This window comes from Neisseria basseii, assembly GCF_962707005.1.
Taxonomy (GTDB): Bacteria; Pseudomonadota; Gammaproteobacteria; order Burkholderiales; family Neisseriaceae; genus Neisseria; species Neisseria bergeri.
The window spans coordinates 1-43,528 of record NZ_CAUIXH010000016.1 but is presented as its reverse complement, the minus strand read 5'-3'; the positions used below and the strand labels follow the sequence as shown (position 1 = coordinate 43,528).

34 protein-coding genes and 1 pseudogene are annotated in these 43,528 nt (G+C 51.6%); 21 read left to right on the top strand and 14 right to left on the bottom strand.

The window, feature by feature from the left end:
• Positions 1-187 precede the first annotated feature (187 nt).
• Complete coding sequence (locus tag Q9I99_RS08570) at positions 188-811, top strand: hypothetical protein (protein ID WP_107819215.1); 624 nt, start codon at positions 188-190, stop codon at positions 809-811.
• A gap of 166 nt (positions 812-977) precedes the next feature.
• Here the strand turns inward: Q9I99_RS08570 and Q9I99_RS08565 are convergent, their stop codons facing one another.
• The gene (locus tag Q9I99_RS08565) at positions 978-3,452 is read right to left on the bottom strand and encodes a glycogen/starch/alpha-glucan phosphorylase (RefSeq protein WP_301667674.1); all 2,475 of its coding nucleotides are present in this window, start codon (positions 3,450-3,452) and stop codon (positions 978-980) included.
• Positions 3,453-3,565: 113 nt separating this feature from the next.
• Complete coding sequence (gene glgX / locus Q9I99_RS08560; protein ID WP_301667675.1) at positions 3,566-5,557, bottom strand: glycogen debranching protein GlgX; 1,992 nt, start codon at positions 5,555-5,557, stop codon at positions 3,566-3,568.
• Positions 5,558-5,618: 61 nt separating this feature from the next.
• On the opposite strand from glgX, the gene Q9I99_RS08555 reads away from it, so the two are divergent.
• The gene (locus tag Q9I99_RS08555; protein WP_301667676.1) at positions 5,619-5,819 is read left to right on the top strand and encodes a hypothetical protein; all 201 of its coding nucleotides are present in this window, start codon (positions 5,619-5,621) and stop codon (positions 5,817-5,819) included.
• 231 nt (positions 5,820-6,050) lie between these two features.
• Here Q9I99_RS08555 and Q9I99_RS08550 read toward each other — a convergent pair whose 3' ends face one another.
• Positions 6,051-7,361 (bottom strand): replication-associated recombination protein A, encoded by a 1,311-nt coding sequence (locus Q9I99_RS08550; RefSeq protein ID WP_301667677.1) that lies wholly within the window; start codon positions 7,359-7,361, stop codon positions 6,051-6,053.
• A 532-nt stretch (positions 7,362-7,893) separates the two neighbouring features.
• On the opposite strand from Q9I99_RS08550, the pseudogene Q9I99_RS08540 reads away from it, so the two are divergent.
• The 5 genes and pseudogenes from Q9I99_RS08540 (at position 7,894) to Q9I99_RS08520 (ending at position 15,574) form a co-directional block, all read left to right on the top strand.
• Positions 7,894-11,614, top strand: a pseudogene (locus Q9I99_RS08540) (autotransporter outer membrane beta-barrel domain-containing protein).
• 302 nt (positions 11,615-11,916) lie between these two features.
• Positions 11,917-12,288 carry a hypothetical protein gene (locus Q9I99_RS08535; protein ID WP_301667679.1) on the top strand — a complete coding sequence of 124 codons (372 nt, stop codon included), beginning with the start codon at positions 11,917-11,919 and terminating at the stop codon, positions 12,286-12,288.
• 72 nt (positions 12,289-12,360) lie between these two features.
• Positions 12,361-13,770 (top strand): threonine synthase, encoded by a 1,410-nt coding sequence (gene thrC / locus Q9I99_RS08530; RefSeq protein ID WP_301667680.1) that lies wholly within the window; start codon positions 12,361-12,363, stop codon positions 13,768-13,770.
• Positions 13,771-13,816: 46 nt separating this feature from the next.
• Positions 13,817-14,611, top strand: coding sequence for a BUD32 family EKC/KEOPS complex subunit (locus tag Q9I99_RS08525; protein ID WP_301667681.1), 795 nt, complete (start codon positions 13,817-13,819; stop codon positions 14,609-14,611).
• A gap of 186 nt (positions 14,612-14,797) precedes the next feature.
• Positions 14,798-15,574, top strand: a complete 777-nt coding sequence (locus Q9I99_RS08520; RefSeq protein WP_002213456.1) for a ferredoxin--NADP reductase — start codon at positions 14,798-14,800, stop codon at positions 15,572-15,574.
• A 559-nt stretch (positions 15,575-16,133) separates the two neighbouring features.
• Here Q9I99_RS08520 and Q9I99_RS08515 read toward each other — a convergent pair.
• The 3 genes from Q9I99_RS08515 to Q9I99_RS08505 are packed head-to-tail and all read right to left on the bottom strand — an operon-like array spanning position 16,134 to position 21,068.
• Complete coding sequence (locus Q9I99_RS08515; RefSeq protein WP_301667685.1) at positions 16,134-18,605, bottom strand: heavy metal translocating P-type ATPase; 2,472 nt, start codon at positions 18,603-18,605, stop codon at positions 16,134-16,136.
• A complete protein-coding gene (hflX, locus tag Q9I99_RS08510; protein ID WP_301667686.1) occupies positions 18,602-19,783 on the bottom strand; it encodes a GTPase HflX in 1,182 nt (393 codons plus the stop codon). The genes Q9I99_RS08515 and hflX overlap by 4 nt, the downstream gene beginning before the upstream one ends.
• Positions 19,784-19,787: 4 nt before the next feature.
• Positions 19,788-21,068, bottom strand: coding sequence for a CAP domain-containing protein (locus tag Q9I99_RS08505; protein ID WP_301667687.1), 1,281 nt, complete (start codon positions 21,066-21,068; stop codon positions 19,788-19,790).
• On the opposite strand from Q9I99_RS08505, the gene Q9I99_RS08500 reads away from it, so the two are divergent.
• Entirely contained in the window at positions 21,067-21,198 is a 132-nt protein-coding gene (locus Q9I99_RS08500) for a hypothetical protein (RefSeq protein ID WP_301667688.1), read from the top strand. The genes Q9I99_RS08505 and Q9I99_RS08500 overlap by 2 nt on opposite strands.
• Before the next feature lie 22 nt (positions 21,199-21,220).
• Here Q9I99_RS08500 and Q9I99_RS08495 read toward each other — a convergent pair whose 3' ends face one another.
• Complete coding sequence (locus Q9I99_RS08495; RefSeq protein ID WP_301667689.1) at positions 21,221-21,946, bottom strand: epoxyqueuosine reductase QueH; 726 nt, start codon at positions 21,944-21,946, stop codon at positions 21,221-21,223.
• Positions 21,947-22,018: 72 nt separating this feature from the next.
• Entirely contained in the window at positions 22,019-22,696 is a 678-nt protein-coding gene (gene radC / locus Q9I99_RS08490; protein WP_301667690.1) for a RadC family protein, read from the bottom strand.
• A gap of 27 nt (positions 22,697-22,723) precedes the next feature.
• On the opposite strand from radC, the gene Q9I99_RS08485 reads away from it, so the two are divergent.
• Positions 22,724-22,846: a hypothetical protein gene (locus tag Q9I99_RS08485; RefSeq protein ID WP_301667691.1), complete on the top strand. Its 123-nt coding sequence runs from the start codon at positions 22,724-22,726 to the stop codon at positions 22,844-22,846.
• Here the strand turns inward: Q9I99_RS08485 and gshA are convergent.
• Complete coding sequence (gene gshA / locus Q9I99_RS08480) at positions 22,820-24,169, bottom strand: glutamate--cysteine ligase (RefSeq protein ID WP_301667692.1); 1,350 nt, start codon at positions 24,167-24,169, stop codon at positions 22,820-22,822. The genes Q9I99_RS08485 and gshA overlap by 27 nt on opposite strands.
• 257 nt (positions 24,170-24,426) lie before the next feature.
• On the opposite strand from gshA, the gene leuC reads away from it, so the two are divergent.
• The 9 genes from leuC (at position 24,427) to Q9I99_RS08435 (ending at position 33,462) form a co-directional block, all read left to right on the top strand.
• Positions 24,427-25,836 carry a 3-isopropylmalate dehydratase large subunit gene (gene leuC, locus Q9I99_RS08475; protein WP_301667693.1) on the top strand — a complete coding sequence of 470 codons (1,410 nt, stop codon included), beginning with the start codon at positions 24,427-24,429 and terminating at the stop codon, positions 25,834-25,836.
• A 96-nt stretch (positions 25,837-25,932) separates the two neighbouring features.
• A complete protein-coding gene (locus Q9I99_RS08470) occupies positions 25,933-26,187 on the top strand; it encodes a hypothetical protein (RefSeq protein WP_301667694.1) in 255 nt (84 codons plus the stop codon).
• Between the two features lie 61 nt (positions 26,188-26,248).
• On the top strand, positions 26,249-26,890 hold the full coding sequence (leuD, locus tag Q9I99_RS08465) for a 3-isopropylmalate dehydratase small subunit (protein WP_301667949.1): 642 nt from the start codon (positions 26,249-26,251) through the stop codon (positions 26,888-26,890).
• A gap of 68 nt (positions 26,891-26,958) precedes the next feature.
• Positions 26,959-27,627, top strand: coding sequence for a DUF2625 domain-containing protein (locus Q9I99_RS08460; RefSeq protein WP_301667695.1), 669 nt, complete (start codon positions 26,959-26,961; stop codon positions 27,625-27,627).
• Between the two features lie 92 nt (positions 27,628-27,719).
• On the top strand, positions 27,720-28,181 hold the full coding sequence (locus Q9I99_RS08455; RefSeq protein WP_301667697.1) for a NanQ anomerase/TabA/YiaL family protein: 462 nt from the start codon (positions 27,720-27,722) through the stop codon (positions 28,179-28,181).
• A 24-nt stretch (positions 28,182-28,205) separates the two neighbouring features.
• Complete coding sequence (locus tag Q9I99_RS08450; protein ID WP_301667698.1) at positions 28,206-29,060, top strand: DUF1444 domain-containing protein; 855 nt, start codon at positions 28,206-28,208, stop codon at positions 29,058-29,060.
• Between the two features lie 47 nt (positions 29,061-29,107).
• Positions 29,108-30,178, top strand: a complete 1,071-nt coding sequence (gene leuB / locus Q9I99_RS08445; protein ID WP_115177858.1) for a 3-isopropylmalate dehydrogenase — start codon at positions 29,108-29,110, stop codon at positions 30,176-30,178.
• A 162-nt stretch (positions 30,179-30,340) separates the two neighbouring features.
• Complete coding sequence (locus tag Q9I99_RS08440) at positions 30,341-30,904, top strand: YceI family protein (RefSeq protein WP_301667699.1); 564 nt, start codon at positions 30,341-30,343, stop codon at positions 30,902-30,904.
• 215 nt (positions 30,905-31,119) lie between these two features.
• Entirely contained in the window at positions 31,120-33,462 is a 2,343-nt protein-coding gene (locus tag Q9I99_RS08435; protein ID WP_301667700.1) for a TonB-dependent receptor, read from the top strand.
• A gap of 82 nt (positions 33,463-33,544) precedes the next feature.
• On the opposite strand, the gene rpe is transcribed toward Q9I99_RS08435, so the two are convergent.
• Positions 33,545-34,228 carry a ribulose-phosphate 3-epimerase gene (gene rpe, locus Q9I99_RS08430; RefSeq protein ID WP_301667701.1) on the bottom strand — a complete coding sequence of 228 codons (684 nt, stop codon included), beginning with the start codon at positions 34,226-34,228 and terminating at the stop codon, positions 33,545-33,547.
• A gap of 310 nt (positions 34,229-34,538) precedes the next feature.
• Here rpe and Q9I99_RS08425 point away from each other — a divergent pair, with 310 nt between their 5' ends.
• Positions 34,539-34,973: a Spy/CpxP family protein refolding chaperone gene (locus tag Q9I99_RS08425; RefSeq protein ID WP_301667702.1), complete on the top strand. Its 435-nt coding sequence runs from the start codon at positions 34,539-34,541 to the stop codon at positions 34,971-34,973.
• Between the two features lie 12 nt (positions 34,974-34,985).
• Here the strand turns inward: Q9I99_RS08425 and Q9I99_RS08420 are convergent, their stop codons facing one another.
• From Q9I99_RS08420 to Q9I99_RS08410, 3 genes are all read right to left on the bottom strand, one after another.
• Entirely contained in the window at positions 34,986-35,849 is an 864-nt protein-coding gene (locus Q9I99_RS08420; RefSeq protein ID WP_301667950.1) for an ATP-binding protein, read from the bottom strand.
• A gap of 7 nt (positions 35,850-35,856) precedes the next feature.
• Positions 35,857-36,474, bottom strand: coding sequence for a riboflavin synthase subunit alpha (locus tag Q9I99_RS08415; RefSeq protein WP_301667703.1), 618 nt, complete (start codon positions 36,472-36,474; stop codon positions 35,857-35,859).
• Between the two features lie 161 nt (positions 36,475-36,635).
• Entirely contained in the window at positions 36,636-37,250 is a 615-nt protein-coding gene (locus Q9I99_RS08410) for a molybdenum cofactor guanylyltransferase (protein ID WP_107863227.1), read from the bottom strand.
• A gap of 205 nt (positions 37,251-37,455) precedes the next feature.
• Between Q9I99_RS08410 and Q9I99_RS08405 the strand changes: the two genes are divergently transcribed.
• The gene (locus tag Q9I99_RS08405) at positions 37,456-39,228 is read left to right on the top strand and encodes a histidine kinase (protein WP_301667704.1); all 1,773 of its coding nucleotides are present in this window, start codon (positions 37,456-37,458) and stop codon (positions 39,226-39,228) included.
• Positions 39,225-39,881 carry a response regulator gene (locus Q9I99_RS08400; RefSeq protein ID WP_301667705.1) on the top strand — a complete coding sequence of 219 codons (657 nt, stop codon included), beginning with the start codon at positions 39,225-39,227 and terminating at the stop codon, positions 39,879-39,881. The genes Q9I99_RS08405 and Q9I99_RS08400 overlap by 4 nt, the downstream gene beginning before the upstream one ends.
• 139 nt (positions 39,882-40,020) lie before the next feature.
• Here Q9I99_RS08400 and Q9I99_RS08395 read toward each other — a convergent pair whose 3' ends face one another.
• Entirely contained in the window at positions 40,021-43,371 is a 3,351-nt protein-coding gene (locus Q9I99_RS08395; RefSeq protein ID WP_301667706.1) for an autotransporter family protein, read from the bottom strand.
• Positions 43,372-43,528: the final 157 nt, after the last annotated feature.

Below are 43,528 nucleotides of genomic sequence, written 5' to 3'. Positions count from 1 at the left end.
CAGAACCTCCCATAAAAGTCATTATTATAGTTTATTCTAAATAAAAATAATAATATAATAAATTAAGAATAATTTAAGAGTAATTTTTATTGCATTAAAAAATAGAAATGTAACATAATACTCACCATCAAGAATGAATCCCCTCCTCCTGATATTTTATTTAACCCTAAAACAAAAGGATATAATTATGCCTAATAGCTTTATCGACCGCCGCACAGAAATATACAACCAACGAAATCAAAATAAGATTACGTTGAGTTTACGTTTATCCATTAAAGATGATTTGATTTTGCAAGAGCTTGCCGATGCTTGGGAAACAACCCGCCAAGATATCATCAATGATTTAATTCAAGAATTCATTATTCAAGACTGGGAGAACAAACGAATGATTGACAAACAAAAAGAAGAAGAATTTGATAATTCAACTACAACACGATATTTCTTATTAAATACTAATAGTGCCAACGACCTGGAAGACCATAATTTTATGATGACAAACCAAGTAGCTGCTGCATTTGAAGATGGCTACAAAGAAAAAATCTGTCGGATTAAAAAAGGAGACTATGTATTCCTATACGCCTCTGGACAAGGAATTGTTGCATATGGTCAAGCAACAGGAATCATAGAGAAAACTCATCATTACGGTGTTGATAATAAAACATTTTTTCAGAAACTAGAACATTTTATCGATTTAAGTCAAAATCCAATCAAAGCAAAACAGGTTAAATCCATTTTGGGACGTTCTTTTCCTTTTGCCCAAACATTATCTCAGATTACTGATGGGGGAAAACTATTGGAGAATCTCAAATAAGACAAAGTAAGGCTACAAGTATCCTGTAAAATGGCAGTTAAATTTTAAAAGGTCGTCTGAAAATTTTCAGACGGTCTTTTAAGTTTGTTATCCAATTCAAAAACAGCAAATATAAAAAAGCCGATACACCTTTCCGATGTATCGGCTTTTGCCATCTGCTCAACGCTTAATTTTTGCCGGGCAATTCTTTTTCGCTCAATGGCTCGATGTGCCAAATATCGCGACAGTAGTCGGCAATGGCGCGGTCGGATGAGAAAAAGCCCATATTGGCAATGTTCATCAAGGCTGATTTGCGCCACGCGGAGGTGTTGCGGTAGTGTCCGTCCGCTTTGTATTGCGTGTCGATGTAGCTGCGGAAATCCGCCATCAGTTGATAGAAATCGCCGTACGGCTGCAACACGTCTTTGTAGCGGCCCGGCTCTTCCGGCGAGAACGCGCCTTGGCTGATTTGGTTGACGACGCGGCGCAGGTCGCTGTCGCGCTCGATATAGCCCAAGGGGTCGTAACCGTTGCGGCGGATTTCTTCGACTTGTTCGACGGTGTTTCCGAAGATATAGCAGTTGTCCGCGCCGACTTTTTCCAAAATTTCAACGTTCGCGCCGTCCAGCGTACCCATACAGATTGCGCCGTTGAGGGCAAATTTCATATTGCCGGTGCCGGATGCTTCCGTCCCCGCCAGTGAGATTTGTTCGTGCAAATCGGCGGCAGGAATGATGATTTGTGCGAGGCTGACACTGTAATTCGGGATGAACACGACTTTAATCAGGTCGCGGATGCGGGTGTCGTTGTTGATGACGCGTGCCACATCGTTAATCAGGCGGATGATTTTTTTCGCCATATAGTAGGCGGATGCGGCTTTGCCGGCAAAGATAAACACGCGCGGCTGCCAATCGTAATCGGGGTTTTCCAAGATTTTATTGTAGCGGTCCACGATGTGCATCACGTTCAAAGCTTGGCGTTTGTACTCGTGGATGCGTTTGATTTGGATGTCGAAAAGCGCGTCGGTGCTGACTTTGATGCCCAGCTCGGTTTCGATGTATTTGGCGAGGCGTTCTTTGGCGGCTTTTTTCACTGCGCCGAATTCCGCCTGCACGGCGGCATCGTCCGCCGTGCCGTTGAGCTTGGTCAGCTTGTCCAAATGCAAACGCCAGTCGTCTCCGCCCAAATGTTTGTCGAGGAACTTGGTCAACTCGGGATTGGCGATGTTGATCCAACGGCGCGGGGTTACGCCGTTGGTTACGTTGGTAAAGCGTTCGGGGAACACTTTGGCGAAGTCCGCAAAAATGGTGTTGACCATCAGGTCGGAGTGGATTTTTGCCACGCCGTTGACCTTGTGCGAACCGATGACGGCAAGCCAACCCATACGCACGCGGCGGCCGTGGGTTTCGTCGATGATAGAGACGCGGCGGACAAAGTCTTCACCAAAACCCTGTTCCTGTACGCTGTTGAGGAAGCGGGCGTTGATCTCAAAGACGATGTCCAGATGTCGGGGCAGCAGGCGCGCCATCAGCTCGACCGGCCAGGTTTCCAAGGCTTCGCTCATCAGTGTGTGGTTGGTGTAGGAGAAGATTTTGCAGCACATTTCCCATGCTTTTGTCCATTCGATACCCTCTTCGTCGATCAAGATGCGCATCAGCTCGGGAATGGCAAGCACGGGATGGGTGTCGTTCAGGTGGATGGCGGCTTTGTCGGCAAGGTTTTCAACGCTCGGGAAACGGCATTTGTGGCGTGCGACGATGTCTTGAACCGAGGCGGAAACAAGGAAATATTCCTGTTTCAGGCGCAGCTCTCTGCCGCTGTCGGTGGAATCGTTCGGATAGAGGACGCGGGAGATGTTTTCGTCGCTGTTTTGCGCGCGGACGGCAGAGGCATAGTCGCCCTTGTTGAAGTCGGCAAGGTTGAACAGTTTGCCGGCGTGCGCCGTCCACAAGCGCAACGGGTTGGCACATTCGCCGCCGTAGCCCGGGATGATTTCGTCGTATGCCATCGCGGAGATTTCTTCTTCGGGCAGCCATTCTTTTTTGCCGCCCATATTCAGAAGCTGACCGCCGAAACGGACAGAATACTGTTTGTTCGGACGGGCAAACTGCCAAGCCAAATCCTGATCCAGCCACAAATCGGGTTTTTCGACCTGCTGTCCGTCCGCGATTTCCTGTTTGAACATACCGTATTGGTAGCGGATGCCGTAGCCCATTGCCGGAATCCGCAAAGTGGCGAGCGAATCCAAGAAGCAGGCGGCAAGGCGGCCCAAACCGCCGTTGCCCAAACCCGGGTCTTGTTCTTGTTCGCAAACGTCGGCGAACGCTTTGCCCAGTTGGCGGAACGCCTCTTCAAATTCGGCGTAAACGCCTTCGTTGATCAGGGCGTTGACAAATGCGCGGCCGAGCAGGAATTCCATAGACAGGTAGTAAACCATACGCTTCCCGTTTTCGATGTGGGCGCGGCGGGTTTTCAGGAAGTCTTCGGCAATCAGGTCGCGTGCGGCAAGCATCGCGGCGTTGAGCCATTGGTGTTCGTTGGCATCTTTGGGGTCTGCGCCCAAGATGAAAATCAGCTTATAGACGATTGCCTTGCGGATGGTCTCGGCATCCGGTTTGGGCATGACGTAGTCGAAACCGGAAATGGGAAGTTTTTGAGCCATGTGAAACAGCCTTTCTCTGCGGGGTGATTGAAAAATAGGTTTCCGTATGCCGTCTGAAGGGTAGCCGGTTCAGACGACATTTCTTTTATTTATGTTCTTTGTGTTCGGGCGGGTCATGCTTCCTGCTTCAAAACCCAAATGCCCATATGTCCGGCGGCAAACCGATTTTCAGAAGTATTGTAATTAAATTTCTCCGATGGTACGCAAGAAACCTGCCACCGTCCTTGAGACAGGTTAAAAAACTGCCGATTACGCGCACCGTTGACCAACAGCAGCCATTCTCCGTCAAGCAGAACCTGCATCGATTTCGCCGTCCTGTCGTGCCAGTTTTCATGATTCATCGGCACACCGTCGGCATTCAGCCAGCGCACCCTGCCCTCCGTCCACCAGATGTTTTCGTTCAAAATTCCGATTTTCCGACGCAGGGCAATCAGCGATTTCGTGTAAACCTGCAACATTTCGTCCGCGTCCTGCCAATCGAGCCACGCAATCGGGCTGTCTTGGCAATAGGCATTGTTGTTGCCCTGCTGGCTGTTGCCGAACTCGTCGCCGCCGAGCAGCATCGGGATGCCGTTGGAAAGGAACAGCGAGGCAAGCAGTGCTTTGGCGGTGTATTCGCGGCTTTGCCGTATGTCCGCGTCGCCGGCCGCGCCTTCGATGCCGTGGTTGTAGCTGATGTTGCCGTTGTGTCCGTCGCGGTTGCCCTCGCCGTTGGCATCGTTGTGTTTTTCGTTGTAACTGACCAGGTCGCGCAGGGTGAAGCCGTCGTGTGCGGTAATGAAGTTGAGGCTTGCCGAGGGCTTGCGTCCGCCGTGCCGGAACAGGTCGGACGAGCCGGCCAGACGTTCGGCAAACGCTCCCAAATTGCCGTTTTCCCACACCCAAAACGCGCGCATATCGTCGCGGAAACGTCCGTTCCATTCGGCAAACGGCGGCGGAAACTGCCCCAAACGGTAGCCGTCGCCGCCGATGTCCCACGCTTCGGCAATCAGTTTCACATCTGCCAGCACGGGGTCTTGGTAAAGCGTTTGGAAAAAATGCCCGTCCGTTCGGAAATCCGGCCCGCGTCCCAAAACCGTTCCCAAGTCGAAGCGGAAACCGTCTATATGGAAGTGTTCCGCCCAATAGCGCAGGCTGTCCGCAGCCCAACGCGCCACATCGCGGTCGGCAATACGCAGCGTGTTGCCGCAGCCCGACCAGTTTTCATAACCGCCGTGCGGCTTGTGCCAATACCAGCGCGCATTGTCGATACCGCGCTGGCACAGCATCGCGCCGGTTTCGTCCTGTTCGGCGGTATGGTTGTACACCACGTCCAAAATCACTTCCAAACCTGCCGCGTGCAGCGATTTGACCGCCTGTTTCAGCTCTGCCGCAGCCTGTTCCGCCTCCGCCGCATAGGACGGCTCGACTGCGAAATGGGCGCAAGTGTTGTAACCCCAATAGTTCGACAGCCCCGCCTGCTGCAAATGGTATTCGTCAAGATGCTGCTGAACCGGCAGCAGCTCGACCGCGGTAACGCCCAAATCCTTCAAATAGGCAATCACGCGCGTATCGGACAGGGCGCGGTATGTGCCGGCGTGTGCCAAATCGGGAAACTGTTTGGTCAGCCCCTTGACGTGCGCCTCGTAAATCACGGTTTGCGCCAAAGGGACGCGCGGACGGCGGTCGCCGCCCCAGTCGAAACCGTCATCGCCACGCACCACGCTTTTGGGCGCGAACGCCGCGTTGTCGCGCCCGTCCTCCGGTCTGAACCATGCCATCTCTTCCGCATTGCGGAAACCCGGTTTGCCGTCGGTCTGCCGCGCATACGGATCGAGCAGCAGCTTTTGCGGATTGAAACAGGATTCCGCCTCCGCGTCCACCCTGCCGTACACGCGGTAGCCGTAACGCTGCCCCGCGCCGATTCCGCGCACAAAGCCGTAAAACACCGTGCCTTCGTGCGAAGGCAGCACCAAGCGCGTTTCCCTGTTTCCATCATCAAACAGGCACAGTTCCACTTTTTCGGCATTGCCTGAAAACAAGGCGAAATTGACCCCGCCGTCCATCGGCATCGCCCCCATCGGATAAGGAAATCCGCTTTCGATAACATATTTTTCGGCAACCATAAAACCGTTCCAAAAATAAAATAATCAAATGACTCAGCCCGATACAACGGATAAAGCCCCGATGCCGTCTGAAGCGGGCTTTCCCGCCTTCAGACGGCATCTCAAACTTCAAAACCCGATTCATCGTGCGGTGCTTTATGTGCCGTCCTGTGTGCTGAAGCATCTAAACACCGACGCGCCACACCGCCTTCAGACGGCATCGCCGCCCTTCCCTGCAAACGGACGGCAGCGGCGGATCGTTAAAACCCGGTCTGAAAAATAAGCGGTGGCGCAAAAGCCGTTTCAGCCGCCGCAAAGCCCGTGCCGACGAACCCCGAATCGTTCCGCAACCGGCACGGCAAGGGCGGCACGCGTTCAGACGGCATCCCGAGGCTCGAAATGCCGTCTGAAGGCTTTTGCGGCAGGCAGTCAAGATGGAGCAAAACGCCAAGTCGGCAAAATCCGCCGCGCCTGTCAAACAACACGGCAGGAAGCCGCCCTGCACCAATCCGCCCTATCCCTTGGGCAATGCCTCTTCATCCAGCGATTTGAGCCACGCCAGTTTTTCGCCGATTTTGATTTCCAGCCCGCGCGGGACGGGTTGGTAAAAGTCCGGTTCGTCCAAGCCGTCGGGCATATAGCTTTCGCCGGCGGCGTAGGCGTTCGGTTCGTCGTGGGCGTAGCGGTATTCGCGTCCGTAGCCCAATTCCTTCATTAACTTGGTTGGGGCGTTGCGCAGGTGGACGGGCACTTCGTCGCTGGCGTTTTCTTTAACGAAACGGCGCATTTGGTTGTATGCCTTGTAGCCCGCGTTGGATTTGGCGGCGGCGGCAAGGTACAGCACGGCTTGCGCCAGTGCGAGTTCGCCTTCGGGCGAGCCTAAGCGTTCAAAGGTGGCGGCGGCATCGTTGGCAATTTGAAAGGCGCGCGGGTCGGCAAGACCTATGTCTTCCCAAGCGATACGCACGATGCGGCGGGCGAGGTAGCGCGGGTCGGTGCCGCCGTCGAGCATACGGCAAAACCAATACAGCGCGGCGTTAGGATGCGAACCGCGCACGGATTTGTGCAGGGCGGAGATTTGGTTGTAGAAACTTTCGCCGCCTTTGTCAAAACGGCGGATTTGCGCCCCGAGACTGTCGGCGAGAAATTCGGCTGTCAGGGTTTTCAGACGGCGCGTATCGGCGGCGCGTAAAAGTTGTTCCAATAAATTCAACAATCTGCGCGCATCGCCGTCGGCGGTATTGACGAGCAGCTCCTGCGCGTCGGCTTCAATCGTGAAATCCCGGTATTCGGGCAACGCCGACACTTTGGCAATCAGTTTTTTGAGGCCATCTGAAGACAAGGGTTGCAAAACATACACCTGCGCGCGGCTCAACAGCGCGGGGTTGACTTCAAACGACGGGTTTTCCGTCGTCGCGCCGATAAAGGTCAGCAAACCGTTTTCCACATAAGGCAAAAACGCGTCCTGCTGCGCCTTGTTGAAGCGGTGGACTTCGTCGACAAACAAAATCGTCGCGCGTCCCTGCTGCAAAGCGATTTCTGCCTTGTCGATTGCCCCGCGTATGTCCTTCACGCCGGAAAACACGGCGGAAACCGGCAGAAACTGGGCATTGAAACTCTGCGCCAAAATCCGCGCCAACGTCGTCTTGCCCACGCCCGGCGGCCCCCACAGCAGCATAGAATGCGGCTTCCCGCCTTCTACCGCCACGCGCAAAGGTTTACCTTCGCCGATGAGGTGTTCCTGCCCCACCACGTCGTCAAGCGTATGCGGACGCAATCGTTCGGCAAGCGGCGCGTCGGGTTCTCGGACAAACAAATCGGTCATAACGGCTCCGTCAACAGGTTTTCAAACAATATGATTATACGGCAGGGAAAGGCGGCGTGCCGCATACAGATACCGCCCCGCCGTTTGCCTTAAGCCGATATTAGGCGCATACTGGGAAAGACGAGAGACTTCACACAGATATATCCGGCACGGAGACCGATTCCGCACCGGCATAACAATACGCAAATCAGGATTTCAATTAAACATTAAGGAGACTTTGATGAAACAAAATAGAAAATTTGCTTTATCTACCATTGCTTTGTTGATTCAATCGGCATTATGTTTTGAGGCTAACGCTGCTGAATATGAAGTTGAAAATGTAGAGTATGTATCTTTGCAACCGGACCCGCAAAGATTAGGTTCAGTTTCAACTTGGAAGGGGGGTAAGATCACAGTAAAGCAAACTATTTTGCCTTATTGGCAGAAAGGGGAAACCCGTAGGAAATTAGAAGTCATTACCACCGGAAACGGAGCAGATGGAAACTTACTGGTCAACGGCGTTTACGGCATCCAATCTTTTGCGGACCCACAATTGGGATATACGCCTGAATTATTGGTAAAAAGCAATAATGACATTATTTTCAATAATAATTTCCAATCTGTTGATGTGCATCCTTATTCCGAAAATATCCATTTGGATGCTAAAGGAAAAATTCAATTTAATTTGAATGTTGCCGATAAGGTAACAGATCCGATCACAAAAAAAACTTTGGAAAACAATAGTGCCTTAGTGCGGTATGTCAACACTATTACCCCCCCCCGATGAAAAAAATGACAAAGGCAGCATATCCTTTCATTCAAAAACAGGCAATTTGTTCAATATGAACGTTAACGTTCATAAAGACACACACCATTTCGGTATTCACAACCTCCGCAATACCGATGTTAATCTGACTGCCGAAGACGGCGATAATGTGGTTGCGATTAAAGGGAAGCTTGCCGACCCTATGCCGGCAGGAAAAGTTGAGAGTACAAGTTTTTTAAGGGGTATTGAAACGGCTTTTAAATCCAATACCGTATTAACGGGGAATAACAATAAAATATCCATCGCCACTGAGGGCGACGGCTTGGGATTGGGCGTAAACGGTCTCCAGTCCAACTCCCCCTATTCCGGACACACGACGGGCATTTTCATCAATAATCAATCAAGCGATCTTACCCAACCTTCCCTTGACGGCATCAGCACTGTCAAGCTCAAAGCGAACAAGGGGAATAATGAAGTTAATTTAAATGTAAAACACCACGCCTCCGTAAAAGGCATTATCGCGTCGCATTCTGCAAAAGCAACGCTTGAAGCCGAGGGGGATAATATTGTCCGGGTTAAAAATCCGGACACCAATACGGCTTTAATCAATGCCTGGAAAGAAAAAAACCCCAATAATTCGCCAGAACTATACAGGGTGGGGGTTCAATCCACGATTGACAGCGATGTAGTTTTGAATGCGGCAAACAATATCATTGAGATAGGGGGTAATCCGATGAACCAAGAAGGGATTACCGCTCACGGAAATGCCACGATTACCCTCAAGGCGAAAGAAAACAATAAAATTACCGTGGAAAACGCCGCATACAGCAGCGACGGCATTTCGACTCTGATTAACAGAACGGGGGCAAGACCTGGAACAAGGGATGACGGAAACAAAATCATACTGGAAGCCGGCGGAGATAATATCGTTACCATAAAATCCGGCGATGCGGATGCGGATTATGTAAACAACTCTGACATATTAAAGGGAGCAGACTCTTATCAATCCAAACGAGGTTCCAACGGCATCTTTGCCTATGACGACAAATCGCTGGTCAAACTGGTTGGCGAGAATAATATCGTTAAGAGTGAAATCAGTGAAAAATCTAGGGCATTAAATGGGGGATTTGACCATAACAGCATTTATTCTTGGAATAAGGCAAAAGTCGAACTGTCTGCGAAGAACGATAATATCGTACAAGGCGGAACAAGCGGTTTGCGTTCAAGCGACTCCTCAATCGTCCTTGAGGGGAAAAATAATTCTATTTCAAGCCTGAAATATAATGTTTTTGCCTACAACAAGGCAAAGGTGGATTTGATCGCCGAAAATAAAAACACATTATCCGATGCGGAATTTGGTGTGTATGCCTACGGTGCAACAAGTACGGTCAATTTGTCTTCAAAAGATAAAAATGAGGTAAAAAGCACCCGAGTTGGGCTGTATTCTGAAGCGGGCGGTTTAATCAATGTAGATGGGAAGGATAATATCATTGAAGGCGACGCGGTTGCCTTGGTGGGTAAAGGTGGAAGTCAAAACATTCGTGCAAGCCGTACAAACCAGATTAGTTCAAAAAGCTTAGGAATCTATGCTGAAAAAGCTGCAAAAATAGCCTTAACCGGCGCAAGCAATACAATTCATGCAAGCAATGCCGCCATTCATTCATTAGACAAAAGTGAAGTCAGCATAGACGGGCAAATAACGATTCATTCCGCCGTAGCAAATATCGCCCGAAGGGATAACAGCCTGATTAATTTAAGGTATAAAGGCAACAGCAGTATTGATGGGGCAACTGTATCGGATGGCGGCAGTGTTTCCATTACGCCGTTAGATAATTCAGATGATAATGTTATGCGTTTGACTGGCGATGTCTTGGCGGTAAATAACGGCAAAGTGGAATTAGATTTCACACCAAACAGCCGTTTAGTGGGACGTTTGGATAATTTCAGCGGCTTAACCGATTCCAAACATAAAGATTTATTTGAACAATATGTTAGCAAGTTAGACAGCAAAAGTGCGGGCGAAATTAACCTTAATTTAGCCAAAGACGCATTATGGACGATGACAGGTCAAAGCTGGATGGATAAATTGAGCGGCGAAGGTACGGTTGATTTTGACAGTAACAGCAAAACGAGCGGACGCGCCTTACATATCGGCGAATTGGCGGGTGCCAATAAATTCTTGATGCATCTGAATAAAGACGGCATTCACAGCGATATGCTCTATGTGAAAAAAGGAACGTCCACTCCGCAAGAAGTCGTCGTCAAAAATCTGTCCGAAGTGCTCGACAGTATGAATTACGGCGAACGTTTGCGTTTCGCTACGGTAACAGACTCAAAAAATGAATTTGTGAACGGTAAAAAATATATTGACGATACGCACCTTATGGAGGATGCCCTGACTGTCGAATACTCCGCACATAACGGCGATAAAAACAACGAGGATGCCTATAATAAATCCTTTAACGGCTCTGAAATGACGACGGAAAAAGCCGGAAATAATTATATCGATCAAACTTATGCCGGTGGTAACAGGCAAAATGTCTATTTGGTCAAACAGGCTACCGGCAATCCGAGCCGAAATATCAAAAATATCAATGATATGTTCGACTCAACCGCACATTATGCGTTCACTTTGGATACTTATACCAAACGCGAAGGGGAGCGGGCTTTTTCAACGTTGGATAAAAAAGAAGGCGATTGGATAAGGCTGACGCATACCAGTTTGATTCAATCCAATGCGTTTAGGTTTCATAACAACGATTTTGAAATCGGATATGACCGCTTCAGCCTCAACGAGCAGGAGAAAAAACGCAAATGGGGCATAAGTTTCGACTACGGCCACGGCAGGACATCATTATGGAATACGTTTGGCAAGGGCAAAATCAGAAAATATGAATTGGCTCTGTACAATACTACCCAATACATAGATAAAGAAGGAGACGAAACAGGGTATATCGACAATGTATTAAAAATAGGAAAACTGCGTAACCGTGTGATTGCACGAAATCATATGGGGCAATTATGGGGCGAGGGAAAATATAGCAACACCCTATTCTCTATCAGCACCGAATACGGCCGCCGTAAATTTTTGGATGACGATAAATTGTGGCGGATTACACCGCAAGTACAGTTGCAATATTCCTATTTGAGAGGTGCGGGCTACCGGCTCGACAATGGTATAAATGTCAACTTAAGCCACGTAAACAGCCTGATAGGCCGTTTGGGTTTGGATGTCGTGAGAAAATTTGACGAAGGCAAAAAACTTTTCTATATCAAAGGCAATATCCTTCATGAATTTTTGGGCAGCCGTTCCTTTAAGGCATTTGAAGGCAACAGCAATTATGCTCAAAAATGGAATACGAGGGGGACTTGGTATTCCGTCGGCTTGGGCTACAATGCGCGGACAGGCAAAAAAACGAATGTCTTTGCCGATGCGGAAAAAGAGTTTTCCGGCGGGAAAAAAGGATCGTACAACATCCGCTTATCCATTTCCCATCAGTTTGACTGAATGATTGAAACCTTATCGCAACAATAGGTTAAATCCATTCAAGTCTCTAGGATAAACCACAATGAAATGCCGTCTGAACCGCTTTCAGACGGCATTTTTGCAAACAGGCAAAATGACGGCGGCGGGATTTTTTATTTTCCCAATTGAAGTATAATGTTGCCGACTTCAACCGGATATTCAAACGGTTTGCTCCAACATCGGAACGGCGCATAAAACTCCGTCCTGCGCGTTATCCCGAACGGGGCGGCTAATCAGATCCTATCGCCATAAAACGGCGGGGTTTCAACCGAAAAGGAATTGAGATGAATAAAACCTTGTCTATTTTGCCGGTGGCAATCTTACTTGGCGGCTGCGCCGTCGGCGGCGGCAACACATTCGGCAGCTTGGACGGCGGCACGGGTATGGGCGGCAGTATCGTCAAAATGGCGGTCGAGAGCCAATGCCGCGCGGAATTGAACAAACGCAGCGAATGGCGTTTGACCGCGCTGGCGATGAGTGCCGAAAAACAGGCGGAATGGGAAAACAAGATTTGCGGCTGCGTCGCCCAAGAAGCACCCGAACGAATGACCGGCAACGATGTGATGCAGATGCTGGATCCGTCCACGCGCAATCAGGCGCTTGCCGCCCTGACCGCCAAAACGGTTTCCGCCTGCTTCGGCAGGCTGTACCGCTAAAATCTTCAAAAGGTGTGGCGGCAATGCCGTCTGAAGCCGTTTTTATTGCAACTTTTACAGAAGGAAAATTTGATGGACTACATCAGCACACGCGGCGAAACCGCACCCAAACCGTTCAGCGAAGTTTTATTGATGGGGCTCGCCCCCGACGGCGGGCTGATGCTGCCGGAACATTATCCGCAAATCAGGCGGGAAACCTTGGACAAATGGCGCGGTTTAGCTTATCCCGAATTGGCGTTTGAAATTATGCGCCTGTTCGTTACGGATATTCCGGGGGACGATTTGCGCGATATTCTGAACCGTACTTACACGGAAACGGCGTTCGGCACTAAGGAAATCACCCCCGTCCGCACGCTTTCAGACGGCATCAAAATCCAAGCCTTGTCCAACGGCCCGACGCTGGCGTTCAAAGATATGGCGATGCAGTTTTTGGGCAATGCGTTTGAATATGTTTTAAACAAAGAAGGCAAAAAACTCAATATCTTGGGCGCAACCAGCGGCGATACGGGTTCGGCTGCGGAATATGCCTTGCGCGGCAAAAAGGGCGTGAACGTATTTATGTTGTCGCCCGACGGTAAAATGAGCGCGTTCCAACGCGCGCAAATGTACAGCCTGCAAGACGGGAATATCCACAATATCGCCGTGAAGGGGATGTTTGACGACTGTCAGGACATTGTGAAGGCGGTGCAAAACGATGCCGCATTCAAGGAAAAATACCATATCGGTACGGTCAACTCGATCAACTGGGGACGCATCGTCGCGCAAGTGGTTTATTACTTTGCAGGCTATTTCAACGCCACTTCAAGCAATGACGAAACCGTCAGCTTTTGCGTGCCGAGCGGCAACTTCGGCAACGTTTGCGCGGGACACATCGCCAAACAAATGGGCTTGCCCATCCGCCGCCTGATTGTTGCGACCAATGAAAACGATGTGTTGGACGAGTTTTTCAAAACCGGCGCATACCGCCCGCGCAACAGCGAGCATACTTATGTTACCTCCAGCCCGTCGATGGACATTTCCAAAGCGTCCAACTTCGAGCGTTTCGTGTTCGACCTGATGGATCGCGATCCTCATGAAATCAATACGCTTTGGGCGGAAGTGGCGGCGGGCAAAGGCTTTGACCTGCGGTTTGCCTTGGACAAAGTCGGCGGTAAATACGGCTTTACTTCCGGCAAGTCCACCCACGCCGACCGCCTCGCCACCATCAAACAGGTTTACGAGCAAGACCAAGAACTCATCGACCCACACACTGCCGACGGCGTAAAAGTCGCCCGCGAAGTGCGCGAAGAAGGTGAAACGGTGGTTTGTTTGGAAACCGCGTTGGCGGCGAAATTCGATGCGACCATACGCGAAGCCGTCGGCGATGTTGCCATTCCGCGCCCCGCCGCGCTGGAAGGTTTGGAAAACCTGCCGCAGCGCGTGCAAACCGTGCCGAACAGTGCGGATGCGGTAAAAGGCATCATCGAACAAACCCTTGCCTGATGTTCCGTATGGGCGGCATTCCGTCCGAACTTAAGATTGAAAGAAAATGACCTTACCTATGCAGGAAACCCGTTTTTCCATACTGCTAGACGAATTGGCGGCAAAACAGGAGGCAGCCATCGCTCCCCACCTGCTTGCCGACGGAACCAAGGTATGGGTACGCAAAGCAGGCAGGCACAATGCACGATGGCGTTACGCGCTGCTCGGTATGGTTGCCCGATATTTGAAACTGGGGGTGTTGAAGCCGGTTCCCAGCCTCGGCGGCGAGCCTGCCATTGCAACCGAATCAAAACGCCTGTACGAATTGCGCTCGGCGGGGATAGTCGTTCCCGAATTGCTCGCCATCCGGAAAAATGCCCTTATGTTCGGCAATTTGGAAGGCATCCCGCTCGATACGCAAATCCGCCAAGAAGCCGAAGCCGGAAAGGCGGACGCTTGGCTTGCCGGTTTGGAAGCCATTGCACGCGTGCATAAAAAACGGCAGTTCCTCAGTCAGGCGTTTGCGCGGAATATGATGTCGGACGGGGAAAACATCAGCTTTTTGGATTTTGAAGACGACCCTTCCGAAGTCCTGACCATAGCGCAATGCCAAGCCCGCGATTGGCTCTGCTACATCCATTCGACCGCGCTGATATTGAAAAACGGCGGGCTGCTGGAAGCGGCTGCGGAAAAATGGGGCGGCGTATTGTCGGATCAGCCTGCCGAAATACAAAAGCTGATTGCCGCCACCGTCAAACCGATCCTCCCGATACGAAGGCTGGAACACCCCCTCTGGGGACGGGACACGCTCAGGCTGGCAGCCTCGATTTCCCTGATTTCCCTCGCCGATATGCCGCCGTAAGCCGCGCCCGCCGCGCGATGCCGTCTGAAGCCCTTCAGACGGCATATAACCAACGCGCATCAAACATTGTCGCAACCATCCGTTTCGTTTAGAATTTTGACTTTATCCCGAATCGGGCAGACATTTCCACTCTGCCGCACGTCCCGAACAAGCACTATCCATTTCTTTTACTGACAGGAAACCCAAATGGCAGCATTCAATACCCAAAAAGTATTGTCCGTACACCACTGGACAGACGCATATTTTACCTTTACCTGCACCCGCGACGAATCGTTGCGCTTTGAAAACGGCCAATTCGTCATGGTCGGGCTGATGGTGGACGGCAAGCCGCTGATGCGCGCATACAGCGTCGCCTCCGCCAACTGGGAAGAACACCTCGAATTTTTCAGCATTAAAGTCCAAGACGGCCCGCTGACCAGCCGCCTGCAACACCTCAAAGTCGGCGACGACGTGTTAATCAGCAAAAAACCGACCGGAACTCTGGTTGCCGGCGACCTGAATCCAGGCAAACACCTTTACCTGTTGAGCACCGGTACCGGCATCGCCCCTTTCTTGAGCATCACCAAAGACCCCGAAATTTACGAGCAATTTGAAAAAATCATCCTCGTACACGGCGTGCGCTACAAAAAAGATTTGGCGTACTACGACCGCTTTACCAAAGAATTGCCCGAACACGAATACCTCGGCGACTTGGTTAAAGAAAAACTGATTTACTACCCGATTGTTTCGCGTGAAGAATTCGAACACCACGGCCGCCTAACCGACCTGATGGTAAGCGGCAAACTGTTTGAAGACATCGGCCTGCCCAAAATCAATCCTCAAGACGACCGCGCCATGCTGTGCGGCAGCCCCGCGATGCTGAAAGACACCTGCAAAGTTTTGGACGATTTCGGTTTGACCGTCTCTCCGAAAACAGGCGTACGCGGCGATTACCTGATTGAGCGTGCGTTTGTGGATCAATAAGCTGCTTGAAAATGTCATCTGAACGGCATCAGCAATCAAAAACCCCGAATCCTGCCAATCAGGATTCGAGGTTTTTATAGTGAATTAAATTTAAATCAGGACAAGGCGGCGAGCCGCAGACAGTACAAATAGTACGGAACCGATTCACTTGGTGCTTCAGCACCTTAGAGAATCGTTCTCTTTGAGCTAAGGCGAGCCAACACTGTACCGGTTTAAATTTAATTCACTATATAGTGGGTAAAAATTAGAAATGCACATTTCCGTCATTCACGCGCAGGCGGGAATCCAGACCTATCCGTTAATTAGCATTTGAAAATAAAAGAAAAATCAGACATATGGGTTCCCACCTGCGGGGGGATGACGATGGTGTTCCATCGCCTCATTTTTGTTTTCATCGTGTTTCCTTTTCGGTTGAAACCCCACCCTTTAGAGCGGTAGAATCAGACTTTATTTGGGAGGGGCGTAACCCCTTTCAAATCAGGGCAACACATAGGGCGGTGCTTTATGTGTCGTCTTGTGTGTTGAAACATCAACTATACGTCTAAAGCAACGCCGTCCGTCATTGTTCGGACGGTATTTTTTCAGACGGCATGTCCACCTGCTTGTGAAGCCGCATGGCGTTGCCCAATACGACCAGCGAACTGAAGCTCATACCCAGTGCGGCAATCCACGGTTGGACATAGCCCAAAACGGCAAGCGGTACGGCGATGATATTGTACGCGCTCGCCCATACCAGGTTTTGGCGGATAATCTGCTGCGTGCGGCGGGCTTGGGCAAACATATGCGGCACGATGTTCAAATCCTCGTTGAGCAGAACGATGTCTGCGCCGTCCCGGGCAATGTCCGTTCCGCCGGCTGCGGCGGCGGATACGTCTGCCTGAGCCAAAACGGGCGCGTCGTTGATGCCGTCGCCTATCATCAGCACTTTTTTCCCTTCTTTTTGTAAGGCTTTGACATATTCCAGCTTGTCTTCCGGCATTGCTTGGGCGCGGTAGTGCGTGATACCCAGGGCGCGGGCGGTTTCGGCAACGGCGGTTTCGCGGTCGCCGCTGAGGATGTGCAGCGTCAGTTTTTTGCCTGCCAACTTCCGCACCGCCTCCGCCGCGCTGTCTTTGAGCGGGTCTTGCAGGTAGAACACGGCTTGGAAACCGCTCTGGCTGCCGAGGTAAACCGCACTGCCGCCGCCTTCTGTTTGCGGTTCTTTACCTGAAATTTCGGCGACATAGGATGCCCTGCCCAATGCCCAAACCTGTGTTTCGCCGTTGACGGTCAGTTGTGCGCCCACGCCTTCGCCGATGCGGTTGAGGCGTTGTCCGACTTGGATTTCGGGGGCGATGCCGCCTGAAATGCGGCAGTTGAGGATGGCTCGCGCGAGCGGGTGTTCGGACTGCTGTTCCAAACTTTGCGCCACTGCCAGCACTTGGGCTTCGGTCATGCTGCCGAGCAGTTCAATCCGGCGGACAACGGGATTGCCTTGTGTCAGCGTGCCGGTTTTGTCGAAAATGATGTCGGTGGTTTGGGCGAGGGTTTCGAGGGTTTGTTTGCCGCCGATTAAAACGCCTTCGCGTGCCAAAGTGCCGGTCGAGGCCGCCAGCGCGGTCGGCGTGGCAAGCGATAAGGCGCACGGACAGGTAATGACCAGCAGGGCGACGGTAATCCAAAGCGCGGTGTGCGCGTCGGCGTACAGCGTCCAGCCGATGAAGACGGGGACGGCAAGCAGGAGTTCGCCGAATATGAAAGACGAGGCGTATTGTTCCGCCAACTCGGCAGTGCGCGGTTTTTGCGCCAAGGCACGGTCGAGCAGGCGGACGATATGGGACAGGCGCGTGCCGCCGCCGGTGCGGTCGGTGCGTATAATCAGGGGGCTTTGCGTGTTGAGTGTGCCTGCGGTTACTTTTTCAGACGGCATTTTGGCGACGGGCAGGCTCTCGCCGGTCAGCATAGATTCGTCAACCGTGCTTGCACCTTCCAGTACCGTGCCGTCAACGGGGATGGTCTCTCCCGGTTTGACCAGCACCACATCGCCTGCTTGGAGCTTGACGACGGCGGCTTCGCGGACATCCTGTACGGCAGGATAGCCGGGCATCCGGTGGCAGAAGGCGGGTATCAGTTTCACCAGCCTTTCGGCGGCATCTCCTGCCTTGCGTCGGGCAATGTGTTCCATAAAGCGTCCGCCCAGCAGGAAAAACAGCAGCATCGCGATGGATTCGAAATACATCCCCTGCCCCGCATTGGTGGCGAGGCTGTAAACGCCAGCAATAAAGGTCATGATGATGGCGACGGTAATCGGCGTGTCCATACCGACGCGGCGGTTTTCCAAGTCGCGCAATGCGCCTTGATAAAACGGGACGGCGCAATAGAATACGACGGGCAGCACCATCAGGAAGCCGCCCCAATGGAGGATTTGCAAAAAATCGGGTTCGATGTCGCCGCCGTAAAGGTAGGTCGGCAGCGCGAACATCATCGTCTGCATCATACCCAGTCCGGCAACGGCGAGGCGGACGATGTATTGTTTGCGTTCTTTTTGGTTGGCGGCTTCGATTTTCTGCGCGTCATAGGGTGCGGCGGTGTAGCCTGTCTGCCGGATTTTCAACAGAATGTCGGAAAGGCGGATTTTGCCGTCGTCCCAGACGACGCGGCAGCGGTGCGTGCTGTAATTGAGGTCGATGCGGATGATGCCGTCTGTACGCAAAAGCTGCTGTTCGATCAGCCAGACGCAGGCGGCGCAGGTGATGCCGCCGAGCATTAAAACCGCCTCGCGCGTGCCGCCGTGGGTTTCCACAAAGTCGGACTGGACTTCGGGCAAGTCGTACAGGCGGATTTGGTCGAGGATTTCTTGGGGCGGCAGTTCGGTTTTTTGCGCGTCGGCGGTGCGTTGTTTGTAATAACTGCCCAAGCCCGCGTCGATAATGCTTTGCGCCACCGCCTGACAACCAGCGCAGCAGGTTTCGCGGTCTTCGCCTTCGTAGCGGACGGTCAGATGCAGGTTTTCGGGAACGTCCAGCCCGCAGTGGAAACAGGTTTTTTTCATGGCATTTCGGTCTCGTCGTCGGTTGTCGGCATGGTTGCGCAATATTCGGCAATCGCATCGCGCAGTGCGTCTATACCGGTATTTTCAGCAACGGAAATGCGGACGGCGGCAATTTTTCCCGCAGCGTCGCGCCATATGCCCGTGTTTTGTTCTTCAGACGGCAGCAGGTCGGTTTTGTTGTACACCTTGATGCACGGAATATCGCCGGCATGGATTTCTTGCAGTACGTTTTCCACGTCTTCAATCTGCTGTCCGCTGTTCGGGGCGGCGGCATCGACGACGTGCAGCAGTACATCGGCTTGCGCGGTTTCTTCCAGCGTAGCGGAAAAGGCGGAAATCAGTTTGTGCGGCAAATCGCTGACGAATCCGACGGTATCGGTCAGGATAATGCTGCATTCGGGACTGATGTACAGCCGCCGCGCCGTCGTGTCGAGTGTGGCGAAAAGCTGGTCTTTCGCATATATGCCCGACTTGGTCAGCCGGTTGAACAGGCTGGATTTGCCGACATTAGTATAGCCGACCAGCGCAAACGTTTTGATTCTGCCCGATTCGCGGGACTTGCGGCGCAGGACGCGCTGTTTTTTGAGGTTGGCAAGCTGTTTTTTCAAGGCATTGATCCGATGGGCGATCAATCGGCGGTCGGTTTCCAGTTTGGTTTCGCCCGGTCCTTTCATGCCGATGCCGCCGCGCTGGCTTTGCAAATGTCCGTAACCGCGTATCAAGCGTCCCGCCAAATGGCTTAATTGTGCCAACTCGACTTGCAGCCTGCCTTCCTGCGTACGGGCGCGGCGGGCGAAAATCGCCAGAATCAGCCCTACCCTGTCCAATACGCGGCATTTCAGTTCTTTTTCAAGGTTGCGTTCCTGCGTGGGCGTGAGTTCGTGGTTGAATACGACCAAATCGATGCCGTCTGCGGCAACTGCTTCCGACAGCTCCGCCGCCTTGCCCGTGCCGACAAACAGCGCGGTGTGCGGACGGTCGCGTTTGGTGGTCTCCACAATGACGGGATTGCCGCCCGCCGCTTTGACCAGCTCGATGGCTTCCGCCAATGCCGTCTGAAAACCGTTCAGACGGGCGGCACTGCTGCCCGTACCGTCTTTGTCCAACATTACGCCCACCAGCATGACGCGTTCGGGTTGCGCTTGGGTACTGCCGTTGCGGCCTGTTCTGCCTGTCATGTATTCAATCCTGTAAATAAAGGGTAACGCCGCGTCCCGGGCTGTCTTCCGGGGCAAGCGTGATACGGCTGCCTGTCATTCCGCCAACGCTGAAGACGATGCCGCCCGCCTCGTGCCTTCCTATGGACAGGCGGCTGCCGAGCCGCTGCCGGTAGGTATAACGGGTACACGCGTCCAAACACCAGCGTCCGCGCCAGTGGATGAAATATTTTTCGCCTTTTCTAACCGCAAGCATCTCGCCGCCGTTCACCTCAAAATAAGGGTAATCGGGTTTTCGGGTTCTAAACTGCCATTTCGCCTGCGCGCGCCGTCCGTTGCGGACATAGTCGAATACCGCCGTATAGAGCGTGCCGTATTCCAAAGGTTTGAGCGGGAAAAGCGCGAATTGGTGCGCGGTCAGCCTGCCGTTGGGGTCGTTGCCGGCGGTTAAAACCCTGACGGGGCGGATTTCGTTTTTACCCTGATACAGCTTGAAACTTTTCATCGTAATTTTGCCTGCCGCCTCAGAAAAATTAATGCTGACAGGATTACCCGTCATTTCATATTCCGGCACGGGGTCGGGACGTTCCCCGTAAAAATAAGGCAGCGCGCCGCTTCCGACCGGATAGGCGGTATAAAGCAATTCCGTTGCGGGCATGGCTTCGTCGGTGTACACGACCGCACCGTTGTGGCAGGCGTTGCGGTAATATTTCCGTCCCGCTTCGGGCTGATTTCTGCCTTGGGCGCAATGCCGCTCAAACCTGCCGTTGCCCTGATTGAATACGACGACGGTTTTGCCGTTTTCGCGCACAAATGCCGCACCTGCTTCGTCGGTATGGCGGTCAAGCAGGGAAAGGCGGTGATAGATTGCGCTCATCAATCCGTCAACCTGGCGTTGCTGCGTGCGGATGTCGCTGTCGGACGATTCGGCGGCTTCCTCTTCCGTGCTGATGTTTTCATGCACGCCGTTGTAGAGATACCCGGCAAGGCGTGTGCGTTCGGTCAGCTTTTGTGCGGTGTAGTGCGGATTGTCGGGATGATATTCTCCGTGTCCGTCTTCGGGATTAAGCGTGAGGTAGCGTGCGTGCCTGCGGGCGGAGTTTTCCAATACAGGCGCGTGTGCCAGCTCGTGCAAACCGATTTGTGCGCGGATACGGTTGAGGTAGTGCAGCGCATCGCCGCCGTCCCTGATTTGCGGTGCGGACGGATAGACAAGTTCGCCCGCCGGCACGGATTGGTTTTGGGTATGGTAGAAAACGCCTGCCGCCGAGCCCAACAGAAGCAGCCAGATAACAAGGGATTTCATGATGTCGCCCTTTCACCCCGGCAACGGGGTGTTTTATCAAAACGGCAAACTTGTCAATGCGGTTTCCGCTTGCCGATTGCCAAACCGGCAAACCTTTCCCCGTGCCGATGCCGAACCCGATGCCGTCTGAACCTTCAGACGGCATCGGGTGTTTATTTGTCCGCCCGGATGGGTGCAGGTTCGTATTGTGTCGATTCGTCGCCGTAATACAGCACGCCGAGTTTGATGGGGATGCGTCCCTGCGATTTGCGGTGGGCGTTGGAATCGCGCAAGGAATAGGCGCAGCCGCAATATTCCTGCTGGTAGAAGTTTTCGCGTTTGCTGATTTCGATCATACGCGCGCTGCCGCCGCCTTTGCGCCAGTTGAAATCCCAATACACCACATCATCGTAAGGCGCGGCGGCGCGGCGGCCGCAGTCGTTGATTTGCGCCATATTTTTCCAGCGTGAAATGCCCAGCGAACTGGTAAAGACGGGGAAGCCGTGTTCGTGCGCGTATTGCGCCGCTTTTTCAAAACGCATATCGAAACACATCGTACAGCGGATGCCGCGTTCCGGCTCAAACTCCATGCCTTTGGCTTTGGCAAACCATTCTTTGCGGTCGTTTTCGTAATCGTCGTCTTTGTCGATGAAGGGGATGCCGAACTTTTCCGCAAAGCGCACATTTTCCTCTTTTCGGAGCATATATTCTTTGTGCGGATGGATATTGGGATTGTAGAAATAAATGGTGTAGTCGATGCCGCTGGCGAGCATCGCCTCCATCACTTCGCCGCTGCACGGGGCGCAGCAGGAATGCAGCAGGACTTTTTTGTTGCCGCCGGGCGGAACGAGAACCGGGCGGTCGATGTCGGTAACGGTAGGTTTGTTTTGTGTTTCCATTAACTTAACAATATCTGTCGAATACGGTCGAAGCGGCTATTTTATCAGAGCCGCCGAATGTAAAACAGGGTGTCAGGGCATCAGCCCGAGCTGCCTGAACGAACGGACGCTTTGCGAGGTAACGATAAAATGGTCGAGCAGGGAAACATCAACCAGCGACATGGCCTGTGTCAGCCGCCTTGTAAACATGATGTCTTCCTGCGAAGGTTCGGGCGAGCCGCCCGGATGGTTGTGCGCGATAATCAGGCTGTCGGCATATTCGTCCAATGCCAGTTTGACGATTTCGCGGATGTAAATCGTGTTTTCCGCAACCGTACCGCGCGACAGCTCTCTGACCGCAATCAGTTGGTTTTGGCGGTTCAGCAGCAGCGCGACGCTGACTTCGACTTTTTCCTGCCCCAAATGAAAGCGCAGGTAATCGGCGACCGTGTCGGGGTCGGACAGGACGATGCCCTCCTGCAATTCTTCCGCCAATATCCGCCTTCCGATTTCCCTGACTACGGCGAACTGTGTGAAACTTGCCGTCCCCATACCCTTGTATGCCGACAGTTTGCCGACCTCCGCGCTCATCAGCTTCCCCAAGCTGCCGAACTCCTGCAACAGGTAGCGCGCCAAATCAACCGCGCTCATTCCGCGCGTTCCGACGCGTAAAAGGATTGCCAAAAGCTCGGCATCACTCAAAGCCGCCGCCCCGCGTTCCAACAGTTTTTCCCTGGGTCTTTCGCCTTCCGGCCATTGCTTGATGCTCATGTTTTCCCTTTTTTAAAATAGTCTGAGATGCCGTCTGAAACAGATGTTCCCACACGCCAAATACCCGAAATGCCGTCTGAACCGGATTTCCGCTTCAGACGGCATCTGTATTTCAAAACGGTCTTACGCCGTTTCTTCCAACTCGATTGAAGCCGCCAAAAGCGACAGGCGCGCCATCACGCCGTACACATAGAGGCGGTTGTGGACATTATCGACATCGCAGTCTTTTTCGGATCGCGGCATACCCAGCGAATCCCACTGCTCGAATACGCGCTTGCAGGCTTCGGGGGCTTCTTGCGAATTGTCGCCGTTACCGGTCGGAATGCTGTTGGACAGCGGCACAAACACCATACCGCCGGCGTTGAGGTTTTCGTCCGCACCGCGCCCTTCGTGCACGCGGAAGAAGCCGCCGATGACGAAGCGGTCCATCATATAGACGACGGGTTCGCACACCGCGCCGTTTAAGGTTTCATAAGTATAAATCCCTTCTTGGACAATCACTTCGCTGACTTCCAAGCCTTCTTTGACTTTCGCCATTTTGTTGCGGTTTTTACGGTTCAAGCCGCGCACTTCGTCGGCGGATTTGACGCTCATCACGCCCATACCGTAAGTGCCCGCGTCGGCTTTGACGATGACGAAAGGTTTGTCGGCAATGCCCGATTCGTCGTATTTGGCTTGGATTTTCGCCAGCACGCGTTCTACCGCTTCCGCCAACGCGTCTTCGCCTTCACGCCCTTGGAAATCCAAACCGCCGATTTTTTCAAAATACGGGTTGATCTGCCACTCGTCGATGTCGATCAGCTTGGCAAATTCGGCGGCAACTTGGTTATACGCGCCGAAATGATCTGTTTTGCGGCGTGTCGTCCAACCGCCGTGCAGCGGCGGCAAAACGGTTTGGCTGATGCCTTTGAGGATGTCGGGAATGCCGGCGGACAAATCGTTGTTCAACAAAACCACGCAAGGCGAAAAACCGTCTGCAAGATGGACACGCTCGCGGGTGCGCAATAAAGGTTCCAACAGGATTTTGTCGCCCAATGCGGTTTCAAGCTCGGTCGGCTCGGTTACCTCAGGATTCAGGCTACCCAAGCGCACTTCATACCCTGCCGAGCGCAAAATCTCGCTGAGGGCGTAAACGTTTTGCAGGTAAAACGTATTGCGCGTGTGGTTTTCAGGAATAATCAATACGGATTTTGCCGTTTCGCAGGCACGCTGCACCGCATCTTGCGCAGCAACCGCCGCCAGCGGGATGAAATTCGGATTCAGATTATTGAAGCCGCCCGGAAACAAATTCATATCGATAGACGAAATTTTGTAACCGGCGTTGCGGATATCGACCGAACCGTAAAACGGCGGGCGGTGCACATTCCACTGCGAACGGAACCATGCTTCGATTTTTGCATGGTTACACAGGATTTTCGCTTCAAATGCCTGCAGTTGAGCCAAATGCTCAGACGATATAACCGGTAATTTCATCTTTCCTCTGCCTGACGTGGTTTTAACAAGGTACAAATAATAATGCCTTTAAAAGAATCCCGACAAGTATTCTTTCATATCAAATCATTCTTTAGATATAACTGTTTACTGAAGTGGACAATATGTCTAATTTTTTCGTTAAAATTGTTTACAAAATAGCACCAATTCAAAAATTAGACAAAATTTGTTGCGCGGTATAAAGAATACGTCTAAAATCCGCCCAATCCGCATTACCATTTATCCAAAAGAATAACACCATGACAGCACAAACCCTCTACGACAAACTCTGGAACAGCCACGTCGTCCGTGAAGAAGAAGACGGCACTGTCCTGCTTTACATCGACCGTCATTTGGTTCACGAAGTTACCAGTCCGCAGGCATTTGAAGGCTTGAAAATGGCCGGCCGCAAACTCTGGCGTATCGACAGCGTGGTCTCCACCGCCGACCACAACACTCCGACCGGCGATTGGGACAAAGGCATCCAAGACCCGATTTCCAAGCTGCAAGTCGATACGTTGGATCAAAACATCAAAACATTCGGCGCACTCGCCTATTTTCCGTTTATGGACAAAGGTCAGGGCATCGTACACGTTATGGGCCCGGAACAAGGTGCTACCCTGCCCGGTATGACCGTCGTCTGCGGCGATTCGCACACTTCCACCCACGGCGCATTCGGTGCATTGGCTCACGGCATCGGCACTTCCGAAGTCGAACACACGATGGCGACCCAATGTATTACCGCGAAAAAATCCAAATCCATGCTGATTGCCGTTGACGGCAAATTAAAAGCGGGCGTTACCGCCAAAGACGTGGCACTTTACATCATCGGGCAAATCGGCACGGCGGGCGGCACGGGTTACGCCGTCGAGTTCGGCGGCGAAGCCATCCGCAGCCTTTCGATGGAAGGCAGGATGACCCTGTGCAATATGGCGATTGAGGCAGGCGCGCGTTCCGGTATGGTCGCCGTCGATCAAACCACCATCGATTATGTCAAAGGCAAACCTTTCGCACCCAAAGGCGAGGCGTGGGACAAAGCCGTCGAGTACTGGCGCACGCTGGTGTCTGACGAAGGCGCGGTTTTTGATAAAGAATACCGTTTCAACGCCGAAGACATCGAACCGCAAGTTACTTGGGGCACGTCGCCCGAAATGGTTTTAAACATCGGCGGCAAAGTGCCGAATCCCGCCGAAGAAACCGATCCGGTCAAACGCAGCGGTATGGAGCGCGCCCTCGAATATATGGGTTTGAAGGCCGGCACGCCACTGAACGAAATCCCCGTCGATATCGTATTCATCGGCTCGTGCACCAACAGCCGCATCGAAGACTTGCGCGAAGCCGCCGCCATCGCTAAAGGTCGCAAAAAAGCCGCCAACGTACAGCGCGTGTTGATCGTCCCAGGCTCCGGTTTGGTTAAAGAACAAGCCGAAAAAGAAGGCTTGGACAAAATTTTCATCGAAGCCGGCTTTGAATGGCGCGAACCGGGCTGTTCGATGTGCCTTGCGATGAATGCCGACCGCCTCGCGCCGGGTCAACGCTGCGCCTCCACGTCCAACCGCAATTTTGAAGGCCGCCAAGGCAACGGCGGACGCACCCACCTCGTCAGCCCCGCTATGGCCGCCGCCGCCGCCGTTACCGGGCACTTTACCGACATCCGCACGATGGCGTAAGTATTTTTCAGGCGGTCTTTAAGAATTTGATGCGGCCGTCTGAAATATGTCCCGTAAGGCAGAAACACCTTAATATTCAAACCAAGGAGTTTAACCATGAACAAACTTTTCGTTACCGCCCTGTCCGCCCTCGCCTTGTCCGCCTGCGCCGGCACTTGGCAGGGCGCGAAACAAGACACCGCCCGTAACCTTGACAAAACACAGGCCGCCGCCGAACGCGCCGCCGAACAAACAGGCAACGCCGTTGAAAAAGGCTGGGACAAAACCAAAGAAGCTGTCAAAAAAGGCGGCAATGCCGTCGGACGCGGCATTTCCCATCTCGGCGAAAAAATCGAAAACGCCACCGAATAACCGATTCGCGATGCCGTCTGAAACCGTTTCAGACGGCATCGTCAGCACAAGACGCAAACCCATGAAAGCCTTTACCAAAATTACCGCCATCGTCGCCCCGCTCGACCGCAGCAACGTCGATACCGACGCCATCATCCCCAAACAATTTTTAAAATCCATCAAACGCAGCGGCTTCGGCCCCAACGCCTTTGACGAATGGCGTTACCTCGACCACGGCGAACCGGGTATGGACAACAGCAAACGCCCGCTGAACCCCGATTTCTCGCTGAACCAACCACGCTATCAAGGCGCGCAAATCCTGTTGACGCGTAAAAACTTCGGTTGCGGCTCCTCGCGCGAACACGCCCCCTGGGCATTGGACGACTACGGCTTCCGCGCCATCATCGCACCCAGCTTTGCCGACATCTTCTTCAACAACTGCTACAAAAACGGCCTCCTGCCCATCGTGTTGAACGAAGAACAGGTTGACCGGCTTTTCAAAGAAGTCGAAGCCAACGAAGGCTACCGGCTCTCCATCGACCTTGCCGAACAAACCCTGACCACCCCTAGCGGCGAAACGTTCACATTCGACATTACCGAACACCGCAAACACTGCCTCTTAAACGGTTTGGACGAAATCGGCTTAACCCTGCAACACGCCGACGAAATCCGCGATTTCGAAGAAAAACGCCGCCAAAGCCAGCCTTGGCTGTTTAACGGTTGATATACCAAAGGCCGTCTGAAAAATTTAAGCGTTTCAGACGGCCTTTACTGAATGTTTTGGGATAGTCCATGAGATCATTCGACGAATTAATCCAAACCCAAGACCCTGCATGGCCATTGATTCAAGAGTGGCTTGAGGAAGCGACAAACAGCGTTGAAGTCCTGCCTCGTACACTTGAAAAGGTACAGGAAGAACTTTTCAAAACCCAAGTAACGATACGTTCGTTTATGGGCGCTGTCGTTTATGAAACCGGCGGCATCCTGATTGATGATGGCTGGTTGCGGATACTGGGTTCCGGCAGTACGAAGCTACCCCGTGGTCTGGGAAGTTGGAATCTGAGCCGCACACAATCCGAGCCAGCAGGCCCTGCTCCCTATTATCTGTTTGCCGATGATGCCGCGGGCGGCTACTTTGCCATAAACGGTGGGGGATTAGATGGCAAAGTAGGTAATGTTTTCTACCTGCCGCCGGATACCTTGGAATGGGAAGATTGCGGTAAAGGTTATGGTGACTTCTTAAATTGGGCATTGACCGGCGATTTGCAGTTGTTTTACGAAAACCTGCGTTGGGAAAATTGGCGCGAAGAAATCCGTGATTTGAATGGCGACAGCGTTTACACGTTCTTTCCGTTTTTATGGACTGAAGAAGGCAGCGATATAAACCAAGTCAGCCGAAAGCGTGTTCCCATAGCGGAACATTATGCTTCCACTTTAGATTTGCAAAACATAACTCCATAAAAAGTATTTTCAGACGGCCTTGTTGTTACAATTCAAATAAAGCATCCTTAAAAACCGTATTGGTCTGAAGTTTAATTCTACCTAACCACACCATGATTACCGACACCATAAGCAATGCCACCCGCTACGCAGCCCTGCATCCTGACTTTGCAGAGGCCTTCCATCTGTTGCAGACCCTAGATTTTACCAAGCTGCCGGACGGTCAAGTGCCGTGCGAAAATCCTAATATCCGTATTTTTATCGGCAGCGAGCCGATAAGGACTCAAGGCGAAGCTAAGCCTGAAGCGCACTTAAAACACATTGATATTCAAACACCAATTGATGGCAACGAAACGTATGGCTGGATAGACAGAGGCCGTCTGAAAAACGGTTTAGGCTACAACGAAAAGCGCGATATCGAGTTTTTCGACTGCGAGCCGGAAACCTGGTTAACTTTGGAGCCCGGTGAATTTGCCCTATTTTTCCCGAATGATGCGCATGCACCGTTAGTCGGCGACAAGGCAAACATACGCAAAGCAGTGTTTAAAATCCGCATCAAGACCGAACGCCTGTAGGCCCTTTCAGACGGCATCAACATTATGTCTTTATTGAAAAAACTCTTCAAATCCAAACCGATGGACTGGCGCGGGTTCGTCAGCTATTTTGCCGAACGTCTGCAATCCAAACACCAACTCGACATCGAAATCCGTTGGGGCAGCAGCTTGGACAACACCAGCGTTCTGATTCTGCTTGGCGAAGGGCAGGACAATCCCTGCGCCTATCTGGGCAACCACTACGCCCATTACCTGCAAAATCCCGAAGCTTTGGATGAAATCATCGCCCTAAATGCCAAAGTTGTCCGCGAAATGGCAGAAGCCGACGGCACAATGACCGTAGACAACATCCTGCCCATCATCAAAGATACCGCGTTTTTAAACAATCTACTCAGCCAAAACCACGATCCCCTTCCCGACGCGAAAACGCTGCTGCTCTACCGTCCGCTGGCAGACAACCTGCTGGTGATGTACGTCGCACACATGGGCAATGTCATGCGTTCGTTCGGCGCGAAAGACATGGAAAGACTCGGCATCCTCGATACAGATGCTCTACACAGCATTGCCCTTGCCAACCTCAGGCGTGAAACCGCCGGCAAGCTCCGCACCGAACATCTCGAAAACAGCACACTGACGCAAGTTATCACCAATGACGATAATGAATCCGCACTGATTCTGATATTGGACGACATCTTGGCAAACGACCGACAGCTTCCGGCAAACCCCGTGTTCGCCATTCCTTCGCGTGATTTTCTCGCATTATGCAGCCCATCCGACCACGATGCCGTTGCCGCCATGTTGGAAATTGCCCGGGAAATCGCCCAAAACAACCCCTACGCTGTTTCCGAACAGCTTTACCAATACCACAATGGTACAATCACGCTTTTCCAACCCGTATGATACCGTTCAGACGGCATAGCCCCATTCCCCCAACTCAAGGAAAAACAATGACCAAACATATCGCTATCTTGCGCGGCGACGGCATCGGCCCTGAAATCGTCGCCGAAACCGTCCGCGTACTTGACAAACTTATCGAACAAGGCTTGGATGCCGGCTACGAATATGCACCTTTGGGCGGCGAAGCCTATGACGAATACGGCCATCCCTATCCCGAATTCACGCAAAACCTTTGCCGCAAAGCCGATGCGGTTCTGCTCGGCGCGGTCGGCAGCCCGCAATACGACAATCTTGACCGTCCATTGCGTCCTGAGCGCGGCTTGTTGGCCATCCGTAAAGACTTGAATCTGTTTGCCAATTTGCGCCCCGCTATCCTCTATCCCGAGCTAGCCAACGCCTCCACGCTCAAGCCTGAAATCGTTGCTGGTTTGGATATTTTGATTGTGCGCGAACTGACCGGCGATATTTATTTCGGCGAACCGCGCGGCATCCGCGTTCTGGAAAACGGCGAACGTGAAGGCTACAACACCATGAAATACAGCGAAAGCGAAATCCGCCGTATTGCTCACGTCGCCTTCCAATCCGCCCAAAAACGCAGCAAAAAAGTCTGCTCCGTAGGCAAAGCCAATGTTTTGGAAACCACCGAACTGTGGCGTGAAATCTTTGAAGAAATCGGCAAACAATATCCCGATGTCGAGCTTTCCCATATGTACGTCGACAACGCCGCCATGCAGCTCGTGCGCGCGCCCAAACAGTTTGACGTGATTGCCACCGGCAACATCTTCGGCGACATCCTCTCCGACGAAGCCTCCATGCTGACCGGCTCCATCGGTATGCTGCCCTCCGCCTCGCTGGACGAAAATGGCAAAGGACTGTACGAACCGTCTCACGGCTCCGCCCCCGACATCGCCGGACAAAACAAAGCCAACCCGCTGGCCACCATCCTCTCGCTTGCCATGCTGCTGCGTTACAGCCTGAACGACGAAGCGCGCGCGCAACAAGTTGAAAACGCTGTACAAAAAGTGCTGCAACAAGGCTTGCGTACCGGCGATATTTACGAAGAAGGCACGAAACTCGTTTCCTGCTCCGAAATGGGCGATGCGGTACTCGCCGCCTTGTAAAAAAACAAAGCACGGATCACACCGCGCTTTTTCATCCGCCCTTTTCCGCCCGCCCCGTTCGTCAACCGCCTGCAAACCCACCGTTTACCGGCAGGAAATGCCATAAATCCCCGCCTATGTTAGGATAAACGCCTTTATCGGCCCACACAAAGGATTATCATCATGAAAAAAATCATCATCGCCGCGCTCGCAGCGGCAGCCATCGGCACTGCCTCCGCCGCCACCTACAAAGTGGACGAATATCACGCCAACGCCCGTTTCGCCATCGACCACTTCAACACCAGCACCAACGTCGGCGGTTTTTACGGTCTGACCGGTTCCGTTGAGTTCGACCAAGCAAAACGCGACGGCAAAATCGACATCACCATTCCCGTTGCCAACCTGCAAAGCGGTTCGCAACACTTTACCGACCACCTGAAATCAGCCGACATCTTCGATGCCGCTCAATATCCGAACATCCGCTTCGTTTCCACCAAATTCAACTTTAACGGCAAAAAACTGGTTTCCGTTGACGGCAACCTGACCATGCACGGCAAAACCGCCCCCGTCAAACTCAAAGCCGAAAAATTCAACTGCTACCAAAGCCCGATGTTGAAAACCGAAGTTTGCGGCGGCGACTTCAGCACCACCATCGACCGCACCCAATGGGGCGTGGACTACCTCGTTAACGTTGGTATGACCAAAAGCGTCCGCATCGACATCCAAATCGAAGCAGCCAAACAATAAATCTTGATACGAATCAATAAAAATGCCGTCTGAAATATTTCAGACGGCATTTTTATTTCCATCATGATAAATTTACCATATCATATCGTACTAATCCTTATTAATTATATTGGATAAACTTTATGACTACTCCGTTTAAGCTAAATACGCATCGTCTTTTTAATCTCAATATCATCCTGCTATCCCTGCTTTCCGCATCATGCTACGCAGAAGGCATGACATCTGCTGAGTTGCCGCAAGTCAACGTTAACGCGCACAAAGACAAAAGCAGCCGCGACCTGCAGGCTAAGGACGTTTTAGGCGACGGCGACGTACTGACCGCCCATGATTTGAAAACCAAACGCGCCGTCTCACTCGGTCAGACTTTGGAAAAAGTCGGCGGCGTACAAAATGCCGGTTTCGGCCCCAACACCGGTCTGCCTCAAATCCGCAGCTTGAGCGGTTCGCGCGTCTATATCAGCGAAAACGGCATGGGTGTGTCCGATATGGCCGCAATCAGCGGCAACCTGCCGACCATGGTCAACCCGTTTTTAGCAGATAAAATTACGGTTTTGAAATCCTCAGCGGCAGTCCTGTACGGCGGCAACGCCATCGGCGGCGCGGTTGATGTCGATACCGGCATCATCCCGCACAAACTGCCGGAACAAGACTTCGGCGGTAAAATCGAATTGAGCGGCGGCTACAACACCCCGCACAACGAAGCCTTCCGTTTCGACGGCAAGGCCGGTAATTTCGCATGGCATCTTGATGCTTCCAACAGCCAAATTTCAGGCTACCGCATCCCCGGCTCGAGCAAGCCCGATTTGTGCTACGACCCGGCGAACCGCCTCAACTCGCGCCTGATGTGGTCTTGCCAGATTACGCCAGAAATTGAAGAAAAACTCAATTACGGACATTTCAAATATAAACTCAAAGACAGCGCATCTTTTTTTAAGAAATTCCCGGATGCCGATGAGAGTGAAGCCTACAAATTGGTAATACCGGGGTGGGGTGAATGGATTGACAATCCGCTTTACGACGGTTCACCCAATCGACGGCATACAATAGTTAAGGCCATGCGCGACGATACGCCCGTCCGCGAAGGCCGCCTGGGCAACAGCAGCCTGAAAAACCGCAGCGTTTCATTCGGCGGCAGCTATATCGGCGAGAAAGGCCACATCGGTGCCGCCGTCAGCCGCAGCCTGTACCGTTCCGGTATTCCCGGTTTCTCCTATTACAATATCGACGGCAACGGCAACCGCAAACTTGCCGCCGAACCCGCATCCGTCTATTCTCAGCAAACACGCTGGCTTGTGGACGCACTTTACCGTCCGCAATCCTCTTGGGTGGACAACGTCAGCTTCCTGACCTCATACACCGATACGCCGAATACCGAACTCTTGGGCTCGACCAAGGTTAACAGCCTCGACAGCCGTACCCTCCAAAACCGTATCGAGCTGAACCACCACTTCTCCTCCCTGTTTAACGGCAGCATAGGGGCCGACTACAAACGCCGCCATACCGAATCTTCGGGCTTGAACGGCAAACGTACCGGCAACTATTCCTACCTGCCCGATACGAACAGTCGTGAATACGGCATATTTGTCTTGGAAAACCTCAAATACCGCAACTATGAAGCCTCGCTCGGTTGGCGTTATGGCAATGTCCGCCACGGCCTTGACTTGGGCAGCTACAAAACAGCCCGTAATACCGATTCCCAAAAAGGGCTTGAGAAACGGAGCAGCCTCAAATACAGCCTCAACAGCTTCCATGCGTCAACCGGTTGGAAACCCCTTCCGTTTTGGAAAATAAATGCCCGTTACAGTCGCTCCCAACGCGCGCCGGAAATTAACGAACTCTATGCAGGCGGCAGCCATTATGCGCAACTTGCTTCGGAAAATTATTCTTCTGATTCCGTCTTACGTCCGGAAACTGCCAGAACATGGGAATTCGGCAACGAGTTCGCGTGGAACGGCGGCAAACTCCGCGCCAACTATTACCAAACCCGATTCAACGACTACATTTATCTGTCTGACGTTGCACATGACGGCGGCAACCACCTGCCGACCAAATACTGGCGTGCGGCAGATACCCGCATCCAAGGTTTGGAAATCGAGCTGACCCAACTTTTCGACCTGAAACAATACGGACAACTCGAACTACGCCTGTTTGCCGACAAGGTTCGCAATCATGCCGACGACAAAGACAGTAGGAATGCGGACTCAAACCGCCTGCGCAATGACGGCTACTATATGCCCAACCTGCCTGTTTCCCGCTACGGGCTGGGTGCAAGCTGGAACAAAGGGGCATGGCAAATCGGCAGCAGCCTGACCCGCTACGCCGCTGCCAAACACACCGGAAACATGGCTGCGGCATACAAAGAACCCTCACTCGGCTCCTACGCCCTGCTCGATGCCTATATCAGCCATACGCAAAAACACGGCAGATACAGCACAGAATGGTTCTTGGACGGTCGAAACCTGACCAACCGTACCGCGCGCGCGCAAAACTCCATACTCAAATACATTGCGCCGCTGCCCGGACGTTCTATCCGCACCGGTGTGAAAATTTCGCTGTAAACATCAAATACCGCCTGTAAACGAAATGCCGTCTGAACATTCTTCAGACGGCATTGATTTATTTCAAACACCGATACGGCGTTTAATCTGCCACTTTTTTCAATTCTGCACGCATAGCACCGATAACCGCCTTGTAATCCGGTTTGCCGAAAATCGCAGAACCTGCCACAAAGGTATCTGCGCCGGCTCGGGCAACGGCGGCGATATTGTCGGTTTTGATGCCGCCGTCCACTTCAATGGCAATACGTCTGCCGCTTTTCTCTTCATAGCGGTCAAGCATGGCACGAACCTGTCTGATTTTTTCCAAAGTGTGCGGAATGAAGCTCTGACCGCCGAACCCGGGGTTGACCGACATCAGCAAAACCATATCCAGCCTGTCCAACACGTTTTCCAACACATATACGGGCGTTGCCGGATTCAACACCAGCCCCGCCTGACAGCCCATATCCCGAATCAGGCTCAAGCTGCGGTCGATATGGCGGCTCGCTTCGGGATGGAACGTGATGATCGATGCTCCTGCTTTGGCAAACGACTGAATCAGGTCGTCAACGGGTTCGACCATTAAATGCACATCAATCGGCACACACGCATACGGTTTTAATGCCGCGCAAACCATAGGCCCGAAGGTCAGGTTCGGCACATAATGGTTGTCCATCACGTCAAAATGGATCAGATCTGCACCTGCCGCAATGACGCTTTCCACCTCTTCGCCAAGCCGTGCAAAATCTGCCGATAAAATGCTGGGTGCGATACGGTAAGTAGTCATGTTTTTTCTTTCAATATCCTTTTATAGTGGATTAACAAAAATCAGGACAAGGCGACGAAGCCGCAGACAGTACAGATAGTACGGAACCGATTCACTTGGTGCTTCAGCACCTTAGAGAATCGTTCTCTTTGAGCTAAGGCGAGGCAACGCTGTACTGGTTTAAATTTAATCTACTATACGTTCCGATTCCGCCATTATGTCTGCCTGCCGGACATACGTACGCATTATTAACAAAAGTTAACCGCGATAATACCATCTTTCACACGTCAATCTAGTATATTTCCTAAAATTTCCAACAAGAGGAAAAGCCGTGCCACTGCCCGTTTCCAGCCATTTTGCCAAACCTGTTGCCTCTTTTTTCGGTATGGCTTTGCTTTCCTGTCAGATTTCCTACGCCGCGCCGTCTTATATTTCCCTAACCGATTTCCAACCGAACTGCGACATACGCCGGCTTGAGCTTAGCCAAGAGCAGCGCAACGACCTGCGTAAAATCCGTGCCGCCTTCAAGCTGGCAAACGACAAAGCCAAACTCAAAGGCATACGCTCCGAACACAGCCGCCGCCAAGCCATTGTCGGAATCATCTCTTCAGATACTTTCGACCGCAGCGAAGCACGCGGTTATGTCGAAAGCCGATACCACTCCAGCATGGATTTTGCGGTGGACGAGTTGGAAATCCAACACCGTTTCTTCCATATCCTCACACCTCAACAGCAGCAAATGTGGCTTTCTTCCTGCCTCAAATAATCCCCGAAACGCTCACGGCGCACGTTGCTCCGGCAGCCTGCCCGCCCAGTCGCAGGCAAACTGCCAAGCGGAACGTCCCGAGCGGTTGCCCCGCATCTGTGCCCACTGCAACGCCGCCGTCCGAGCTGCTTCGTCATATGACACATCAAAATCTTCCAACCAGCTTTGCACTGCCGACAGATAATCGTTTTGATCGAACGGATAAAAGCTGAGCCACAATCCGAATCGGTCGGACAAAGATACTTTTTCTTCCACCGCTTCTTTCTGATGGATTTCTCCGCGCACGCCTGTCGTACCTGCATTTTCATCCAAATATTCGGGCATCAGGTGCCGTCTGTTGGAAGTTGCGTACACCAGCACGTTGGCGCAACGTTGGGACAGACCGCCGTCCAATGCCGTTTTCAATGCCTTATAGGTTTCGTCGCCGCTTTCAAATGACAAATCGTCGCAAAATACAATGAATTTTTCCGAACGTTCCTTCAAAAGCGTCAACAGATACGGCAGGCCGATCAAATCGCTTTTATCGACTTCGATCAGGCGCAATCCCTTATCCGCATATTCATGCAGCAGGGCTTTGACCAGCGAGGATTTGCCTGTTCCGCGCGCGCCGCTCATCAATACGTTATTCGCGGGTCTGCCGGCTATGAATTGTTCGGTATTACGCACCAGCAATTCGGTTTGCCTGCCAACTCCCGCCAGCCTTGCCAAGGGGAAGGTGTGCGGATCGGGCAAGTGTTCCAAAAAACCTTTTTTGCCCGCACTCTGCCAGCGGAAGGCAAGCGCGTTCCAATCCGTATGCCCAGGTTCGGGCGGAAGCACGGCATCCAAACGCCGCAAAACGGCATAGGCTTTATCGAGAAATTCGTTCAATTCCATCTCTACCTCACTTTGCATATCTTTGCGCCATCAGCCGTTCGACGGTGTCGACGATTGCCTGCGTATTCGGATCGATTTCGATGTTGATCCTGTCACCGACCTTTCTGCTGCCGAACAGCGTCCGTTCCAAAGTTTCGGGAATCAAATGGACATTGAAACGGCTGTCTTCGACTTTGCCTATGGTCAGGCTGCAACCGTCCAAGCCGACGAACCCTTTGGTCAGGATATAGGGCTTGAGTCTGTCCGGAAGCGCAAACCAAACCGTGCGGTTGAACCCGTCCCGTTCGATTTCGACAATGGGCACGGTTGCCATAATGTGTCCGCTCATGACGTGTCCGCCGATTTCGTCTCCGAAACGCGCCGCCCGTTCGATGTTGACGCAATCGCCTTCCTTCAGCAGCCCCAAATTGGTTTTTGCCAAAGTTTCCGCCATTAAATCGAAGCTGACGCGGTTTCCTTCGATTTCGGTAATCGTCAGGCAGCAGCCGTTATTGGCAACCGATGCGCCACGTTGCAGATTGTCCGCCGCCTCTTGCGGAAGCTCGACGACATAAGTCTGAAATGCCTCCGACGGGCGGTGGATTGCCGTCAGTTTTCCCAAGCCTTGAACAATGCCTGTAAACATAATCCTATTTCCCTGTGTCGGTAAAATGGTGCAAATTGTAGCATTTCCCCGCGAAAAATGCCGTTTGAAACGCCTTCAGACGGCATTTTGCCTCCGATTCGGGCAAAAACAGCCCGGTACGGCTTGACCTTTCCTTTCCGCGCCGGTCGGCGGTCTTGACCTTATCCCTCCTGCAAATCGGTTTGCGTGTTCAAGTCGGCAAAATGCCCGTCAAACTCGAATCTGACCGGCCGCGCCCTTTGCTGCTGCAACCAGCTTCTTAATGTTTTCATACCCGAAAACAGATAGGGAATCGCGCTTTGCAGAATCTGCGGGCGGATATACATAATGTTGTAGTGCATCGTTATCGGCGTTTCCACATAAAACGCATTGCACAACGGTGTGCGTTTCGACACGGTTTCAAACCTTGCCACCAAATCGTCCGGCAGATACGGCATATCGCACGGCACAACCAAAAGCCAGTCGGCAGTCGCCAACTGCAAATCGTTGGCTGCGGTACACAATGCCGAAAGCGGGCCGAAATGCTGCCACTGCCGCGCATCGGGAAAAATATGCGGACTTCTTCGAGCATATTCTTCCAAATTCCGGTTGGTGCTGATGGCGATATGGCTGACCTGCGGCCTGACCCTGTCGATGACATGGTCTATCAGTGCCTTACCCCCCAAAAGAGCAAGCCCTTTGTCCTCGCCTCCCATACGGCTCGCCTGACCGCCGGCCAGTATCAGGGCAAAAGTTTTCATTGCGGATGTTCTCTTGGAAAAGTTCGAGGTTTTCATGATTGCAGTCTGCCGTTCCCAATGACTCAAAATGCCGTCTGAAGCAGACGGCAAATAAATTCATATTATCTGAATTTTATCATAACATGATTTAACACTGAAGCGGTGCGGATTAAGTTTTCCTTAACCAATTCTTTCTGAGCAGTTGTATCTAATTCCAAAGAATGATATTGTTTGCATTATTTAGAACAATTTTTCGCCGAGCATGATACTGCCAGCCCGTTTTTCAGACGGCATCAGCCTTTCCCTGCGCCTGAAACTCCTGACCGGACTGTGGGTCGGGTTGGCGGCATTGTCTGTCGTTTTGACACTGCTGCTCTCTTTGCGTCTGGAAAACGCGGCCTCCGTCATCGAAGAGGCGGGCAACTTGAGAATGCAGGCATACCGTCTGGCATACATGGCGGGTGAAGGTTCGCCCCGTGCGCAAATTGACAATCAGGTTGCCGAATTTGAAAAAAGTTTAAAACGCATTGCCCAAAGCGATGCCATCCATCCGCTGATTCCCTCCGACAATCCCCTTGCCTACGATTTGATACAGTCCATGCTGATTATCGACTGGCAGGCAAACATCCTTCCCCCGCTGCAGGCCTACCGCCGCCCGACACAAGTCGAACTTTACCGCTTTGCCGGAAACATCGAACTGTTTTTGCAGGCATTGGAAAATGCCAACGAAAAAAACACATGGTGGCTCAGGCGGTTTCAATGGGCGATTATGCTGATGACGCTGGTGTCGTCGGTACTGATGCTGTTCTGGCACCAAATCTGGGTTATCCGCCCGCTTCAGGCATTGGGAGAAGGTGCGGAACGCATCGGTCAGCGGCATTTCGACATCCCTGTTCCCGAAGACGGTACGCCGGAATTCAAACAGGTCGGCCGCTGTTTCAACCAAATGGGCGGCAAACTCAAAGCCCTGTACGACAATTTGGAAGGGCAGGTTGCCGAACAGACCCATAACCTTGAAAAGCAAAACCGCAACCTGACCTTGCTGTACCGGACCACGCGCGACCTGCATCAATCCTATACGCCGCGACAGGCGGCGGAAGAATTTTTGAACCACATCCTGCCCGCCGTGGGCGCGCAATCCGGCAGCATCTGCCTGGAAAACGGTTCCGACACAGACATTTCCGTCCATACGGCCGAACACGGCAAAAAGCCCCATCATTTGGAAAAATACCATGACGAAACCTTCCCCATCGAATATCAAAACGAGAAACTGGGTATGCTTTCGCTCAGCTTTTCAGACGGCATTTCCCTCACCGGAGACGACCGCACGCTGCTTCAAACCCTGATTCGGCAATTGGGCGTATCGCTTGCCGGCGCAAAACAGGAGGAAGAAAAACGTCTGCTTGCGGTATTGCAAGAACGCAACCTGATTGCGCAAGGATTACATGACAGCATCGCACAAGCATTAACGTTCCTGAACCTACAGGTACAGATGCTGGAAACCGCCTTTGCCGAAAACAAACGGGAGGAAGCCGCAGAAAACATCGGCTTCATCAAAACAGGCGTGCAGGAATGTTATGAAGATGTCCGCGAACTGCTGCTCAACTTCCGTACCAAAATCAGCAACAAAGAATTTCCCGAAGCCGTTGCCGACCTGTTCGCGCGCTTCACGCGGCAGACCGGCACGACTGTCGAAACTGCTTGGGAAAACGGCACGCACCTGCCTACACAGGACGAGCAGCTCCAAATGATTTTCATCCTTCAAGAAAGCCTGTCCAACATCCGCAAACACGCCCGCGCCACCCATGTAAAATTCACCCTTTCCGAACACGGCGGACGCTTTACCATGACCATCCAAGACAACGGACAAGGTTTCGACACGGAGAAAATAGGAGAACCTACGGGCAGCCATATCGGACTGCACATCATGCAGGAGCGTGCCAAGCGCATCCATGCCGTTTTAGAAATCCGTTCCCAAGCCCAACAGGGAACCACCGTCTCACTGACGGGCGCACCCAAAGAAAGCCTACTATGACCATCAAAATCATCCTGATAGACGACCACACCCTCTTCCGCAGCGGCATCAAAGCCCTTTTGTCGCGCCAACACGGTTTTGAAGTCATCGGCGAAGCCGCAGACGGCCTATCGGGCATCAAAATGATTAGTCGGCTGCAACCCGATGTCGTCCTGCTCGATTTGGATATGCCCGGCATGAACGGACGCGAAGCACTCTCCCAAATCATCAGCATCAATCCGCAGCAGGCAGTGATTATGCTGACCGTTTCCGAAGACAGCGACGATTTGACCGAATGCATGCGCATCGGCGCGCGCGGCTACCTGCTGAAAAACATCAACGCCGACTTTCTGCTCGAAAGCATACGCAAAGCCGCCGATGGCGATAATGTATTCTCGCCCGAGATGACCGCCAAACTCGTCAAAAGCCTGATTTCTCCCCAGCCCGCACAAGGGACGCAGGCACTCTCCTCCCTTACCCCTCGTGAACTGGAAATCTTGGGCTATCTCGCCGCAGGACACAGCAACAAAATCATCGCCCGCCACCTCAATCTTGCCGAATCCACCGTCAAAGTCCACGTTCAAAACCTGCTCCGCAAACTCAACCTCAGCAGCCGGGTGCAGGCCGCCGTTTACGCCATCCGGCACAACGTCCCCCAACCTGTACTGGACTAGGCGTTCAGACGGCATCGGGCAAGGAAAAAAGCAATGCGCCCCTTTGACGGGGTGCATTATATAAGGGACGGCATCCGGTGTGCCGTCCCTTTAAGTGCATCATTACCGCCGCCAACCCGGACGGGATGGCTTGGGCGGTTTATTTCCAAGAATATTTCATCCCCACAGTGCCTTGGCAGCCGTGATGTTTGTTGCTGCCGAATGATTTTTCGCAACGGGCATCTGCATAAAGGTAAGTGTTTTCACTTAAGGAGAATTGAGAACCTAAGCCTAATTCCCACCAAGTGCGGGCAAACTTCCCGGCTAATTTGTCCGACCCGATTAATGCGTTGCCCCTTGCTTTAAAATCGTGCCAAATATTGCCGGTGAAATAATAGGTGCGCGTGCGTTGCTTATCGTTCGGTTGGTTATGCGCCAAACGGAAACCGACACGGCCGCGCAAACCGTAACCTTTTTGCGAAACGGCACGAGTGCCGTCGTTAAAGTTGCCTAAGCGCAAGTATTGTGCAATCAGTTGCGTTTGCGGCTCTAAAATCCAGCTATCTCCGTTGTTGGTTTTGTCTTTACCTAAGGCGTAAGGGCGGCCGGTTTCCACTGAAAGGGCTGCACCCCAGCCGTGATTTCTCGCACCTGTGCCATCAACGGATGAATAACGATTATTTAACCAAGAAAGCTGCCCCACCAAATCAATGTAAGTGCCGTTTTCATGGTAACGCGTATCGGTTACACCAAGATTAAGTGCGGTAGTTTTTACGTGGGAAGTTAATTTATCTGCAATCACGATGCCGTTTTTCGCGCGGTATTCATCATAGAATTTGCTGTGAGAACGTAACACGCCGAAATACAGACCGGTAAAACGACGGGTAAGTTTGCCCTCATCATCTTGTTTGGTTTTAACATCAAAGTCGTGCCCAACTTGGAAACCGTACATATTGGTTTTGAAACCAAAACGTTCTTTTCCATCGAGTTTGAGGTGTTTGCCGATTACGCGCCCCCAAGATTGTTTTTCCACATCCTGCCAATAACTGCCTTGCTTGTCCCAAGAAAGGGTTTGATTTTCGCCACGGCGTTGGTGGAGCGTATCCAGCATCGCATAGCCTGATTCCAAGTTTTGACGGGGAACGAGCGTATAAGCCGACGCGCTTGGCGTGATGATGGTTTTATCTTGATTCGGCGTGGTTAAAGTCCAGAAGTATTCTGTCGCGCCCGCCTCATCTTTGCGTGAAACCAATTGCAATTCCCCCGCCCCTGTGGTTTTTGCTGTACCGGTAAAGGTTGAACGTGTATTGTAAGCGTAAGGTTTGGTTGCATCCGTAGAATTTATTTCACCGTTTGCTGTTCCTTTGTCATCGCCTAAAACTTTAATAACAGGGACACTACGTTTGTAGCGATCGGTAAGTTCGCCGATTGAGCCATCAATAACATTTTCAGTACCATCTGTTTTAACGGCTTTGACAGTCGTATTACCGGAAGCATCACCTGTAATCGTTAATAAATCTGATTCTGAATATGAGCCGGAATAATCTCCTGGAGTATCCCATTTGGTGTTTACTTCTAACACACCATTATTACCAACATAATTCCCTTCAATGGTGAGTTTGTCGGCATAGGATTGATTCGCGAGGGTAATGATACCGCCGTTGGTGAACGTTCCCTTTTCAAATACAGAAGTTGTACCCGATAAAGAAATGCCGGTATTAGATAGGGTTAGCCTACCGCCTGATAGCAATGTAGTTCCTTCGGGTGTTGTTAATGATGTTCCTTTTTCAAGGTTAAAAGTAGCTTTTGTTAGTTTTATCGTTCCAATATCCGATGTGTATTCTATTGTTCCGTTCGCAATTTTTAGCACGCCGTCTGTAATAGGGAGTGTCAACTTAAATGGTTTTTCTGTCCCATCAGGCTTAATAAGCGTGCCGGATGCGCCAAATAACAATCCTTCGGGAACGGTAATGGTTCCATCGGTAATTGTTTTATTGATGCTTGCGTTGCTGTGATTATGTACTAATTGAATTTTATAGTCGGTGCCAGCTCCAGTCGCATTTTTTGAAGCATCCAGTACCCCGCCATTGGCAAGATTCACATCATAAGCGGTCGCACGTTGGACAGCTTCATCGGCTTTCGGTGCCAATTCCCAAGTTGCGTTATGATCAACGACAACATTAAGCTTAGAGCTTAAGCCCGCCCTGGAATGCTGATGCGTCAAGCCAATCGCTTTGGCTTTATTATCCAGCGTAAAAGTGAGATCTGAGGCTTTGGTTTTTGCTAATTTTGTTTCAGCCAACCAACCTTTGTTTGCCGCCCTTGCTTCAGATTGATCACCTTTTAATAGGAATTTTGCATTTTCAGCAACAAATTCTCCATTGTTAAACCAGCTGGCGACTTTACTTCCTGCAACCTGTACGGCAAGGCTGGTTACATTCTTGGCATCAGCGACAATCAATGAGGCATTTTCAGAAGCGGTTGAAATTTTAGTATTATTTAACCGCACTTCTTGATCTTTGTTTGGTTCGTTACGAGATACGTCATCACTAATCGGAAAACCGAAACCACGATAAGTTACTCTCGTTTCATAGTCTTGCGTATCAAATACAATAGCGGAATTACCCGACTTGATTTCTCCTGAGCTGGTTTCACTATCCGCGATTAAACGGGATTTTGTGCCGAACAAACGCACTGTAGCTGAATCCTTCGTCTTGGAAGTATCCAGTACCATTTCGCCTGTCGAGTTGATTACCGCACCTTTGTAATCATCATCTTTTGGTGTGTTAGGTAATTCTGGTTTACCAATTTTCAGTGCTGCGGAATGTTTGCCATTTGCTTTTACAGTGATTTTGCTGTCTTTTAAATTGGCTTCCGCGCCGTCGCCTGCAATGTAGATACCCACTAAATAATCGCCAATTTTTTTGGTTGATTTATCTTCAACGTCAATGGTTAATAATTTTTCAGAATTTAAAATAGGGGTTGAATAATCGGATGATTTTCGATAGATCCTAATCCCTGAAAGTTGATGACCGGTGTTAGCTGTGGCACCGCTATAGCTCATAGAACCAAGAATAGTACCCGGGGTATTATCTACTGTAATTGTTGCATCATCTTTTAATGTTAAAACAGTCTTATTTTTACCACCACCTTTATGATCATACCCAACCGCAATGCCATAAGCGGCGTTGGAATCTGGGGACTTATTAGGATTTCCTTCACTGGCTAAAGTAACAGCAATATTGGTTTTTCCTTGAATTTCTTCGCTGCGATCGCTACGAATGATAATGGCTTTAGGATAAGTGTGGTTTTGAGGGTCTTGTGGTGTAACCGTGATATTTACATCACCGGTAACGGTGTTTGTAGCATCGGTAACTTCGTGACCAATAGGCGTTTCACCGGAAATTTGTTTATTTTCATTAATACTGGGATATTCAGCTGAAAAAGCTGTTGCAGAAAGAGAAGAAATCAAAATGCTCAAAAGCGTTTTGCGATAGGGAAATGGTTTCATAAGGAGGCCCGTAATTTCAGAACATAAAGATAAGTAAAAATTGATGTCAATTATTTTAATAAGGATGAACTTATTAAGAGTTTACCCCCCCCCCCCCGAATATGGCAAGCAAAAAAATGCTAGCATAATGAAAATGCCGTCTGAAACAGGTTCAGAC

What these genes read in the sequence shown, in the direction of transcription:
- glgX (WP_301667675.1), bottom strand. Translation starts at nt 5,557, where the DNA reads ATGGTTGCCGAAAAATATGTTATCGAAAGCGGATTTCCTTATCCGATG.
- Q9I99_RS08520 (WP_002213456.1), top strand. Translation starts at nt 14,798, where the DNA reads ATGGCAGCATTCAATACCCAAAAAGTATTGTCCGTACACCACTGGACA.
- Q9I99_RS08415 (WP_301667703.1), bottom strand. Translation starts at nt 36,474, where the DNA reads ATGTTTACAGGCATTGTTCAAGGCTTGGGAAAACTGACGGCAATCCAC.
- Q9I99_RS08495 (WP_301667689.1), bottom strand. Translation starts at nt 21,946, where the DNA reads ATGGAAACACAAAACAAACCTACCGTTACCGACATCGACCGCCCGGTT.
- Q9I99_RS08410 (WP_107863227.1), bottom strand. Translation starts at nt 37,250, where the DNA reads ATGAAAACCTCGAACTTTTCCAAGAGAACATCCGCAATGAAAACTTTT.
- Q9I99_RS08400 (WP_301667705.1), top strand. Translation starts at nt 39,225, where the DNA reads ATGACCATCAAAATCATCCTGATAGACGACCACACCCTCTTCCGCAGC.
- Q9I99_RS08500 (WP_301667688.1), top strand. Translation starts at nt 21,067, where the DNA reads ATGATGTCGCCCTTTCACCCCGGCAACGGGGTGTTTTATCAAAACGGC.
- leuB (WP_115177858.1), top strand. Translation starts at nt 29,108, where the DNA reads ATGACCAAACATATCGCTATCTTGCGCGGCGACGGCATCGGCCCTGAA.
- hflX (WP_301667686.1), bottom strand. Translation starts at nt 19,783, where the DNA reads ATGACAGGCAGAACAGGCCGCAACGGCAGTACCCAAGCGCAACCCGAA.
- thrC (WP_301667680.1), top strand. Translation starts at nt 12,361, where the DNA reads ATGGACTACATCAGCACACGCGGCGAAACCGCACCCAAACCGTTCAGC.
- Q9I99_RS08535 (WP_301667679.1), top strand. Translation starts at nt 11,917, where the DNA reads ATGAATAAAACCTTGTCTATTTTGCCGGTGGCAATCTTACTTGGCGGC.
- leuD (WP_301667949.1), top strand. Translation starts at nt 26,249, where the DNA reads ATGAAAGCCTTTACCAAAATTACCGCCATCGTCGCCCCGCTCGACCGC.
- Q9I99_RS08505 (WP_301667687.1), bottom strand. Translation starts at nt 21,068, where the DNA reads ATGAAATCCCTTGTTATCTGGCTGCTTCTGTTGGGCTCGGCGGCAGGC.
- leuC (WP_301667693.1), top strand. Translation starts at nt 24,427, where the DNA reads ATGACAGCACAAACCCTCTACGACAAACTCTGGAACAGCCACGTCGTC.
- Q9I99_RS08455 (WP_301667697.1), top strand. Translation starts at nt 27,720, where the DNA reads ATGATTACCGACACCATAAGCAATGCCACCCGCTACGCAGCCCTGCAT.
- rpe (WP_301667701.1), bottom strand. Translation starts at nt 34,228, where the DNA reads ATGACTACTTACCGTATCGCACCCAGCATTTTATCGGCAGATTTTGCA.
- gshA (WP_301667692.1), bottom strand. Translation starts at nt 24,169, where the DNA reads ATGAAATTACCGGTTATATCGTCTGAGCATTTGGCTCAACTGCAGGCA.
- Q9I99_RS08435 (WP_301667700.1), top strand. Translation starts at nt 31,120, where the DNA reads ATGACATCTGCTGAGTTGCCGCAAGTCAACGTTAACGCGCACAAAGAC.
- Q9I99_RS08555 (WP_301667676.1), top strand. Translation starts at nt 5,619, where the DNA reads ATGCCGTCTGAAGCGGGCTTTCCCGCCTTCAGACGGCATCTCAAACTT.
- Q9I99_RS08515 (WP_301667685.1), bottom strand. Translation starts at nt 18,605, where the DNA reads ATGAAAAAAACCTGTTTCCACTGCGGGCTGGACGTTCCCGAAAACCTG.
- Q9I99_RS08395 (WP_301667706.1), bottom strand. Translation starts at nt 43,371, where the DNA reads ATGAAACCATTTCCCTATCGCAAAACGCTTTTGAGCATTTTGATTTCT.
- Q9I99_RS08420 (WP_301667950.1), bottom strand. Translation starts at nt 35,849, where the DNA reads ATGGAATTGAACGAATTTCTCGATAAAGCCTATGCCGTTTTGCGGCGT.
- Q9I99_RS08525 (WP_301667681.1), top strand. Translation starts at nt 13,817, where the DNA reads ATGACCTTACCTATGCAGGAAACCCGTTTTTCCATACTGCTAGACGAA.
- Q9I99_RS08450 (WP_301667698.1), top strand. Translation starts at nt 28,206, where the DNA reads ATGTCTTTATTGAAAAAACTCTTCAAATCCAAACCGATGGACTGGCGC.
- Q9I99_RS08440 (WP_301667699.1), top strand. Translation starts at nt 30,341, where the DNA reads ATGAAAAAAATCATCATCGCCGCGCTCGCAGCGGCAGCCATCGGCACT.
- radC (WP_301667690.1), bottom strand. Translation starts at nt 22,696, where the DNA reads ATGAGCATCAAGCAATGGCCGGAAGGCGAAAGACCCAGGGAAAAACTG.
- Q9I99_RS08405 (WP_301667704.1), top strand. Translation starts at nt 37,456, where the DNA reads ATGATACTGCCAGCCCGTTTTTCAGACGGCATCAGCCTTTCCCTGCGC.
- Q9I99_RS08570 (WP_107819215.1), top strand. Translation starts at nt 188, where the DNA reads ATGCCTAATAGCTTTATCGACCGCCGCACAGAAATATACAACCAACGA.
- Q9I99_RS08485 (WP_301667691.1), top strand. Translation starts at nt 22,724, where the DNA reads ATGCCGTCTGAAACAGATGTTCCCACACGCCAAATACCCGAAATGCCG.
- Q9I99_RS08460 (WP_301667695.1), top strand. Translation starts at nt 26,959, where the DNA reads ATGAGATCATTCGACGAATTAATCCAAACCCAAGACCCTGCATGGCCA.
- Q9I99_RS08470 (WP_301667694.1), top strand. Translation starts at nt 25,933, where the DNA reads ATGAACAAACTTTTCGTTACCGCCCTGTCCGCCCTCGCCTTGTCCGCC.
- Q9I99_RS08565 (WP_301667674.1), bottom strand. Translation starts at nt 3,452, where the DNA reads ATGGCTCAAAAACTTCCCATTTCCGGTTTCGACTACGTCATGCCCAAA.
- Q9I99_RS08550 (WP_301667677.1), bottom strand. Translation starts at nt 7,361, where the DNA reads ATGACCGATTTGTTTGTCCGAGAACCCGACGCGCCGCTTGCCGAACGA.